A 57,671-nucleotide genomic window follows, 5' to 3' on the forward strand; every position below is an offset into this window, starting at 1 on the left:
CGAGAACGGCCCCTCCCATCACCGGCACCCGGCTTCCTGGCATGGCCGGGCCGAATCATTGAACAGGCGCGGGGGCCGGTCAACCGGCCGCCGCTAGCGGGGAGACTCAACTTCCTTCAGGGGCACGTCCCAATGTGCATCGAGGATCTCGAAGCGCCGCTGCTCTTCCTTCTTGTAGGCCTCCTGGTCGGGAAAGAGCCGGCGGGCCAGGGCCTCCTCTTCGCTGGGGGCGCCTAGGGCCGCCCAGTTGGCGAAGGTGATGACGACCAGGAATGTCCAGTCGCTCCGTCCGTCCCCGTGGAAGGTGGGCCGGTAGAGCTCCACCGCCCGGAGGCGCCCCCCCTCCTTCGTCTGGGCCAGGAGGAGGGGGTAGTGGTTCTTCAGGAAGAGCCGCTCGAACTCGTTTTGGAACCCCCAACGCACCTTGTAGAAGTAAGCCACGCGCGTGGGCTTTTCCTGGGCGAACGTGGGAGAGGACAGGGCCGCGGCCAGAACGGCTAGGACCAGTATTCGCTTCATTTTGGGCACCTCGGAAGGTGCCCATTGTAGACCCCTATTCGTAGCGGAGGGCGTCGATGGGATCGAGGGTGGCTGCCTTACGCGCGGGGTAGTAGCCGAAGAAGATCCCCACCGCGGCCGCGAAGGCGAAAGCGATCACGACGGAGGAGGAGGTGATGAGGGTGGGCCAGCCCAGGACCTGGGTCAGGCCCTGCGAGACGCCCACCCCGAGCACGATGCCCACGATCCCCCCCAGGGCGGAGAGGCTCACCGCCTCGGTCAGGAACTGACGCAGGATGTCCCGGGTGCGGGCTCCGACCGCCATGCGCAAGCCGATCTCCTTTGTCCGCTCCGTCACCGAGACGAGCATGATGTTCATGATCCCGATTCCGCCCACGAGCAGGCTCACGGAGGCCACGCTCATGAGCAGGCCGGTCATGGTCTGGGCCAGCTGCACGCGGGTCTGGGCCATCTCCTCCACCGTGCGCACGGTGAAGTCGTCCTCGTCCGGGTTGCTGATCCGGTGGCGCTGGCGGAGGAGGCGGGTGATCTCCCGGGCCGCCTCCTCCACCGTGTCCGGGCGGGTCGCCGAGACCATGACCTGGTGGATGTAGGTGATGCCGAGGAGCTTCTTCTGGATGGTGGTGTAGGGGGCCACGATGATGTCGTCCTGGTCCTGCCCCCATTGCCCCTGGCCCTTGGGGGTGAGCACGCCCACTACCCGGAAGGGCAGGCTCTTGATGCGGATGATCTGGCCCACCGGATCCTGGCCGAGGAAGAGGTTCTGGGCCACGGTGTCCCCCAGCAAGCAGACCTTCTCCGCAACGAGGACGTCCCGGGGGGTGATGTTGTCCCCGCTGGCAAGGGGCCAGTTCCGGACCGACAGGTAATCCTCGTTGCCGCCCTCGATGGAAGTGGCCCAGTTCTCGTTGGCGGCGATGACCTGGGAGCGGCCCCGCACCACCGGGGTGAGCCGTCCCACCGCCGCGACCTGATCCTTGATGGCCTGGGAATCCTCCAGGGTCAGGGTCTGGACGGAGCCGATACCTCCCCGGACGCTGCCCATGCGGGCAAAGCTCCCCGCCGAGACGTAGACCACGTTGGTACCCGTGCTCTGGATCTGGGCGTCGATGGCGGCCCGGGCCCCCGAGCTGAGCGCGATCATGGCGATGACGGAGGCCACCCCGATGATCACCCCCAGGGCGGTGAGGGCGGAGCGGATCTTGTTCCGGCGCAGAGCCTTGAAGGCGATGCGGGCGATGTTGAGGATCTCCATCGGTCAGACCTCGACTTCCGCCGCGGGCATCACGGCCAGCTCCGCCCCCGCGTCCCGGGGGCGGGCCACTGTCTCGTCCTTCACCACCCGGCCGTCGCGGAAACCGACCACCCGGCCCGCGTACTCCGCGATGTCGGGCTCGTGCGTGATGAGGACCACGGTGATCCCCTTGGTGCGATTGAGGCGCTGCAGGATCTCCATGATCTCCACGCTCGTCCGGCTGTCCAGGTTGCCGGTGGGCTCGTCGGCCAGGATCATCTCCGGCTCGTTCACGAGCGCGCGGGCGATGGCCACCCGCTGCTGCTGGCCGCCGGAGAGCTGGCTGGGCGTGTGGTGGGCGCGGTCGGCGAGGCTCACCGCCTCCAGGAGGCTCTTGGCCTGCCGGTGGCGCTCCGTGGCGCCCCCCGCGCGGCCGTTGTAAAGCAGGGGCAGCTCGACGTTCTCCAGAGCGGAGGTGCGCGGGAGCAGGTTGAAGCTCTGGAAGACGAAACCGATCGTCCGGTTGCGAAGCACGGCCCTGCGGTCGCGGTCGAAGCCGGAGACGTCCTCCCCCGCCAGCCAGTAGTGGCCGGTGGTGGGCTGGTCGAGGAGGCCGAGGATGTTCATGAACGTCGACTTCCCGCTCCCGGAGGCGCCGATCACGGCCAGGAAGCACCCTCGCTCCACGGCCAGATCCACCCCCCGGAGGGCGTGGACGGTCACGTCACCGATCAGGTAGGACTTGTGGAGGTCCTGGACCTTTATGACCGGAGTCCCGTCCGGGCTCATCGCGTGCGCGGCTGGGGCCGACCGGGAGCAAACGGGTTGTTGGCGGGAGAAGCGCTGGGCCGCGGTGCCGGCCGGCCGCCGGTCTCATCGAGGCCCGTGATGACGCGCGCCCCTTCGTCAAGCCCCGACACCACCTCTACGAACCGGCCGTCCGAGATACCGAGGCGGACGGGCACGGGCTTGGGGCGGCCGTCATCCCCCAACGTGAAGACCAGGCCGGGCCGGCCATCGCTCCCCGGGGGCGGGGCGTCGGTGCGCGCGGGAGAAGGACGCCCGTTCCGGGCGGGAGCGGCCGGGCTCGCCGCGGTCCCGGAGGACGCCTTCCGGGCCCCCTTGTCCTCCGCGAACCCGTCCGGCCGGAAGCGCAGGGCGGGGGAGGGAAAGCGCAGGGCGCTCTCGCGGTCCTGGATGATCACGGAGACGGTAGCGGTCATGCCGGGCATGAGCCGCAGGTCCTTGTTGTCCACGGTGATCATGGTGTTGTAGGTCACGACGTTCTGGTTCGTGATCGGCTGCAGGCGGACCTGGTCCACCTTGCCCGCGAAAGCCTGGTCAGGGTAGGCGTCGACGTGGAAGGAAACCGCCTCTCCCGCGCGGACGCGCCCGATGTCCGCCTCGTCGACGGAAGCGTTCACCTGCATCTGGGTCAGGTCGTTGGCGATCACGAAGAGCACGGGGGCCTGGAAGGAGGCGGCCACCGTCTGGCCTACATCCACGTTGCGGGCCAGGACCACCCCCGCGATGGGGGCCTGGATCACGGAGTGGGCGAGGTCCAGATCGGCCTGGTTCAGGGACGCCTGGGCCTGGGTCACCGCGGCCTCGCTCTCCCCGACCGAGGCCACCGCCCCGTCGTAAGCGGCCTTGGCGCTTTCCAGGTCGCTCTCGGGTATCAAGTTCGTCGCCGCCAGCTGGCGGGAGCGCTCGTACTTCTGCTTGTTGTCGGCCACGGTGGCACGGTTGCGCTCGACGGTGGCCCGGGCAGACACGAGGTTGGCCTTCATCTGCTCGACCCGAGCCTGGAAGAGGGCAGGATCCAGGCGGGCGATCACCTGATCCTTCTTCACCACCGAGTTGAAATCCGCGCCCAGGCTCGAGATGGTGCCGGATACCTGGGAGCCCACCTGAACCGTGATCACCGCCTGCAGGAGCCCGGTGGCGCCGACCACGTCGGAGATGTCGCCGCGGTCCACCACCGCCGTCGCGTAGCGCGGCCCGCTGCCTCGGCTCCGGAAGCCGAGCAGGACCAGGCCGAGGACAACGATGCCGGCCCCCCCCACGAGAAGGATGCGCGCGCGTTTTCCCATACTCATCAGGATAGACCGGATCGGGCGAGGAGTGTTAAAGCGGGGACGGCGTCAAAGAATGCAAACCACCGCCCCCCTTGGGCAAAACGCCCGGGCTGCCTTCCGTTCAGGGCCCGGTACTCGCGGTTGTGGTCGTGCCGGTCGTGGAGGTGGGGGTGGTGGTCCTGCTGGTGGAGGTGGTTCCGGTGGAACTCGTCGTCACCGCTTGCGGCGCCAAGGGATTGCCCGTGCCGGTGCTGACGGTGGCCACGCCCCCGCTCCCGCTCACGCCCGCTTCCTGGACGCGCTGGAGCTCGACAACGCTCTTGCTGTAGTCCGCGATGGCCTGGATCTCCGCCACCCGGGCGTCCGCTAGGTCGCGCTGGGCCTGGGTTACGAGGAAGTTTGTGGACATGCCGGCCGCGAATTTCTTCTCCTCCGCGTCCAGACGCTGCTCTTGGAGAACGCGGGCGGCCCGGGTTGTCGCGATCCGCTTGGAGTTCGTCTCCACCGCGCGCGCGGCGACGCGCACCTGCTGGGCGACTTGCAGTTCCAGAAGCTGGAAGCTGATCAGGGCCTGGTCTTTGAAAAGGCGGGCCTGGGCGGATTGGGCCGCGGCCGCCCGATTCATGAGCGGATAGGTCAGGTTGAGGCGGACCGTCCAGGTGGGGTTCGCGATCCCCAAGGCGTCGCCGGCGGCGTCCCCGTACCCGCCCGGAACGGTGCTGACGATGGGGCCCCCCAGGCTCTGACGCTTCAGGCCTGTCCCTCCCACCCCCGTCGAGCCGTAGCTCGCGACGAGGTCCACCTGGGGCAGCACCTGGCTTCGCGCAAAGTCCACCGAGATGTCTGCCTTTTCAAGGTTTTTCCGGGCCACCACCACGTCCGTCCGCTTTTCCAGGGCGTTCTGGATGGCCGTCCCCACGTCCACCCGCACGGGCTCGGCGTTGGGCCTGTCCTTGGGGACGATCCTAAGGTCCCAGGTGGCGGGATCGTTCTTGGGGAAGATCAAGCGCTTCAAGGCGTCCTCGGTGTCGAGGATTGCGGCTTCGGCCCGGATCACGCCCTCCTCGCGGCTGGCCACTTCCGCCTGTGCCGACACCACGTCCAGGGGGGCCAGGGTCCCCACCCGCACCTTGATCTCGTTCTCGTTCAGCAGCTTCTTGGCCAGGTCGAGGCTCTTCTGCTGGGCGTCCAAGTTGTCGATGGCGGCGATGAGGTCGTAATAGCCTTGCTTCGTGCTGGCCACGGTGTTGATCACGGTCTGGCGGAACTGGACGTCAGAGATCTCGCGGCTCTTCTTGGCCACCCGGATGCCCTCCCGCGCGGAGTCGAGCTTGAAGTTGCGGAGCAGTGGCTGGGTGAGGTTCAGGCTGAAGAAAGAAGTAAAGGTAGGGTTGAAAGTCGTGAAGACGCTGTTGGTGTCGCTCTTGTTGCTGTTGAAGGTGAGGTTGAAGGTGCCTCCGGTGGGGAGGTACTGGTTGACCCCGAAGTTCCATATCTGGGTGTCGGTGCTGACCTTAGTCCCGCCCGAGAACGCGCTGGTGGCGGGCGACTCCTGCGACCCCGTGCTCAGGGTTGCGGAGAGGAAAGGATCGTAGGCGCCCAAGGCCTGCCGGACCCCCTCCGCGCCGACGGTTGGGTTGAAGCGATCGACTGCGATGTCCAAGTTGTTGTCGAGAGCGCGTTTGACCGCGTCGTCCAAGCTCAACTCCAGGACCGGACGCTCCTCGGCTAGGCCGGGACGGGGGAGGATGAGGGCCACGGCTACCGCCACCAAAACGCGAGTTCGTCGTCTCATTTGTGCTGTGACCTCCATTGACTGCCGGAACCCGAGGCGGTGCCGGAGACGCGATTATACCCGCGGGTGCGCGCAAGGGTCTCCCCTGCGTTCCCGCGACCGACACCACCAGTGTGAGACGCTTGGCGGACGGGAAAAGATCCCCTCTTTTCGCCCGCGGGGTCCCTGGGCCCCGGGGTTTACCCGTGGTCCGAGAACCGGAGACGGGGGAGCGGCGAGCACCCGCGGGCTGGCCGTAACGGAGAGCTCGTACCGATCTAGGAGAAAGACCCGCCGGAACCCCAGAGGCCTGCGAAGGCCTCCGGGGCTCCCTCGGGTTGAGCCGGAGCGTTGGTTAGAAGCTGTACTTAAGGCTGAACTGGATCTGGTAGACGTCCGTCAGGAACGCGGTCGTCTGGAAAGTCTGGTTCATGAGCGCGCCGTTGATGACCCTCATCCTGTAGGTGGCCCTGCCCTGGGCGTCGACGCCCGGGTTGGTGAGGGGCTGCGAGTTCACCAGGCGCTGACCCACTCCCCAGCTGTGGTTCAGCAGGTTCGAGAAGTTGAGGAAGTCCGCCCGGAACTGCAGGCCGTGGCGCTTCCCTCCGAGGTCCTTGAAGATGTCCTGAGCCACGCTGAAGTCGAGGTGGAACACCATGGGCAGGCGCACCCCGTTGCGCTCCGCGTACTGGCCCCGGTGCTTGCTCAAGTAGGGGTCCTGCGCGATGTAGGCGTTCCAGGCCTGGGACTGCTCGGCCGCGGTGTAGAGGTGGCCCCCGGAGGTGAACGGCTGGAAGTTCATCTCGGAGGTGTCCCGCGGGATGTAGATCAAGTCGTTTCCAAAGGCTCCGTCGCCGTTCAGGTCATTGGCGTAGGTGTAGCTGGCCACGCCGTTGGTGACCCCCTGCCAGAAGAAGGAGAAGGTCGTCGCCCCGAACTTGAGGTATTCGAGCCGGTAGCTGCCCGCCAGGAAAACGCGGTTGCCGGGGTAATACTCTGTGTCGGCGACGGGGGGGTTGTTGGGATCGCGGGCGATCGGGTTGCCGGTCCAGGAGCCAAACGCGATAGACCCGGGATCGACCTGGTTTCTGGAAACCCCATAGGCGTAAGCAGCCTTCAGGAAGCCCTGGTGGAACGTCTTCTGGAGGGCAGCCGAAGCGTTCCAGGAGTAGCCCGCGTTTTCGTTTCCGAGCACGGTGGCGTCCGCGACTTGCGGGTAGATCCGGTTGCTCGTCCAGCGGGGGCGCGTGTCGGCGCCCACGAAGTTCGTCTGGGGCGCGGGCAGGTTGGCGTTGATGTAGGAGATCCCGTTCACGTCCTTGCTGTAGATGAACTCGCCGGTGCCCACGATGCCCCACCCGAGCCGGCGGTCCACCGCGATGTTGTTTCGCCAGACCTGCGGGAACTTGAAGTTCGGGTCGGTCAAGGCGAGCTCGTAGCTCGAGGCGGGGGCCCCGGTGACGGTGGTGGGCTTGTAGGCGTCCGGGCTCGGGTTCCACGGCCGGGCCGTCGTATTGTTAAGCTGCTGGAAGCCGGTGAGCACGCCCGTATTGCCGATCTGGTTCGAGATCCACACGTAGAGGGGAGGGCCCGCGAAGAGGCCCGTGCCCCCGCGCACCTGCGTCGTGCGATTGCCGCTCACGTCCCAGTTGAAGCCCAGGCGCGGCGACCAGAGGAGCTTGGAGTCGGGCAGCTTCCCCGAATTGTACTGGACCGGGTTCCCGCTCGCATCGCGGAACGTGAGCGCGTCGGCGAGCGGGTTGTCGAAGCCGTTGTTGCCAAAGGACGAGACCTCGACCCGCAGGCCATAGGTCAGCTTGACGTTACGGCTCGCTTGCCACTCGTCCTGGGCGTAGGCGCCCCCGTAAGTGACGTCGAGGGGCTGGAGGGGCTGCGTCTGGCCCGGGATGTTGTTCCAGCGCACCTGGAATTGCGCGAGGGTCACCGGCGACGTGGTCCGGTTCGGGTTGGCCAAGTAGCCGTTGGCGTCGGTGTAGAAATCCTGAAGCGAGTTGTAGACGTAGACGCTCTGGGAGCCGGGGAAGAACACGTTGTCGGAGTGGTACCTCTCCCCCGTCGCTCCGAACGTGAACGTGTGGCTGCCGCGGTTCCACGTGAAGTTGTCCTGGGCCTGGAAGGTGTGGTACCGGAGCTGGTTGGCGGGGGTGAAGGGCTCGGTGCCGAACGACGTGTACACCGTGCTGGCCTGGAGGATGTCGACGAACGGGAACAAGGAGCCACTCTGCGGTCGGCTCTCGTCGTTGGTGGTGTAGCCCGCGATGAACTGATTTGCCATTCGGCTGCTGATGATCGAGTTCCACTCGCCGACTCCCGACTTGATGTTCTCGAGGATCGCGTAGTTGGAGTTGGCGAAGTTCAATCCGGTGGTGCTGCTGCGGCGGCCGCCGAAGCCGAGGGAGCCCGAGTTCGAGAGGAGGACCGGGGTCTGCGAATCCAGCTGCAGGTAGCGGAGGCTCACCTTGTTCTTGTCGTTGAGGTTGTAGTCCAACTTCCCGAGGTATCTCTTGGCGGGGGTCTCGAAGCTGTAGCCCTGATAGCCGCCGGTGTCATAGCTGAAGTTCGTCTTGAGGTAGGTGCCCAGGGCGTTCAGGTCGGAGCCGAGGACGCGCGTGATGTTGCCGCCCACGGGCTGCCCTCCGGAGTTGGCGACGAACGTCGTTCCCGGCTGGGTGAATTTGTCGTTCTCGTAGCTGGCGAAGAAGAAGAGCTTGTCGCTGATGATGGGCCCCGACAACAAGCCCCCGTAGCGCTTGTAGTCGAACGTGCCGGGGACGAAGGTGTTGCCCGCGGCGTTGGTGCCCACCAGGCCGTCGTTGCGGAACCAGTAGTAACCCGAGCCGTGGAAGGCGTTGTTGCCGCTGCGGGTGACCATGTTGACGCCGGCGCCCACGAAATGGCCCTGGCGGACGTCGTAGGGGGCCGCGTTGACCTCGATCTCCTCGACGGCGGCCGTCGAGATGGGGGTGACTTGGGTCCGGTCTCCGGGCTGGCCGCCGAGGCCGAACGAATTGTTGAAGTACGACCCGTCGACGGTGATGTTGTTGAGGCGGTTGTCCTGCCCCATGAAGCTGCCGCCGAAGGGCCCGCCCGAGTACTGGGGGCTCAGACGGGCGTAGTCGTTGATGCGGTCGGTGATGGTGGGGATGGTCGCCAGGACCTCCCGATCCACGGAGGTTGCCGCGCCGGTGCGGGCGGAGCTGAAGATGGCGTCGGCCGCGGCCGTCACCGTGACCTCCTCGGTGACGGTGATGTTGCTCAAGGTCAGCTCTAGGTCGGTCGCGCCTCCGAGGAAGACGTAGACGTCCTTGGTGACCTTGGGCTGGAATCCGGAAAGGGAAGCGGTGACGGTGTAAGGACCGCCGACCCTCATGCCGGGGATGGAGAACCTCCCATCCGCACGCGTCCCGCCTTCATACTTGGTTCCGGATGCATCGTGGACGGCGACCACGGTCGCGCCGGGGACAGCTTGCTTCTGGGGATCGGTCACGATGCCGGCGATGGAGCCCGTCGTGACCCCCTGCGCGTGGGCCTGGCTCATCGGCCAGAAGAGAGAGCAAGATACGAGAAGGGCGAATGTTCTGCAAACGGTGGTCTTCATGGGATTTCTCCTGGCCTAAGCCTCGGCCCGACGACGGACGACAAGGGTTTCAACCGGCCCGCTCCGCGCGGCAAATAGCCCCCAATGTGCACGCTAGAGACCCGAGCGATTGGCCCGAACTGGGTCGATAAGGTTGGCGGCCCGAACGCACGCAACCGCGCTATCTCCTCACCTCCGGGTAGGGGACCTGCTGAGCTTGATCAGGCGGATCCTAGCCGCGTTTCGCTTTCTCTGTCAATGACCGCGCGACGGGATCCTTGGCGGGGACCGCCGGGGCACCCTATAATCGACGCTCCCGGAAGGAGATCCCGTGATGAAGCTGTTGCTTTCGCATGACGCTATCCAGGCCCGGATCTTGGAGATGGGCCGGCAGATCGCGTCGGATTATGCCGGACGGGAGCCCCACCTGGTGGGCGTGCTCAAGGGCGCCTGCACCTTCATGACCGACCTGGCCCGGGCCATGGAGGACCTCCCCCTCACCCTCGACTACATCGCGGTCTCCTCCTATGGCTTGGCCACCAAGACCTCGGGCGAGGTCCGTTTGGTCAAGGACTTAGATCAGGGTCTCGACGGGCGCGACCTCCTGGTGGTGGAGGACATCGTCGACACCGGCCTCACCCTCAACTACCTCTTGAACGTCCTCCGCGCCCGCGGGCCCCGGACGGTCAAGGTCGCGGCTCTGCTCTCCAAGCCTTCGCGCCGTCTGGTGCAGACCCAGTTGGACTACGTGGGCTTCACCATCGAAGACCATTTCGTCGTCGGCTACGGCCTCGATTACAACGAGAAGTACCGCAACCTCAAAGATATCGTGGTCTACGGGTCCTGATCCGGCCGGGGCCGGGCGAGGGCCTGCCGCAGATGGCCCCCCGCGGCGCGGAGCCGGGCCCGCGCCTCTTTCGCGGTGCCGCCGAGCGCGCTCATGAGGATCGCGGTCTTGGCCTCGCCCCCCGCAGCCGCGAGCAAGCGCTCCGCCCGCTGCTTCGACCCTCCGGCCGCCAACTGGACGATGCGTCGAGACCGGTCCTTGAGCTTGGCGGAGGTGGGCCGCAAGTCGACCATCAAGTTCCCGTAGACCTTGCCCAGCCGCACCATGGCCGCGGTGGTGATGGCGTTCAGGACGGCCTTGGTGGCGGACCCGGCCTTGAGCCGCGTGGAGCCGGTCAGGACCTCGGGGCCGGTCCGGAGCGCGATCACGATCTCGGCCAGGCCGCGCGGGGCCTTCCCGGGCGCGCAGGTCAGAAGGACGGTGCGCGCTCCTCCCGCCCGCGCCCCCCGCAGGGCCCCGCGAGCGAAGGGCGTCACCGAACTGGCGGAGATGGCGACGAGGAGGTCCCGCGGCCGCAGCCGCTTGCCCTCGCGCCGGCCCTCGCTTGCGCGGTCCTCGGCTCCTTCCACCGCCCGGAAGACGGCCCTGCGTCCGCCCGCCATCACCGCGCGGATGCTAGCGGGTGGAGTGCCGAACGTGGGTGGGCACTCCGCGGCCTCCAGCACGCCCAGCCGCCCGCTCGTCCCCGCGCCCAAGAAGAGGAGCCGCCCGCCGGCGGCCAGGGACCGGGCCGCCGCCACCGCCGCGCGGGCGATGGCGGCCCGCTCCCGGGCCGCGGCCCGGAGGGCCCGGCGGTCCTCGTCGAGGATCAAGCCCACGATTCTCGTCGTCGACAGCGCGTCGAGGCGCCTGCTCCGGGGATTCCTAGCCTCCGTGGGGAGGCGCGACCAGGTCGCGGGCCTCACAGGTGCCGGGAGTCGAAGGGAAACGGCAGCAGCTCGGAGAGGCGCAGGGTCCGCGTGTGGCCCTTGAGGTCGCTCAGGTTCACCCACACGTCTCCGCAGAACTCCCATAGGATCTGCCGACAGGCGCCGCAGGGCGGGGTCAGGCGGGGAGATGCGGTCACTACCGCCACCGCATCGAAGGCGCGGATCCCCTCCGAGACCGCCTTGAAGACCGCCACGCGCTCCGCGCAGAGGGTGAGGCCGTAGGAGGCGTTCTCCACATTGCAGCCGGTCACGATCTCACCGCTCCGCGCGCGCAGAGCCGCACCGACCTTGAAGTGTGAGAAGGGGGCGTGGGCCCGGCGGCGGGCCCCGCGGGCGAGGCGGGCCAGGTCCCGGAGGTCGGGGGGGGCCAGGGGGCGGACCCTCCCTTCCCGGACGCGCGTCATGCCTGCTTTGCCGCCTCCTGGATGATCCGGTTCAGCGCGTCGAGGAGGCCCATTTTCACCTTCTCCCCCACGGCCAGGACCTCCCGGTGGTCCAGCTTCTTCTTGAGCACCCCGGAGGCCATGTTGGTGAGGCAGGAGAGGCCGAGCACCCGCAGGCCCATGTGGCGGGCGGCGATCACCTCGGGCACGGTGGACATGCCCACCGCGTCCGCCCCCATGGCGCGGGCCATCTTGATCTCGGCGGGCGTCTCGTAGGAGGGCCCGGTGAAGCCGATGTAGACCCCCTTGCGCACGGGCACCCCCGCTTTCCAGCAAGCAGCCTCCGCGATCTCGCGCAGCCGGGCGTCATAGGGCTCGGTCATGTCGAAGAAGCGGGGGCCGAGCTCGTCCTCGTTGGGCCCCAGAAGGGGGTTGGTGCCCATGTAGTTGATGTGGTCCTCGATGACCATCAGCTCTCCGGGCTTGTAGTTGACGTTGATGCTGCCCCCGGCGTTGGTCAGGATCAGAATCTTGACCCCCAGCCTGGCCAGCACCCGCACCGGAAAGACGACCTGGTCCATCCGGTAGCCCTCGTAGTAGTGGACCCGGCCCGACATGACCGCCACCGGCACGCCCCCCGCGTGGCCCACCACGAGCTCCCCGCCGTGGCCGGGGGCGGTGGCGGTGGGGAAGTGGGGGATCTGGCTATAGGGGACGCTGGTCGCCTTGTCCAGGGTCCGGGCGAAAGCGCCCAGGCCGGACCCCAGGACGAGGCCGATCGAGGGGCGAAGGGGCGTCCGCCCGGCGATGAACTTTGCCGCTTCCTCCGCCTGTTTGAGGACGCTCACAGCAGCATCCCCGCGATGGAGGCGCTCACGAAGTTGGCTAGGGTTCCCGCGAGCAGGGCGCGCAGCCCGAGGCGGGCGAGGTCGTTGCGCCGCTCCGGGATCAAGGCTCCGATGCCCCCGATCTGGATGCCCACGGAGCCGAAGTTGGCGAAGCCGCAGAGGGCGTAGGTGGCGATGGTGAAGCTGCGGGGGTCGAGCGTCGCCTGCATTGGCCCGAGCCGCGTGTAGGCGATCAGCTCGTTCAGCACCATCCGCGTACCCAGGAGGTCTCCGATTGCGAAGGCGTCTTTCCCGGGCACGCCCATGGCCAGGGCCAGGGGGGCGAAGACCACGCCCAGGATTCTCTCCAGGCTCAGCTCTACATGAAACCAGTTGCCGATGTGGCCCAGAACCAGATTGACGAGGGCCACTAGGGCCAAGAAGGAAATGAGCATGGCGGCCACGTTCAGGGCCAGGTAGAGCCCTTCGCTCGTCCCCCGGGCGGCGGCCCCGATGACGTTGACGTCGGAACGGGGCATGTCCACCTTTACCGTTCCCATCGTCTGGGGAGACCCCGTCTCGGGGATGAGGATCTTGGCCAGGAGGATCGTCCCCGGTGCGGTCATGAGCACGGCCGCCAGCAGGTGGCGGGCCTCGGCCCCGAGAAAAACATAGGCCCCCATGATCCCCGCGCTGACGTGGGCCATGCCCGATGTCATGACGCAGAGGAGCTCCGACTGGGTCATTCCCCCCAGGAAAGGCCGGACGGTCAAGGGGGCTTCGGTTTGGCCCATGAAGATGGAGGCGGCCACGTTCACGCTCTCCGCTCCGCTCGCCCCCATGAGGCGGGTCATGACCATCGCGAAGGCCTTGACCACGACCTGCATGACGCCCAGGTGGTAAAGCACGGCGAAGGTCGCGGCCGCGAAGACGATGGTGGGCAGGACCTGAAACGCGAAGACGAAGCCAATCGGCCCTTCCCCCCCGCTCTTCGCCCCCAGTTTGCCAAAGACGAACTCCGAGCCCACGAACGACAGGCCGAGCAGGCGCGTGACGAGGGCGCCGATCCACGTGAAGAGGTCCTGGCCCCACTGGGTCCGGAGCACGAAGAGGGCAAGCACGAACTGCAGGCCCAGGCCCCAGATCACGGTGCGGGGCTTGATGGCCTTCCGATCGCTCGAGCACGCGTAGGCGATTCCCAGAAACAGGACGAGGCCGACGAGCGAATACAGGCGTTCCATGGGCCGGGACCTCCGCCGAGGTGGCTAGAGTCTGGGGCGGAGGGAGGTCTCAGTCAAGGACGGCGTGGATGAGGGGAGCGCGCGGGGGGGCCTCGGGAGCAACGCGGATGGCCTCCCGCAGCCGATGCTGGGCCTCGTCCAGGCGCCCGCGGTCGTTGACGTGCAGGGTCAGGAGCGGCTCGTCCTTGATCACGAGGTCGCCCACCTTCTTGTGCAGCACGAGGCCTACCGCGGGGTCGATGGCGCTGTCCACGGTTTCCCGGCCCGCGCCCAGGAGCATGGCCGCGTGGCCCACGGCCCGGCAGCCGATGCGGACCACTCGCCCGTCCGCCTCGGCCTTGAGGTCCACCTGTTCCCGCGCCCGAGGCAGCCGGGAGCCGTCGTCGCAGACCCGGGGGTCCCCCCCCTGGAGCTCCACGATCTCCTGAAACTTCCGGAGCCCGGCGCCAGAGCCCAAGGCGTCCCGCACCCGGGCCCGGGCCGCTTCCATGGTTGGGACCAGGCCCCCGAGGGTCAGCATCCAGCCCGCAAGCTCCAGGGAAAGGGACTCCAAGTCCTTGGGGCCCCGGCCCTTCAAGGTCTCGACGCACTCCGCAACCTCGAGCGCGTTACCCACCGCGTGGCCCAGGGGCTGCTCCATGTCCGTGATGAGGGCGGCCACCTTCTTGCCCAGGCCCCGGCCGATCGCCACCATCGTCTCGGCCAGGCCCTTCGACTCCGGCAAGGTCTTCATGAACGCGCCATCCCCCGTCTTCACGTCCAGGATCAGAGCGTCGATCCCCTCCGCCATCTTCTTGCTCATGATCGAGGCCGCGATCAGGGGCAGGCTCTCCACGGTGGCGGTGACGTCGCGCAGGGCGTAGAGCTTTCGGTCCGCGGGGGCGATCTCAGGGGTCTGGCCGATCAGGCCCAGCCTTGCCTTACGGAGCACGGCCCGGAACTCGGTGAGCGATAGGTTGACCCGGAAGCCCGGGATCGATTCGAGCTTGTCCAGGGTGCCCCCGGTGTGTCCGAGGCCGCGGCCGGAGATCATGGGCACGTACACTCCGCAGGCCGCGGCGAGGGGGGCCAAGATCAGGCTAGTCTTGTCGCCCACCCCCCCCGTGGAGTGCTTGTCGGCCTTCGGCCCCGGGAGGTCGGAGAGATCCAGCACCTCGCCCGTGCCCATCATGGCCTCGGCCAGGCCCACCGTCTCCCCCGCGGTCATGCCCTTGAAGAAGATGGCCATGGCCAGGGCGGAGGCCTGATAGTCGGGGATCCGACCACGGGTATAGCCTTCGACGAAGAACGAGATCTCCTCTCGGGACAGTTCGAGACCGTCCCGCTTGCGCTGGATGACGTCGACCGCCCGCATGGTCCTGCCTATCGCTTCTTGAGGCGCTCCACCTCCGCCCAGAGGTCCCGCTTCTTGCGCGCGGGCGCCACGGGGGCGGGGGGAGGCTCGGGGGGGGGTGGCATGCCGGCCAAAACCTGATCCATCAGGCTCTTCTTCTCGTCCTTCTTGCTCTTCCGCTTGGCCGGCACCTCGGCCTTCCGGTAGTCGTGCGTGTTGTGGCAGGTCCGGCACGTGACCTTGGCCACGGCGCCCTCGAACAGGCTGGCGATGTCGTGGTTCATCAGCAACCGGCAGCGCGGGCAGTAGTCGTCAATCACGTCGCCGAGCCGGGGCGGACGATCCATGGGCCCTCCGGGCATGGTCGGAGTCGGCGTCCTGAATGTGCCATTCACGCTTCCCGCGGCGTCCGCCAAACGTCGGCGGGGCTCTCGACGCTCCACGTGCCTTACTTCCGGCCCTCCTGGCCGTAGCGCCCGTCATGTGGGCGAGTCAGGGCGCCACGGTACCACGAACCCAGCCGAGGCAGGTCCGATAGCCTTGGGCAACCTCTGCTGGTCGCAACCGGCTGCCGGGGGTCGCGTTCGGTCAAGCGCTCCGATGAGGGGAGTATAGCGCACCCCCAAGCACGGGTAGGCTAGAATCACCCCCCGGAGCGCTCGCGGGTAGAACCTCGCCGCGGCCCGCGGAACCCGCGGCGGCGAGGACCAAAACCGCGGGCGTACTCGGTCGAGGAGGTGGAATCTTCGGCGGCCGCGGGCCGTCGCCCAGGATTTGATCATGCGCAACGCGGAGGTCATCCGCCAGTGGAAGATCCTCAAGACCATCGAGGCCGGGCGCTTCACCACTGCCCCCGAGATGGCGCGGGAGCATGGGGTCACGGAGCGCACGATACGCCGCGACATCGAGGCCCTGCAGGAAGCGGGCTTCCCGCTCTACGACGATCGCTCCGAGGGGCGCAAAGTCTGGCGGCTGGTCGAAGGCTATAAGCAGCGCCTGACCCAGAGCTTCACCCTGGCCGAGCTGGCCGCCCTCTACTTTGGCAAGAACCTCCTCACCTTCCTGGGGGGGGCCCCCTTTTCCCAGGACTTGGAATCGGCCTTCGCCAAGATCCGCGAGGCCCTGCCCGCCCGGAGCCTGCCGTACCTGGCCCGGATCCAAGAGCTTTTTTCCGCCCGTCCCGATCCCTGGAAGGACTATTCGAAGAAGGCGGACATCATCGCAGGGCTCATTGACGCCACCCTCCACCAGCGCCAGCTCGCGATCGCCTACTTCTCCTTCAACTCCAAGCGCACAAAGACCTACACCCTGGACCCCTACCGGCTCGTCTACTATCACGGAGGGCTCTATCTCTACGCGCGCGCCCACGAGTATGGCGAAGTACGGACCTTCGCGGTAGAACGCATTCAGAGCATCGAGGTCCTCGACCACACGTTCGAGGTTCCGCCCGATTTCAGCGTCTCCGAGTACGCCCGCGGGGCCTTCGGGATCGCGGGGGGGAAGGCAGAGACGGTGGAGCTTCTCTTCGGCCCCGAGATGGCGGGCTACATCCGCGAGCGGGTGTGGCACGAGAGCCAGGTCTTGGGCGACCGGCCCGACGGCTCTGTGACCCTGCGCCTCCAGGTGGCCCCGGGCTGGGAGCTGAAGTCCTGGATAAAGGGCTTCCTGCCCCATGTCCGGGTTCTGCAACCCCCATCCCTGCGTGAGGAGATCGGGAAAGACCTGGAGAAGGCGGCCCCGAGCTTCAAGGGCTCCCGGAAGGCTTCGCGTTAGTATGCACCCTGTGGCCGGCCTCGAGACCTTCCCCAATCGCCACCCCGGCCGCGACTACACCATCGAGCACACCTGCCCCGAGTTCACGGCCCTTTGCCCCAAGACCGGCCAGCCCGACTTCGCCACCATACGCCTGAGCTACGTGCCCGATCGGGAGTGCGTGGAGCTGAAGAGCCTCAAGCTTTACCTGCAGGCCTTCCGAAACCGCGGGATCTTCTATGAGCACGTGACCAACGTGATCCTGGACGACCTGGTCGCGGCGGTGAAGCCGCGGAGCATGACCGTGGAGGGGCACTTCCACGTTCGGGGGGGCATCTCGACCGTGGTGCGTGCGAGCTACGAGGCCCCCCGCCGGGCCCGCCGGCGGGGCCGATGAGAGCGCTCACCTTCCTGGCCCGGCGCTTCGTGGCGGGAGAGACGGCGGAGGACGCGGTGGCAGTGGGCGGGCGTCTGCGCGAGCGGGGCATCAATGCCACCTTTGACAAGCTGGGCGAGGATGTCCATGACCGCGACGCGGCCCGCCGCGCCGCCGAGGCGGCCAAGGAGGTCCTCCGTCTGATCACCCCTCCGGTGGACCGAAACATCTCGATCAAGCTCTCCTCCATGGGCCAGGAGATCTCGCGCGACTTCTGCCTGGAGATGGCGGCCGGGATCCTGGACGTGGCCCGCCAAGTGGGGGGCTTCGTTCGCCTGGACATGGAGGGCTCGAAGCTCACCCAGGACACGATTGAGATCTTCCACACCTTGCGCAAGACCCACCAGAACGTGGGGATCGTCTTGCAGGCCTATCTCCGCCGCACCGAAGAGGACGTGAAGGAGGCGATCTCCCGCGGGGACCGCATTCGCCTTTGCAAGGGCGCATACAAGGAGCCCGAACGCATCGCCTGGACGGACATGGCAGACATCCGCCGGAACTTCCAGAAGTGCGCTCGCTTACTCCTGAGCGGAGGCACCTACCCTGCCATTGCGACCCACGACGAGTCCTTGGTGCAGGGGACCCTCGACTACACGCGCGAGGAGAAGATCCCGGCCGCGCGCTTCGAGTTCCAGATGCTGTACGGCCTCAGGCCAAGACGCTGGGACGAGCTCGTTGCCGCGGGTCACAATGTGCGGATCTACATTCCCTACGGCACGCACTGGCTGCCTTACTTCTACCGCCGGCTTCGAGAGCGGAAGGAGAACGTCCTGTTTGTCCTGCGGAGCCTCGTCGGTGGTTGAAGGGGGGGCGGGCGCCCTGGACCCAGACACTGGCGCTCCCCTAGCCAGAAGTCGGTAATACTTGCCGAATTCCCCATGAAGGCTGCGGTTTACAGGGGTGCCAACGACCTCCGCATCGAGGACATCCCGGTTCCCGACGTGGAACGGGGAGAGATGCTGGTCCGAGTGGACTCCTGCGGCATCTGCGGCACCGACATTAAGAAGATCAAGAAAGGCCTCCTGGCCGGCCCCCGAGTGTTCGGCCACGAGATCGCGGGAACGGTCGTCAGGCCTGGTCCCGGTGTCTCCCGATTCCGGGAAGGCCAGCGGGTCGTCCTCCACCATCACATTCCGTGCGGGTCGTGCTTTTACTGCGGGCACGCGGCCTACGCCCAGTGCGAGGGCTACAAGCGGAATGGGACGACCGCGGGGTTCGAGCCGGCCGGAGGCGGCTTCGCGGAGTACGTCAAGGCCATGGACTGGATCGTGGAGCGGGGGGCCATACCCGTCCCCGACGGGGTATGGCCGGAGGAAGCGATCTTTGTCGAGCCCGTCAACACCTGCCTCAAGGCCGTCAAGAAGGCCGAAGTGCAGGGGGGGGAGACCGTCCTCGTGGTGGGGCAGGGGCCGATCGGTCTGCTGCTCCTACAGCTCGCCCGCTGGGCCGGGGCCGGCACCATCGTTTCCGACATCATGCCCGACCGCCTCGAGATGAGCCGCCGTCTGGGGGCAGAGGTCGCTCTGGATGCGACCGTCGATGTGAGCCGTGAGGTGAGGGCCCTGACCGGAGGCCGGGGTGCCGACTGCGCCTTTGTGGCCGCGGTCGGTAGCCTCCCCTTCGCCCAGGCGGTTAGCGCCACCCGCCCCGGCGGCCGTATCATGGTGTTTGCTGCAACTTCCGCTGGAGAGACGGCCGAGATGGACCTAGGCGCCCTGTGCGCCGCCGAGAAGGAGATCCGCACGTCCTATAGCGCGTCGGTCGACGTTCAGGACTTGGCGGCCCGCCTTGTGTTCGGTCGGGAGATCCGGGTCCGGGAGCTCGTGACCCATCGCCTCCCCCTCCCGGAGGCCACGGCTGCGGTCGAACTTGCGTCGAGGCCTGCCCCCGGTGTCTTGAAGGTCGTCCTGCAGGCCCAAACCACTGTGAGGTAAGAGTTTGCCCCTGCGCATGAAGGCCGCCATCCTCTACGGGAGAGAGGACGTACGCGTCGAGGATGTCGAGGTCCCCGCCCTTGACCCGGGCGATGTTCTCCTGCGCACGAAGGTGGCCTTGACTTGTGGCACCGACGTAAAGGTCTTCCGCCGCGGCTACCATGCCCGCATGATCGTGCCCCCCGCAGTCTTCGGGCACGAGGTGGCGGGGGTGGTGGAGAAGGTCGGGGCGGGCCTCGAGGGTGTGGAGCCGGGCACGCCGGTGGTTGTCGCGAATTCGGCCCCCTGTGGAGAGTGCCACTATTGCCGGCACGACATGCCTAGCCTCTGCGATGACCTCCTTTTCTGGAACGGGGCCTACGCGGAGTTCGCCCGGATCCCGGCCCGGGTCGTGAAGCACAATCTCATCCCGCTCACCGAGGGCCTCGCCTTCCGGGAGGCGGCCATGGTCGAGCCCCTGGCCTGCGTGGTGCGGGGCGTGGAGGAGAGCTGGATCGGCCGCGGGCAGTCGGTGGCCGTGATCGGCGTCGGCCCCATCGGCCTTATGTTCGTGGCGCTGGCCCATATGCGCGGAGCCCACGTGGTGGCAGCTGGCCGGAACCGCGCCCGGCTCGAGAAGGCCCTGGAGATGGGGGCGGAGACGACCGTCTCCGTGCTCGAGGGCCCGGACCTAGCCGAGCAACTCCGTGAGTGCAGTCCAGGCCGCCGCGGCCCCGACGTCGTGATCGAAGCGGTGGGCCTGCCGGAGACGTGCGAAGCCGCCGTGCGAGCCGTCCGCAAGGGAGGGGTCGTCAACCTCTTCGGTGGCTGCCCGGCCGACAGCCGTATCGGGATTGACTCCCAGCGCCTCCACTATCAGGAGCTGACGATCAAATCCACGTTCCACCATACGCCGGAGAGCGTCCGGAAGGCGTTCCGGCTGATCGCGGATGGGCACATCGACCCGAACGCCTTCATCACATCCGATGCCCCTCTGGACGAGCTGCCCCAAGTCCTAGGACGGCTGGCCCGTGGCGGCGATGGCCTGAAGACCGCGATCCTGCCTTGGGGACCGGAGTAGGACGTTGAAAAGAAAGAGGGGGCGCACAGGCGCCCCCTATCTATCAGCAGATCTGAGACTTAGCGTCTCTTCCTAGACTTCGACTTCTTACCGGCCTTCTTGCTGTGGCGCTTCTTGGCGTGCGCCTTCTTGGCGTGGGCCTTCTTGGCGTGGCCCTTCTTGGCTCTCTTCGCCTTTTTGGCCTTCTTGCCGGCCTTCTTGTGTGCCTTCGCCTTGGCCTTCTTCTTCCCCTTGGCTGCCTTGCGCGCCTTGGCCTTGTGCTTCTTGGGGGCGGCGGGCGCGGACGCTGGCGCGGGGCTGAATGCAGGCGGTGGCGGGGCGGGTTCCGGGGGAGCCATCGGCCCCGGCGAACCCATATGCGTGTCGTCCTCCATGTTTTCTACCTCCAGGAGTAGGTGGGTTCCGGCTCGCCGGCGAGCCGTGCCCAGAGCGAAAGTCGATGGCAGAGTGTGCTCCCGCTGGCCCCCCGCCGTCAAGCTTGAAGGCGGAAGATCCGTGAGCGGGATCACGGGCAGCGCGCCGCTGCCAGCCGCGCCCTTTAGTTCAGCGTGAAGTCGCGGGGGAGGTCCGCCAACACGCCGCAGTCGTCGCAGAGGGTGTACCCCCCACCCCCGCCGTGTCGGCCCAAGGCGATGGGATGGAGGTCCGCGGCCAGAACACGACCCGACCGGCTGATCGAGAGGACCAACGTCCCACAGAGTGGGCATCGCGCGTCAACCGCCCCTACAGCGAAGCTGGCCACGCCCCCCTCCCTTCCCGGCGGCCATCACCCCGAAGGGGATCTCGGTCGCCTCAACTCAATGGACGTGGACCGCAAGCAAAAGGTTCAGGGGGGCGTGCGCTTGCTCACTTGGTTTGACCCTGACACATACTCTTTGACGGCGAAGCGCCAGCCGTACAGTTCGGATCAGGCGGGTGAAGACCGCTTTCCAGCTTGGGACAGCGTAGCGCTCACGGCGATGGTTCTTCCAAACGACGCCAAGTGACGCTAAGTGATCTTGACACGCCGCCTGGAGCCCTGTTAATCTCACGTAGTCATCTGACGCGGGGTAGAGCAGCCAGGTAGCTCGTTGGGCTCATAACCCAAAGGTCGCAGGTTCAAATCCTGCCCCCGCTACCAACTCAATCATAAGAACTTAGGGCCCTCGAAAGACTTCATCTTTCGAGGGCCTCATTGCTTTGGGGCGTTGTTGGGGCGTTCGCACGCGGTCGCGCTTCCACTGCCGCGCCAAGGTGCACGCACGCGGGCCCCCTCGCCTTCGCGATCCGATTTCCACCTGCGTGCCAGACTCGATTCTGGCGAGGCAAAGCCCAGGAGTGCGGCTACGAGGTCAGCGGGGCGGCCCCGCCCGTGACCGCCTGAGCCTCCGCGATAGGTACGAGCGTTGTGGGCGCATCGCTCGCCTCCCCGCCGCGGCGACGCGCCCCACCCTCCTTTGACTTCCCGCTTTGCGGGATGCTAGTTTAGGTTCTCATCCTCAGCCTAGGTGCGCCGGGGCATGCGGTCCCACTTCGCGTACTGCGATCAGCGCCTCCCATATGCCCCGGGGTCGAGCCCGTTCAACATCAAGGGCGAGTACTACCGCCAGACCGCCGATGTGGTGGCCTACCACGAGAAGAAGAGCCAGGGCGCGCTCATGCCCATCCTCGAGCGCGAGGGCCTGCGCGAGTTCGTGGGCCAGACCTTCCTCTCCTCGGCGTTCTACGACGTGATGCCGCTGCCGCGCATCGTGATGGCGGTGGCGGAGGCGCGGGGCCGCGACGTCCACGAGTTCACGTCCCGGATGGGACAGGCGGCGGTGGAGGCCCAGATGAAGGGCGTGTATGCGCGCTTGCTCAACCAGCTCACGCCGAAGAACTTTGTCCAGCGCTTCGACCGGGTGATCAACCTCTTCTACGACTTCGCGCCCGTGATCGTCACGGCAAGCGATGCCGGCGCCCGCGTCGTGCGCAGGGGCATGCCCCTCGGCATCAGCGAGTGGTGGGCCGTGGTGACCGTCCCCTTCGTGGTTGTCCCCTTGAGCGCGGGGGGCGCTCGGGACGTGACCGTCGAGTGGCGCCTCGAGCCCTCCGGCGTGCAGGAGGGCGTACCCGTGGGCGCGGCCATCCTCGAAGTGGGGTGGGCGGCGGACTGAGGGCGAGGCGAGATCGCCGGGCTCAGAGTTGGAGCGACTTGACCTCCAGGAACGCCTCGAGCCCGTATCGGCCTAGCTCCCTTCCGTGGCCCGATTGCTTGTATCCGCCGAAGGGGGCCATGGGGTTGAAGCGCCCCCCGTTGATGTCCACCTGTCCGGCCCGCAGCCGGCGCGCGATCGCCTCGGCGCGCCGCCCGTCCGCCGACCAGACCGCTCCGGCCAAGCCGTACCGCGTACCGTTTGCGATCCGGACCGCTTCGTCTTCGTCCTGGTAGGCCAGCACCGACAAAACCGGGCCGAAGATCTCCTCGCGCGCGATGGTCATGTCCGGCTGGACACCGGCGAAGACCGTGGGCCGCACGTAGTAGCCCCTGGCCAGTCCGGGAGGCGCCTCAGGACCGCCGACCATCAGCTCCGCGCCTTCCCGCAGGCCCTTGCGGATGTATTCTCGGACTCGATCGCGCTGAGCGCAGGAGACGAGTGGACCCAGCTTGGCCTCTCCGCCGAACGGATCGCCGACGGTGAATCCTCCGGCGATGTCGGCCGCGAGCTTCACTGCTTCGGCTTGGCGCGACCTCGGTACCAGCAGGCGGGTGAGCGCGCTGCACGTCTGGCCCGAGTTGAGGAGGCACGAGCTCACGGTAGACCGGACCGCCTTCGCCATATCGCCGTCCTCGAGGAGGATCGAAGCCGACTTCCCGCCCAGCTCCAGCGCCACGCGCTTGACGGTCTGGCTGGCGATCTCCGAGACACGCCGGCCCGCGCGCGTCGATCCCGTGAACGAGATCATGTCCACGTCAGGATGGGCGGCCAGCACCTCGCCGACGACGGGTCCGGTGCCGCAGACCAGATTGAAGACACCGGGAGGCAAGCCCGCGGCCTCCACGACCTCCGCCAGCAGGAAGGCGCTGAGAGGCGCCACCTCGCTGGGTTTCAGGACCACGGTGCACCCGGCAGCGAGGGCGGGCGCCACCTTGGCCACGATCTGGTGCAGGGGGTAGTTCCAGGGACTGATGGCTCCTACCACCCCCACCGGCTCCCGCACGACCAGCGAGTTGCCAATGCGCTCCTCGAAGCAGAAGCTTCCGAGCATCTCCGCGTAGCTCGCCATCACCCTGATCGGCACGCCGGCCTGGATGGCTCGCGACAGGCGGAGAGGCATCCCCACCTCGCCCGTGATCGTGTGCGCGATCTCCTCCTCGCGTGCGGCGAGACCCTCCGATAGGCCGCGCAGATACTGGGCACGCTCGGCCACGGAGGTGATCGCCCACCCCTCGAAAGCCCGCCGCGCCGCCCCCACGGCGCGCTCCACGTCTTCGGAGCTGCCCGCCGGGACCCGGGCCATGACCTCTTCCGTGGAGGCGTTGATGACCTCGAGAACCCCGCTGGCCCCGGACGAAACCCACTCACCGTTGATGTAGAGTCTGTCTTGGATCGGCATGCCTTCTCTTGTTTACCGCGCGGTCGGTGCATTATGTCCCAGATCCGGGGGCGCACGTCTCCGGAAGAGGTAGATCGTGAAAGCTGCCGTCTGTCGCACCCGAGGCCAGCCGGTGCAGGTCGAGGATGTCGAGCTCGGCCGTCCGCAGCAGGACGAAGTCCTCGTCCGGCTCGCGGCCAGCGGGGTCTGCCATTCCGACTATTCGGTCGTGAACGGCGTGATGCCCATGAAGCTTCCCTGCGTGCTTGGGCACGAGGGGGCGGGAGTGGTAGAGGAGGTCGGGGCGGGGGTCAGCCACGTCCGGCCCGGCGACCGCGTGGTGCTCTCGTGGGTCACGCCGTGCGGAAGCTGCTTCTATTGCCGCGAGGGCCAGCCCAACCTGTGCGACCTCGGTACGAAGATCAACTCCCATCACCGGATGCCCGATGGCACCAGCCGCCATCACAAGGACGGTGAGGACCTCCAGTCGTTCTCGGCCATTGGCGCCATGGCCGAGCTAGCGGTGGTGCCTGCGGGGGCCGCGGTCAAGCTGCCGCCCGACGCCCCCCTGGAGAAGGCCGCCCTGATCGGCTGCTCGGTGATGACCGGAGTGGGTGCCGTCTGGCACACCGCCGACGTGAAACCGGGCAGCCGCGTGGCCGTCTTCGGCGCGGGTGGCGTGGGGTTGAACGCCATCCAGGGCGCCGCCCTCGTCGGGGCCGAGCGCATCATTGCCGTCGATGTCCACGCGCGCAAGCTCGAGCTGGCCCGCGTCTTCGGAGCCACGCACGTCGTGGACGGCTCTCGAGAAGACGCGGGGGCGGCGATCAGGGAGCTGACGGACGGGCGCGGAGCGGACTACGCGTTCGAGGCCATCGGAAGCAAGAAGACGATCGAGCAGGCCTACGCTGCCGTGCGCAGGGGTGGTACGTGCGTGGTGATCGGGATCGGGCCACGGACGGAATCCGTGGAGCTGAACGTCTTCATGCTTCCCGTCCTGGAGAAGCGCCTCGTCGGCTGCTGGTACGGCGGAGCCCGCGTCCATCGCGACCTGCCGCGGCTGCTCGCGATGTACCGCGCCGGCAAGCTCAAGCTCGACGAGCTGGTGACCCGCACCTACCGTCTGGAAGAAGTCAATCAGGCCTTCGCGGACATGGAGCGTGGGGAAAATGCCCGGGGCGTGATCACCTTCCCAGGGGTGTGAGAGGCGCCTGGCCCGGGCCCGCCCCCCGCATCCACGACTGCAGCTTCAGGACGTCCTTCTTCACGCAGCGCGAAGCGGCGAATAGGACGGCGGAGAGGATCGCCGCGAGCAGGGGAACGAGGTAGAGGGCGTTGTGCAGGCCCTCCGCTCGGAACGGGTTCAGGGCGGCGGGCGAGGTGGCCCTGGCGCCGCCCACCATCGTCAGCAAGACGTCGAAGAGCACCGCGCCGACCGACCGCTCGCCGACCACGCCAGCGGCGGCGCCCGCCCTCATCGTGAAGTAATCGCTGGCGACACCTGTACCGAGCGGACCGAGGGATGCCCCAAGGAGGTACATCGCACAGAAGTAGAGGGCCATCGCCGTTCCCCGCAGCGACGGCGCTACGATGTCCTGAACGGTCGAATAGACAGTCGCGTAGTACGCGTACATGACACCGATGCCGAAACCCATGAGCAACGAAAACGTAAGCACGTCCCCGCGAGGCCGCAGCAGCGCCAGGAACATGGCCGGCGTCGAGACCACGAGCGCCCCGGTAGCGACGAGCAGCCGGCCGTCCACCCGCCGCCGGTACAGCGCGTCGGCCGCGATGCCCCCGCCGAACAGGCCGACGATCCCCGAAAGGCCGTACACGACCATCGAGATCCTCCCCGCCTCGGCCACGCCTACGCCGTGAAAGCGAATGAGGAAAGGGACCAGGAACGCCCCGAGGGCGTACATGTTGAAGTTGTGCAGCACGCCGGAGGCGATCACCCACCACAGCGTGGGGATGGACATCACGAGGGCATAGGGCGAGCCCCGAGGCCGACGCTCGCCCACGGCGTGCTCCTCGGCCATCCCGCGCGCGGGCTCCCGGATCCAAAGCGCTGCCACCGCGCATAAAAGCCCCGGCACCGCCGCCACGTAGAACGTCGCCCGCCATCCCCAATTGTGCGCGATCCACCCGCCTAGGCCGTTGGCCAGGCCGAGCCCGACCGGGAGTCCGAGCATCCAGATCGCCACCGCGCGGGCGCGCCGTGTCCCCGGGAACAGGTCGCCGATGAGTGATGTGGACGCCGGCGAGCACGTCGCCTCGCCGACGCCCACGCCGAGACGCGCCACGACCATCTGCGCGAAGCTGCGTGCGCAGCCGGAGACGGCGGTCAACGCGCTCCAGACAAAGACGCCGGCGCTCAGGATGCGCCTGCGTTCCCTTCGGTCCGCGAGCCGGCCGAGGGGCACGCCCACGACGGCGTACAGCAGCGTGAACACCGTCCCGAGTAGACCGAGCGCGGTGTCGCTGAGGGCCCATTCCCTGCGCACCTCCTCCCCCACGGCGCCCAGGATCTGGCGGTCGAAGAAGTTCATCAGGTTGATCGCGAATAGCACCGCGAGCGCATACGTGGCGCCGCTGTGCGCGCCCGTGACTCGTGCGGCGGGTGTTGCAGGCGCCGGCTTGTCCAAGGAGAACCGGCCGATAGTAACACGGCCGCCCGAGCTTTCCCGAGCAGTAAAGCATTGACACCGAGCCCGGACCGCCGTATAAGCGCTCACTGATGCCCGCGATCAAAGAGCTCTTCGACCTGTCCGGCCGCACGGCCATCGTCACCGGAGGCTCGCGGGGCTTGGGCCGAGAGATGGCCGAAGGCTTGGCCGAAGCCGGTGCCGCGCTGATGCTGTGCGCCCGGCGAGAGGAGTGGCTCACGCCGACCGTACAGGACATGCGGGCGCACGGCTTCCGCGTCGAGGGGCTGGTCGCGGACGTTTCCAGGCCCTCCGACGTACAAGGGGTCGTCGACGGCGCCGTCGCCGCTTTCGGAAAGATCGACATCCTGATCAACAACGCCGGCGTGACCTGGGGTGAAGAGCCGGAAGCCATGCCCCTCGAGAAATGGCAGAGGGTCATCGACGTGAACCTGACCGGCGCCTTCCTGTTCTCGCAGTCGGCCGGGCGCGAGATGTTGAAGCGGCGGTACGGCCGTATCGTCAACGTCGCGTCGCTCGCGGGGCTGCGCTCGTCGGTCCACGGTCCGCACTACGCGGCCTACGCGGCGAGCAAGGCCGGGCTCATGGGGTTGACGCGCGAGCTGGCGGCTTCCTGGGGCAGGCAGGGCATCCGCGTCAACGCGATCGCGCCCGGCTTCTTCCACTCCCGGATGGCGGATCCGGCGATCCCCATGGCGGAGCCCGACATCAAGGCGAACAGCCCGATCCCGCGGGTGGGAGATGCGGGAGAGCTGAAAGGCGTCACGGTCTTTCTCGCCGCGGATGCCTCGAACTACGTCACCGGCCAGGTCATCGCTGTCGATGGCGGCCGCTCGATCGTCTGAAGACAGTCCAAGAAGACCATGGTCTGGAAGAGCCCCTACGCCGACGCCAACATCCCCGAAGCTCCGCTCACGAGCGTGGTGCTGGAGCGCGCGACTGCGTTGGGCGACAAACCTGCGCTGGTGTGTGGGGTAACCGGCCGCCGCATCACCTACGCCGAGCTCATCGAAGGAGTGCGGCGCGTTGCGCGGGGCCTAGCCGATCGTGGCTTCGGGCCCGGCGACGTTCTCGGCCTCTACAGCCCCAACCTGCCCGAGTATGCCTTGGCCGTCTTCGGCGTGGCAAGACTGGGCGGCATCGTTACCACCGTGAACCCGCTCTACACCGTGGACGAATTGGTCCACCAGCTCGAGGACGCCCGCGCCCGAGTCCTCGTCACCGCCCCCCCGTTCCTGGAGAAGGCGCGCGCGGCCGCTTCCCGCACCGGCGTCAAGGAGGTCTTCGTCTTCGGCGAGGCCGACGGCGCGCTCCCCTTCGCCTCACTGTTTCGAAGCGTCGGTGAGCCGCCCGCGGTCGAGATCGCCCCTCGCGAGGACGTCGCCGTCCTCCCGTACTCGAGCGGCACGACCGGCCGGTCCAAGGGCGTGATGCTGACGCACCACAACCTGGTCTCCAACATCTTCCAGTGCGTCGGCATGGACGACATCCGCGAGGACGACGTCGTGATCGCTGTGCTGCCGTTCTTCCACATCTACGGTCTCTCCGTCCTGTTGAACATGACGCTCCATCACGGCTGCACCCTGGTGACGCTACCCCGTTTCGAGCTGGAGCCGTTCGTCAAGGCGCTGGAGGACCACAAAGTCACGCGCGCCTACGTCGTGCCACCGATCATCCTGGGCCTGGCCAAGCACCCGGTGGTGGACACGTTCGACCTGCGCAGCCTGCGCTGCATCAACTCTGGCGCCGCGCCGCTCGGAGCGGAGGTCCAGGGCGCGCTGGCCAGGCGCCTCCGCTGCATCGTCAAGCAGGGCTACGGGCTCACGGAGACGAGCCCGGTCACGCACACGAACCCCGATGACGGCGTGCGGTTGGGAGCGTCGGGTCTGCTCATCCGGAACACCGAGTGCCGGATCGTGGATCCGGGCTCCGGCGCGGACCTGGGGACGGGCGAGCACGGCGAGCTTTGGGTGCGGGGACCGCAGGTGATGAAGGGCTACCTGAACGACCCGAGTGCCACGCGCGCATCGATCACGCCCGAAGGGTGGCTCCGGACGGGCGACATCGGCTATGTCGACGCCGACGGATTCCTGTTCGTGGTGGACCGGCTCAAGGAGCTGATCAAGTACAAGGGGATGCAGGTGCCGCCGGCAGAGTTAGAGGCGCTACTCCTGACGCACCCCGCGGTGGCGGATGCGGCCGTGATCGGCAGCCCAGACTCGGAAGCGGGCGAGGTGCCGAAGGCCTTCGTGGTCCTGAAGGGCGAGGCCACGCCGGATGAGCTGATGGCGTTCGTCGCGGAACGCGTCGCTCCCCACAAGAAGATCCGCCTGCTCGAGATCGCGGAGCAGATCCCCAAGTCGCCGGCGGGCAAGATCCTGCGGCGGCTGCTCGTGGAACGGGAGCGCTTGCTGAATTCGCCCCCGGACGCCTCGCGGCCCTAGCCCGGGTCTCGGTCCCGGCGCAGCTCCAGCTTGGCGATCGCCTCCCGGTGCACCTCGTCGGGCCCATCCGCGAGACGAACCGTCCGCGCGTGCGCCCAGGCCGACGCGAGGCCGAAATCGTCGCTGACGCCCGCGCCCCCGTGGGCCTGGATGGCGCGGTCGATCACGCGAAGTGCGGCGCGCGGCACCACGACCTTGATCATCGCGATCTCGCCGCGAGCGGCCTTGTTGCCCGCGCTGTCCATCAGGTAGGCCGCCTTGAGCGTCAGGAGGCGCGCCTGCTCGATGTCCATTCGCGACTCCGCGATGTCGGCCCGGATCGTCCCCTGCTCGGCCAGGGACTTGCCGAAGGCGTGACGGGAGGCGACCCGCCGGCACATGGCGGCCAGCGCGCGCTCCGCCATGCCGATCAGGCGCATGCAGTGGTGGACGCGGCCCGGCCCCAGGCGTCCCTGCGCGATCTCGAAGCCGCGGCCCTCGCCGAGCAGCAGGTTCGACGCCGGGACGCGCACGTTCTCGAATGTCATCTCCGCGTGCCCGTGCGGCGCGTCGTCGTACCCAAAGACGGGCAGCATGCGATTGACGGTGACGCCGGGGGCGTCCATGGGGACGAGGATCATCGACTGCTGCTGATGGCGCGGAGCATCCTCGTCCGTCTTGCCCATGAAGATCGCCACCTTGCAGCGCGGATCGCCCGCGCCGGAGATCCACCACTTGCGGCCATTGATCCGGTAGCCACCGCCGTCCTTGACGATGCGGGACCGGATGTTCGTCGCGTCAGAAGAGGCGACGTCCGGCTCCGTCATGGCGAAGCACGACCGGATCTCGCCCGCGAGCAGCGGCTCCAGCCAACGCTTCCGTTGCTCCGCCGTCCCGTAGCGGACCAGCACCTCCATGTTGCCGGTGTCGGGGGCCGAGCAGTTGAACACCTCGGGCGCAAGGGGAAGGGCCCGGCCCATAATCTCGCACAGCGGCGCGTACTCGGCGTTCGTGAGCCCGGCCCCGTACTCGCTCTCGGCTAGGAACAGGTTCCACAAGCCGGCCCCGCGTGCCCTGGCCTTCAGCTCCTCGACGATGGGGGCCGGCTGCCAGCGGTCGCCCTCGGCCACCTGTCGGGCAAAGGTGGCTTCGTTCGGATGAACGTGCTCGTCCATGAACCGGACCAGCCGCACCTCGAGGTCCTGCACCTTTGTCGAACGCGCGAAAGGACTTTGCTCTGCGGTCAAGTTGCTGGCATGATAACGCGAGTTGCCTCGATTGTCTCAGGTGAGAGCCCATGTCTAACCTCGTGCGCTACGAGCCAACGCAGAGGGTCGCCGTCCTCACCGTCGACAACCCCCCCGTGAACGCGCTCGGACCCGGAGTGCTGGCCGCCATCGAGGAGGCCGTCGCCCGCGGCCTCTGCGACCCCCTGGTCGACGCCCTGGTCCTGATCGGGGCCGGCCAGACCTTCGTGGCCGGCGCCGACATCAACATGTTCAAGACGATCAAGAGCCGCGAGGAGTCGATCGAGAGGTCGCAGCAGACCCACGCACGACTGTTGCGCCTCGAGGACGCCAGGAAGCCGGTGGTGGCTGCCATCCACGGCAGTGCGCTCGGCGGCGGGCTGGAGCTGGCCATGGCCTGCCACTACCGGGTCGCGACGGCGGACGCGAAGCTCGGACAGCCTGAGGTGACCCTCGGCATCATCCCCGGTGCGGGCGGCACGCAACGCCTCCCCCGGCTCGCCGGCGCCGCCATGGCGCTGGAGATGTGCACGGAGGGCAAGCCGGTTCCCGCGGCGCGGGCGCAGACGAGCGGGATCGTCGACCGCGTCGTGAGCGGAGATCTCCGGGAAGCGGCCATTGCTTTCGCCGGCGAGCGCGCGGGCGAAGTTCGACCAACGCGCGAGCGGACCGCGAAGATCGCGGACCGCGCCGCGGGGCTCGCCGCCTGCCTGGCCGTCCGGACGGCGCTGGGCAAGACCCCGCGCGGCGCGCGGGCGCCGCTCGTGGCCGTCGACGCGATCGAGGCTGCCTTGACCCTGGACTTCGACGCTGGCTGCGCCCGCGAGCGGGAGCTCTTCGCGGACTGCGTCCTGTCCACCCAGTCGCGCGCGCTCGTGCATCTCTTCTTCGCCGAGCGAGAAGGCGGCAAGGTTCCCGATGTACCGAGAGAGACGAAGGCTCGCGAGATCCAGCGGGCGGGCGTGGTCGGCGCGGGCACCATGGGGGGCGGGATCGCGATGTCCTACGCGAACGCGGGGATTCCCGTGCTGCTCAAGGAGGTCGACGAGACCGCGCTGCAGCGCGGCCTCGCCACCATCCGCAGGAACTACGAGGCGTCGGTCGCCAAGGGAAGAATGAGCGCCGAACAGCTCGAGCGAACGCTCAACCTCATTAGCCCGACGACGACCTACGCCGGCTTCGACGGCGCCGACGTCGTGGTGGAGGCGGTCTTCGAGAACATGGACTTGAAGAAGGGGACGCTGACCGAGCTCGGGCGGGTGACGCGGCCCGATTGCGTGCTGGCATCCAACACCTCGACCCTCGACATCGACGAGCTGGCGCGCGCGAGCGGCCGGCCGGCACAGGTGATTGGCCATCACTTCTTCAGCCCCGCCAACGTGATGAAGCTGCTCGAGATCGTGCGGGGCCGCGAAACGAGCCGCGAGGTGATCGCCACCTCCCTGAAGCTGGCCAAGCGCCTCGGCAAGGTCGGCGTGGTGGTCGGCAACTGTTTCGGATTCGTCGCCAACCGGATGCTCGCCTACTACCTGCGCGAGGCGAACCTGCTGCTAGAGGAAGGGGCGAGCGTGCCCCAGATCGATGGCGCCCTCACCGATTTCGGGATGCCGGTCGGCCCCTTTGGCATGCAGGACATCGCGGGCATCGACGTGGGGGCGCGGATCCGCCAGCACTTGAAGTCCATGGGCATGACAAGGGCAGAGGGCCCGCAGTCGGAGGTGCCGGACCGGCTGTACGAGATGGGCCGTTACGGACAGAAGACGGGGGCTGGCTGGTACCGCTACGAGCCGGGCAAGCGTACCCCGATCCCGGACCCGCTCGTCGATCAGCTGGCCGGAGAGGCCGCGCGGAAGCGGGGGATCACGCGCCGCCGCATCTCGGACGAGGAGATCGTCGCGCGTATCATGACCGCGCTCGCGAACGAGGGCGCGCGAGCTCTCGAGGACGGGTACGCGACACGCGCCGGCGACATCGACGTCATCTACTGCTACGGCTTCGGCTTCCCGCGCTACCGTGGGGGGCCGATGTTCTACGCCGACACCGTCGGCCTGCCCGCCGTGCTGGGCAGGGTCAAAGAGTACCGCGACCGCCTCGGCGACCACTGGGCGCCCGCGCCGCTTCTCGAGCGGCTGGCCGCGGCCGGTCGCGGCTTCTACACCGAGGCCTCCTGATCGAGATCGAAAGCGTCGTCTCCCTGCGCGAGCGCCTCGGCCAGGAGGTGGCGGTCAGCGACTGGGTCGACGTGACACAGGAGCGGATCGACCAGTTCGCGGCCGCCACCGAGGATCGCCAGTGGATCCACGTCGACCGGGCGCGGGCCGCACGCGAGCTGCCGTCGAAGACGACCATCGCCCACGGCTTCTTGACCTTGTCGCTCCTGAGCGCGCTGGCGAGGCGCGCGATGGGGTTCCCCGGCCTGATCATGGCCGTCAACTATGGAGTGAACCGCGTGCGCTTCGTGTCTCCCGTCCCCGCGGGGTCGCGCGTCCGGGCCCGTTTCTCACCCATGACCGTACTCGACGTGGCGGGCGGCGGCGTGCAGGTCGCCTGGAAGGTCGTGGTCGAGAGCGAGGGAGGCGACAAGCCTTGCGCAGTGGCCGAGTGGCTGGTCCGCTACCATGAACGGCCTGCCGCTTCCTGACACGAGCCCCGTGCGGGGCGGCGAGGGGCTGGACTGGGCGCGCCTCCGGGCCTACCTGCGTGAGCACCTCGACCCGCGCGAGATCGCCGGGCTCGATCTCTCTTGCGAGATGGAGGTCGCCCAGTTCCCCGGGGGCCACTCCAACCTCACGTATGTTCTCCGCTTCGGCGCCACGGAGCTGGTCTTTCGCCGGCCGCCCCTCGGGCCCGTGGCGCCGACGGCGCACGACATGATGCGCGAGCACCGCTGGCTTGTCGCGCTCCGTCCGGTGTTTCCGCTGGCCCCGCGGCCGTACCTCATCTGCGAGGACGCCGGTATCGTTGGGTCCGTCTTCTACGTGATGGAGCGGCGGCACGGGCTGGTGGTGCGTCATGAAGACGCCGCGAGCTGGGCCGATCGCGGAGACGACTGTCGGCTGGTCAGTCAGGCGCTGGTTGACACCCTGGCCGAGCTTCACGAGATCGACGTCTCGGCGCGCGGCCTCTCCGGCCTCGGCAAGCCTGCCGGTTTCGTGCTGCGGCAGGTCCGCGGCTGGACCGAACGCTGGCAGCGCGCGAAGACGGATGCCGTTCCGGAGATGGACGCCCTCGCGCAGTGGCTGTCGGATGACGTGCCGCCCGAATCCGAGAGGCCCACGATCGTCCACGGCGACTTCAAGCTCGACAACGTGATGCTCGACGAGGCTCAGGTGGGCCGCCTGACGGCGGTGCTGGACTGGGAGATGTGCGCGCTCGGGGACCCGCTCGTGGACCTCGGCATCCTGCTCGCCTACTGGCCGCCCTCGGCACCCGGGGCCCGCCCGCCGCGGACGGACCCCTCCGGGTGGCTCAACCGCGACGAGATCGTGGCGCGCTACGCGGCACAAAGCGGGCGTGACGTCTCGAGGGTCCGCTACTACGAGACGTTCGCGCTCTTCAAGGTCGCCGTGGTGCTCCAGCAGATCTTCTACCGCTACGCGCGCGGCCAGACCAACGATGCCCGATTCGCGAGCTTCGGGGAGCACGTCGCGGCTCTGGCGCGCGAGGCGAGCTTGCGGGCTCGGGAGCAGGCGTGAAAGCCCTCGTGTGCCGCCAGTACGGCCCGCCGGAATCCCTGACCATCGAGGCGCTGCCCTCACCCGAGCCCGGACCCGGGGAGGTCGTGGTCAGGGTGAAGGCGGCGAGCCTGAACTTCCCGGACGTGCTGATCATCCAGGACAAGTACCAGTTGAAGCCGCCGCTGCCTTTCTCGCCGGGCAGCGAGCTGGCGGGCGTAGTGGAGAGGGTGGGGGCTGGAGTGGAGGGCGTGAAGCGCGGCGACCCGGTGCTCGCCGTCATCGGTTACGGCGCCTTCGCGGAGGAGGTCAGGGTCGAGGTCGGACGCCTTGTGCCGATCCCCCAGGGCATGGATTTCGTGACCGCGGCCGCGTTCCTGCTGACCTACGGCACCTGCGATCACGCCCTGCGCGACCGGGGGCGTCTGGCCGCCGGCGAGACGTTGCTCGTGCTCGGCGCCGCGGGCGGAGTCGGCATCGCCGCGATCGAGATCGGCAAGGCCCTCGGCGCCCGCGTCATTGCCGGTGCCTCCAGCGACGAGAAGCTCGCGGCCTGCCGTGAGCACGGCGCCGACGCCACGATCGACTACGCGAGGGGGGAGGTGCGGGAACGGATCAAGGAGCTCACGGGAGGCAAGGGCGTGGACGTGGTGCTCGACCCCGTCGGCGGGTCGCTGACCGAGTCGGCTCTGCGCTCCACGGCCTGGCGCGGACGCCTGTTGGTGGTCGGCTTCGCCGGGGGCGAGATCCCGAAGATCCCGCTGAACCTGCCCCTGCTCAAGGGATGCTCCGTCGTCGGCGTCTTCTGGGGGGACTTCGCGCGCCGGGAGCGCGCGGCCTTCGCGGAGAGCGTGGCCCAACTCGGCCGCTGGTACGGCGAGGGAAGGCTCAGGCCCCACGTCTCCGCGACATTCCCGCTCGAGCGCGCGGTCGACGCGCTCAACCTGCTGGCGGCGCGCAAGGTCACCGGCAAGCTGGTGCTCACCGTGGCCAACTAGGCCACCTCAGCGACAGGCCTCGAAGAGGGCCGCCGCGCCCTGGCCGCCACCCACGCACATCGTCACCACGCCGTAGCGTGCCTGGCGGCGCCGCATCTCGTTCGCGATCGTCCCTACCAGGCGCGAGCCCGTCATGCCGAACGGATGGCCGATCGCGATCGAGCCGCCGTTGACGTTGAGCCGGTCCATGTCGAGGCCGAGCCGGTCACGGCAATACACCACCTGCGACGCGAAGGCCTCGTTGAGCTCCCACAGGTCGATGTCCTGCACGCGCAGGCCGTGCTTCTTGAGGAGCTTCGGCACCGCGAACACCGGACCGATGCCCATCTCGTCGGGCTCGCACGCGGCCACCGCGTAGCCGCGGAATACCAACTGGGGCCGGATGCCGAGCGCCTGCGCGCGGTTTATTGACATGACCACGGTCGCGGATGCACCGTCCGAGAGCTGCGAGGAATTGCCCGCCGTGACGCTGCCCTCCCCGCTCGTCGTGTCGAACGCCGGCGGCAGCCTCGACAGGCCTTCGAGCGTGGTGTCCGGCCGGTTGCACTCGTCGCGCTCCACTATGTGGTCCTCCTCGCCGATCGCTTCCCTGGACTTGTTGTCGAGCACCGCGCGGCGGACCTGGATCGGCGCCAGCTCGTCGCTCCAGAGGCCGTGCTGCTGGGCGCGGGCCGTGCGCTGCTGGCTGGCGAGAGCCAGCTCGTCTTGCGCCCGGCGGCTGATCTTGTAGCGCTTGGCCACCACTTCGGCGGTCTCGCCCATCGCGATGTAGAGGCCGGGATGGCGCTCCTCGACCCACGGGTTGGGCGAGGCGTCCCGCTCCATCATCGTGATCGACTCGACGCCGCCCCCGATCGCGGCCTCGACTCCTTCCTGAAGCACCATGTGCGCGGCCTGGACGATGGCCTGGAGGCCGGAGTTGCAGAAGCGGTTCACGGTAACGCCGGGCGTCGTCACGGGTAGGCCGGCGCGCAGGGCGGCGACGCGCGCTATGTTGTGCCCGGCCGGCCCGTGAGGCTGACCGCAGCCGAGGATGACCTCCTCGATCTCTTCCTTGCCGAGCTGCGGGACCTTGGCAAGGGCGTGGCGGATGCAGTGCGCGGCCAGATCGTCCGGCCGCGTCATGTTGAAGGACCCGCGATGCGACTTCGCCATCGGCGTCCGGCTGCTTGCGACGATCACCGCCTCTCTCATGGCCTCACATCCTCGCGGGTCCAGGCCCCCTTAGGGTGCGCGCCCTCCGTGCCACACGCGCATCGGCCTAGAAGCTCAGCTTCGCCGCGAGCTGGACCTGCCGCGGGGGCAGGGTCAAGGTGTAGTGGCCGTACGCAGGGGCCGGGTTCGACGGGAAGGCCCCCGAGCCAAAGATCACAAAGGACGACTGGTTGGTGTCCTCGATGAAGTTGGCGCGGTCGAAGACGTTGAACACATCCACAATCGCCTCGATCGCTCCGCTCTTTCCGAACTTGAATTTCTTGCTGAGGCGCACGTCCAAGTTGATTTGCTTCTCCGTGGTCCCGCTGTTCCTACCCACGGCCGTGGACGCGTCCAGCGGGTTCGTGCGAGCTCGGTCGGGCGGGAAGGCCCCGCCGTCTCCGTCCCGGTCGAGGTCGGTGCCGGCCAGAGGCGTGAAGGGGCGTCCAGACGCGGCGGTGAAGATGGTGGAGAACTGGATGTCCCACGGGAACTGGTAGACCCCCGAGAGGACGAAGCGGTGGCGCTGATCGTGGGTCGCGGGCCCACGCTCTAGGTTCGGGTTGAAGTTCAGGGGCAAGCCGAACTTGTCGTTGGGATTCCGGCCCTCACCGTTGTTCTGGGGGAGGAACTGGCTCTGGAAGTCGGTGGAGTTGTCCTCGGCCTTGCCCAGTGTGTAAGAAGCCAGGAACTGGTAGTTGTGGCTGAAGCGCTTGGAGAGCGACACCGTCACGCCCTTGTACCAGGTCTGGCCGAAGGCGGTGTACTGGAGCACGGACGCCGAGGTCCCTGCGATGCCTCCGTTCACGCACGGCCGTGACGGGATCGCAGCGCACGGAAGGTCGTTGGGACGCCGACCGGCGCCCAGCTTGGCAGGCAGGACGGGGTTGTAGTCGAGGGTCCCCACCTGATTGAAACCGCGGACATAGACGCCATTGACCGCGAGCGCGAAGTCCGCCCCCAGTGCCCGGTCGAAGCCCACGGCCACCTGGTTCGCGTAGGGGGTCTTGAGACTCGGGTCGAGACCGAACACGGTCGAGAAGTAGGTGCCGCCAAGCAAGGCCTTGGCTTGACTCTCGGAGAGCACGTGACCCGGGGCGTTCCATGCGTTTTGAGCCAGGGCAAACGGCAGGACCAGTATCCGGACGCCGCTGGCGCCGTTGAGGAGAGTCGTCACGGCGGGAATGGCCTGGATGATGTTGTCGTAGAACTTCCCGTACGACGCGTGGAGCGATGTCTTCCCGTCCCCCGCGAGGTCGTAGGCCAGGCCCAGGCGCGGGGCGACGTTGTCGCCGTCGCTCGGAGTGTCATAGGTGAACCTGGTACCCCCGACATCGGGGAGGTTGTAGGTGTAGGCGGGCAGGACCTGGCGCTGGTAGCGCACGCCCGGCTTTAGGGTCAGACGCCCGAGCCTCCACTCATCCTGCGCGAAGAGAGAGACGTCCTGGTAGGTCGCGTCAGCATAGTTCGATGTCCCGTAACCCTGGATGTAGGCGGCGGGGCGCCCGGCTTGCAGAGCAGCGACGGCGGTGGGGAACAGGCCGGGTATCGCGGCAAAGATGTACCGCCCCCCGAAGTAGAGGGGGAGCGTATTTCCAGAGCTCGGATTGGTGACACGGTTGTACTCGGCGCCGACCTTGAAGTGGTGGCGGCCGCCGACGAAGCTCAGCGTGTCCAGGAGCTGCGTCCGGTTGTTCAGGCGGAGAGCGGGCGAGAAACGCTGGCGCCCCACGGTGGCGAAACCGGTGATGTCCAGGGTGGGTCCTCCCTGGTTCTCCGCTGTGCAGCCTCCCCCGCAGCGAGGGTCGAGGGAGTCGATGTCCTGGCTCTCGTGGGCGTACTGCGCGCGGACCTCGTTGATCCAGCGGTTGGAGAGGATGTCGGTCTCGGAACCGGACAAGGACCAGTCGGTGCGGCGTTGCACCGTAGCCGCGCTCTTGGCTACGCTGCCGCCGAAGTCGTCGATGCCGTCCCTGGTGACGTCCGCGAAGTTCCCCCGCAGGGTCAAGAAGTGGTCCGGGGTCCAGTGATGGTCGACCTTCGCGAAGACCTCGGTGTTCTTGAAGCTCAGCGGGTTGTTGCCCAATTCAACCGGGAAGCCCAGGCCGTTCAGGACCGCGGCCGCCCGCGGGTCGATGACCACCAGCCTGGCGTCCTTGATGTCGGTCCGCTCGAAGGACAGGAAGAAGAACGTCTTGTCCTTCTTGAGGGGTCCGCCCAGCGTGGCCCCTTCTTGCTTCTGATTGTAAGGGGCCTTCTCGGAGTTGATGGGGTTTCCGAAGATGTCGAACTTGTCGAAGTAATTCTTGGAGTTCAACGCCGTGTCGCGGAAGTAGAAGAAGGCGTTGCCGTGGAACTCGTTGGTCCCACTCTTGGTCACGATGTTGACGACGCCTCCCGAGGCCTTCCCGAACTCCGCCGAAAAGGAATCGGTGAGGACCTGGAATTCGCGGATGGCTTCCTGGCTGAAGACGGCCCGGACCGCCCCTACGGTCGGGTCATTGTTGTCGAGGCCATCCACCATGATGTTGTTGGATCGGGCGCGCTGTCCGGTGAAAGACAACCCCGATGTGGCCGAGGCCCCCTGTTGGGGCGTTCGGTCGGGGGCGACGCCCGGAGTGATCACGGAGAAGCCGATGAAGTTCCGCCCGTTGATCGGCAGGTTGTCTATCTGCTGCTGCCCCACGACGGACTGGACCGCCGTCTGGCTCGGGTCCACGACGGGCGCCTCGGCGGTGACCGTGACCTCCTCCTTGCCTCCGGCGAGCTTCAGCGTGAAGTCCATATCCACGGCCTGGCCGAGGAGCAGCGTGAGGCCCTCCCTGGTCTGGGTGGCGAAGCCGGTGGGGCTGACCGTGATTCTATAGGTCCCGGGCGGAAGGGCGCCGATGAAGTAGTGCCCCTTGCCGTCGGTGAGGACGACGCGGGCGACGTTGGTCGCCAGGTTCGTGGCCGTAACCGTGGCACCGGGAACGCCCGCTCCCGATTCGTCCTTGATCGTTCCTTGCAGGTCGGCGCCCGTGAGGCGGGCCTGGGCGAGGGCCCCGGGGGGAAGGACGAAGGGGATGAGCAGGAGGAGCAGCGCGGCGATTCGAGACCTCATGGAGCCTCCAGACAGGGCGCCCCGGCGGACGACCATCCCCGGGGAGCACCGTGAGACGCGAGAGCGTTGAAGCATGCCTGACGCCATGGCCATGCAGATCGCGGCCGGCATTGTCCCGGAGGCTAAGCGTGCTTTACCGAGAAGTCAAGTGCTCGTTATGCTCGTTTATGATCGCTACATCGCCTGCTCACCGCCATTGGCGGCCAGCGGACCTCGAGCGGGGCGCCTCGCCCATGGTAGAGTCTGTGCGTGAAGCGGCTGCGCAAGTCGTCGTTCGCCAGGCTTCGGCGTCGCTCGAACGCGCGGCGACCAAGCCGCTCTCCCGGCGCGCAAAGACACGGATCGGGTGTACCGAAGGAAAGTGCGCGGCGCAAGGACATCATCGACCGCGCCGCGCCGATCCTTACGAGCGAAGGCTACAACGGGATCTCGATGAACGAGCTGGCCCGCCGGCTCCACCTCACGAAGCCTGGCCTCTACTACCACTTCAAGGACAAGCAAGAGCTGCTTTACGCCAGCATGAATCACAGCATGGACTTCATCGAGAAGATGTCGCTGCAGGTGACGATGGGCGCCCGCGACAACGAGGAACGACTGCGCGAGATCATCTACCAGCACGCGCTGCGGGTGGCCGTCAGCGAGCGAAAAGGCGCGCTGACGACGCTGATCGTCGATGACGTGAGCTTCCTAAGGTCCGAGGACCGGCGCGTCATCACCCAGCGCAAGCGGGCCTACTTCGAGCTGGTCCGGGCGACGGTTACCCAGCTGAAGGAGGAGGGCCGCCTGCGCAAAGGCCTCGACGCCGCGGTGGCGACCTTCTCGATCCTCGGCATGGTCATGTGGCTCACGAAGTGGTACGAGCCATCCGGGCGACTGAGCGCCGAGGAAGTAGCGGGGCAGATCGCGGACATGGCCTTGGCCGCGGTCGTCACGGACGGTGCCTGACCGCCCGGTCAACCGCCAGGGGCCGGTGGTCGCCGTAATGGCTTGCCGATCGCGCCGGGTTCTCCTGCCGAGCGGCCTCGCCTCTCACGTCCTTGAATGGGGCTTTGAGGAGTCCTCTCTCGACCACACCGTCCTCCTCCTCCACGGATGGCTCGAGAACGCCTGGGCATGGGAGGCGACGGCGGAGGCGGGCCTAGCCGGCCGCTTCCACCTGGTCTCGCTCGACCTGCGCGGCCACGGAGACAGCGATCGCGTCGGCACCGGAGGTGGGTATCACCTCGCCGACTATCTTGCCGACCTGCACGACCTGATTCCGTTGGTGGCACGAGGGCGACTGTCGCTCGTTGGCCACTCGCTGGGCGGTGCAATCGCCGGGCTGTACGCCGGCACTTGTCCGCAGAGGATCTCCCGGCTCGCGCTGTTGGAGGGGACTGGCCCGCCGCGCCCGGGTGGCGGGCCGGGACGAGTGGCCCGATGGCTTCGCGAGCGCGAGCGTGTGCGCGAGAGACCGCAGCGAAGCTACGCGAGCGTAGAGGAGGCAGCGGCGAGGCTGCGAGAGACTGATCCATCCCTGCGGCCGGCAATGGCGCTACGCTTGGCCGAGAAGGGCACCGCGCCAGGTTCCGATGGCCGTCTGCGCTTCAAGCACGACCCAAGGCTCACGGCCGGTCATCCCTGCGGCTTCGATGTGGAGCACGCGCGACGCTTTTGGGCCAACGTTGCCTGTCCCGTCCTGATCCTCGAGGGCGCGCAGTCGGGGATCCGGCTGTCCGAGGAGGAAGGGCGTCGGCGGTGGTCCGGCTTCCGCAACTGGCGGCACACCGTCTTACCCGACGCCGGCCACATGATGCAGCGTCATCAGCCCGAAGCCCTGGCCGTCGTGCTGCGCGAGTTCCTGGGCGAGGGTGCCCCGGCTCCGCCCAGGTAGGGGTGCACCTCTACTTCAGCTCCTTGCTGCTGTAGCCGAGGATGCGACGGGCGATGATGAGGCGGTTGATCTGGCCCGTGCCCTCGAACAGGTCGTTGATCTTGGCGTCGCGCATCCACTTCTCGAAGAGCAGGCGGCGCGAATAGCCCAGCGGCCCCATGAGCTCCACGCCCTTCTGGGTGGTTCGCGTGACCACGTCGCCCGCCTTGACTTTACACATCGAGGCTTCGACGGTGTTCGGTTGACGCTGGTCCATCAGCCAGGCCGCCTTCACCGTCAGCAGCCAGCCTGCCCGGAGCTGGGCCTCCATGTCCACGATATCGCGCTCGAGGGCGGTGAGGAGGTGGCGCGGCGTGCCGTAACGAACCCTGACGCCTCGCTCGGCCAGCTTCTCCTTGAGGAGCTCCAGCGTGGCGCGGGCGATCCCGAGGGCGCTGGCGGCCACGTTCGGCCGGGTGGCGTCGAAGGTGGCCATGGCGCCCTTGAAGCCCTTGGTGGGGTCCACCACTTCGGGGCTCCCCAGCAGGTTGCCGAAAGGGATGCGGCAGTTGTCGAGGACCGCGGCGGCGGTATCGCTGGCCCGGATTCCGAGCTTGTGCTCGAGCTTGCTGATCGTGAGCCCGGGCGTCCCCGCCTCCACGATGAAGGGCTTGATCCCGGCGCGGCCGGCGGAGCGATCCACCGTGGCCCAGACCACCATGAAGCCGTCGGAATCGACCACTGACTTGTGTCCGCTGGTCACGAAGATCTTCTCGCCGTTCAGGACCCAGCAGTCGCCGTCGCGCACGGCGGTGGTGCGGATGGCCGCGGTGTCCGACCCGCAGTGGGGCTCGGTCATGGCCATGCTGGCCCATTTCGGTTTGCCTTCCCGATAACGAGCTAGGAAGCGCGCCTTCTGCTCGGGAGTGCCCGTCGCCTCGACCGCCGCTCCCCCCAGGCCGGCCCCGGGGCCGCACAGGTAGATCCCGGCGTCGCCCCAGGATTGCATCTCGATGACGTGGGCGAGCGTCTGGGCGACCACGCTGGCCCGGTCGCTCGGCACGGGCGCGCCCGCGCGGAAGCTCTCGCCCGTCTTGAGCTGCCTCTCCCACATGAGGTTCACGAACTCCCAGGGGATCTCGTGCTCGTGCTCGTCGTAGTAGCGGGCCTTGTCTCGCATCAGGCCGCTGGCCACCTGACGCACGAATTCCAGACGCTCGTCCATCTCGCGCGGCCGCTCGAACGAGATCATGGCGATGACTCCGGGTTCATATGATGGCCAGCCCTTCAAGGACCGCGAACGCGCGCGCGTCGCGCAGCCACAGCTCGACCGGGTAGTCGCGGATGTAGCCGTGGCCGCCGAGGATCTGGACCGCGCGGTCCGCGACCATCAGGGCCATGTCGTCGGCCAGGTTGCGAGCCAGGTAGGCCTCGCGCCTGGCCTCCCTCCCCTGGTCCAGCAGCCACGCCGCTTCCCAGACCAGAAGTCGTGCGGCTTCGATCTCGGTGGCCATCTCCGCCAGCATGAAGGCGATGGCCTGGCGCTGGCCGATGGCCTCGCCGAAGGCCTTGCGGTTCTTGGCGTAGTCGAGGGCATAGTCGTAGGCGGCTCGTCCCACGCCGACGGCCAGCGCGGCCCAGGCCAGGCGCGAGGCGTCGATCAGCGCGGAGACGTCGGCGCCGTCTTCACCCCCCAGCCTTTGACTCGCCGGCACGACGCAGTCTCGCAGCTCGACCGCGTAGAGCGGGAGTGCCTTCACGCCCATGTTCCTCTCACGCTCGCCGATCACTAGGCCCGGTGCGCCCGGCTTGACCAGGAAGGCCTGCGTCTTCCCGTCGAGAGCGGCATAGACGACCAGCCAGCTCGACTCCGCAGCGTAGGGGACGTTGCACTTGGAGCCGGTGAGGACGTAGTTTCCATCCCGACGCACGGCGCGCGTCTCGAGCGCACCGGCATCGAAGTCGTAACGCGGCTCCATCAGCGCGGCCGAGCCGGGTTGGTAGACATCCGCCGCAAAGCTGGGCAGCAGCTCCTGCTTCTGCTGCACGCTTCCCTGGAGTAGGATCGGCAGGGCCACGAGGTTCGGTGCCATAAGGGCCAGAGCTCCCGCCAAGCCACCCCAGCCCAGCTCCTCCGCGACGAGCGCGCCCGTCACCACTGAGCGCTCCCCGAAGCCGCCGAATTCCTCGGGCAGGCTGGCTGGGAGCAACCCGAGCTCCCACCCGGAACGCGTGGTCGATTCCGGCAGCGCGCCGGCTTCGTCCGCCACCCGCAGATGAGGCCGCAGCTCCCTGACGGCGAAGCGGTGTACGGCGTCGATCAGCGTCCTTTGGTCGTCGCTAGGCTGGAATCCGTACATCGGAGACTCCTCGGGCTCGCCGTCCGACGGCTCGCCCAGGCACGCCGACACGCGCTGGATAGTTTAACCGTGCGGTCAAGTCCGAGAGACGGCAAGCGGGGCGCGGTACCCCTGTGCTTCGCCAAAACCCACGCCGGCGACTTCGGCGTGGGTGAAGACGTGCAAATCCCGCGGTGTCGCAGACGAGGCTGAGCAACGTGAGGTCGTCCGCACGCACCTCTCGCTCGCCAAGGACGCGCCGGACCCACGACCGGTCCAGCCGCCCCAGCGCAGGCGAGATCGTGCCGTTCCCTGAGGTAGGCGGTCTGCATCACCGCTACGAACGGAGCGCCGCCCGAACATATTCATCCTCGGAGATATGAACGGAAGCCGTGACCCGGCCTCTTGGGAGCTCGGGGCCATCTTGGCGGGGACTCGGCACAGGGCCAGTTAGTGGCGAGGCGCTGTGCGGGTTCTGTGCGGGAAACCAAGCCAAAGCGACCCGAGCGTGTCGGACGCTACGCTCCCAATCTGTTGATGTCTCTTGGATGGCCTTGGGTAAGGCGGATGGGTTGAGGACCATGATCGCCCTCATAACCCAAAGGTCGCAGGTTCAAATCCTGCCCCCCTACCACTTACTAAAGTTAAGGAATGTAATCGGGGGCTCGAAAGGGCCCCCTAAACGTGTCGGTGTAAGCACGGGTAAGGCTCGGACTGGCAAGCCCAGTCTGGGCTGTTGGTCAATGGACAGGACATGACTAGTGTTACAAACGTAAGATCTAGACGCGAGGTCGCTGGCGGCGCTCATTGGGTAGACTCGGAGCCGCTCCCGCGTGTCCGACATCCTTCACCTCCCGGATGTCAGACGGGACCGGTGCGAACCCTCGCTCAAGACGACTTCGCAGAGCGCTTGCACTCAACCTGATCCGCCCTCGCCGCCCCTAATAGCGAGCGAGCTGGGTGAGCTGAATGAGGTTGCCGCAGGTGTCGTTCACCATCGCAATGGTCGAGGCAGTCACGTCGGTGGGCGGCATGGTGAACGCGGCGCCACGGGCCTTGATCCGCTCATAGTCGCCTTTGACGTCGTCGGTGTAAAACATCGCCGCGGGCTGGCTCTGTTGGAACATCGCCTGCTGATACGCTTTGGCTGTGGGGTTGTTATTCAGCGCCAACTGCAACTGAGTGCCGTCCGGTTCCTCGGGTGAAGCCACGGTCAGCCAGCGATACAGGCCCTGACTGAAGTCGGCCTTCTTGGCAAAGCCCAGTACCTCCGTATAGAAGCGCAGAGCCTTGTCCTGGTCGTCCACGTATATGCTGGTCAGTTTGATTTTCATCTCACTGCTCCTTGTGTTCCGGACCTGTCACATCAGGCACGTCTCGTCCGTCAGTATAATGACGGACCGCGACGGAGGAATGTGACCGATGCCCACACCTGAGCGGCTCGCCGAGCAATTCGAAGAGCACCGACCGCACGTGCGGGCGGTCGCGTATCGCATGCTGGGATCGGTCAGCGAGGCGGAGGACGCCGCCCAGGAAGCCTGGATCCGATTGAGCCGCACGGATGTCAGCGGTGTCGACAACCTGCGGGCTTGGCTAACGACAGTCGTCGCGCGTGTGTGCCTGGACATGTTGCGGACGCGAACATCGCGCCGGGAGGATCCCTTGGACACGCACGTACCCGATCCGGTGATCACTCGCGCCGACAAGGATCCGGAGTCCGACGCAGTGCTTGCCGACTCTGTTGGTCTCGCGCTGCTCGTGGTCCTCGAGAAGCTGGAGCCGGCAGAACGACTGGCGTTCGTGCTCCACGATGTGTTTGGGATGACCTTCGACGAGATCGCGCCCATCGTGGACCGCTCGGTCGTCGCAACGCGCCAGCTCGCGAGCCGCGCGCGCCGACGGGTCAAGAGCCAGACGCCGACGTCAGACACGGATCTGCGGAAGCAGCGCCGCGTCGTCGAGGCGTTTCTCGCCGCCGCCCAAAACGGCGACTTCGAAGCGCTGGTCGCCGTGCTGGATCCGGCGATCGTGCTGCGGGCTGATGGTGGAGCGATCAAGGGCATGTCGCGCTTCGTGCGCGGGGCTCAGGCGGTCGCCGCACAGGCCGTGACGTTCTCGAAACTCGGGTTGTCCAACCTGGTGGTTCTGGTGAATGGCAACATTGGCGTCGTGTCGCGACTCCCGGACGGGCGCCTGCTTTCCGTGATCGGCTTCACGACTGCTGACGGCAAGGTCGTTGAGATGGACATCGTGGCGGATCCAGACCGGCTCAGTCGGCTCGATCTGTCGGCCATCGAGGCCTGAACCGTTGTCGGTCGTCACATTTCTTCTGGTCGTTCCGTCATCTCTGCGACGCGAACAAGCCGGTTCGATCAAGACGGGTTCGCGGCGCCCATAAGGAGGCGCGTCATGAACAAGCCAGCCACCGGGCAGACGCTCGCCGCACCGGGACCGGCCCTCTCGCCCGCGGACCCGAGCATCCGCTCCAAAGGAATAGTCGTCGGCTACTGGATCCTCACCGCGCTCTTCTGCCTGCAGATGGGCTTCACCGCCTACGCGCAACTGCGTCTGCCGCAGGTGGCGCAGATGTTCACCCACCTCGGCTTCCCCGACTACTTCCGGGTGGAGCTCTCGTGGGCCAAGCTCCTCGGCGTCGCGCTGCTGCTGGCGCCGGTGCCGGCGCGGCTCAAGGAGTGGGCCTACGCCGGCTTCGCCATCAATCTAGCCTCGGCGCTGGTCGCCCACTTGTCGGTGGGCGATGGCCCGGAGGCCTGGAGTTGGGCGGCGGCCACCGGCGTGCTCTGGGGCCTCTCGTACGTCTTCTGGCGCCGCCTGCAGGCCACGCCGGTGCCGTTACGCTAAGCGCGGCAAATCCTGCCCCCGCTACCACTTACTAGTCAATGACTTAATGGGGTCCCAGGAGGGAGCGCTTCTTGGGGCTTGCTGTTTTGCGACGCTCTCATGGCCTTCGCTCGAGGCCGCGGTGTGACTGCCACGCCAGGGTGCACGAGACGGACTCCTAGCCTTCACGCGCTCACGCAGCCAAGGAAGGGGACTACTCCGGCGTAGTTAATTTCAACGCCGTCGTCGGGAAGCGTCTTGACTATCGCCGTTCTTATGCTTTGACCGCGAACGCGACGCAGGCCGCAACTGCAAGCTCTAGTCTGTCTCCGGCTGGCTCGTTGAAGTTGGCTCCTGCTACTCCGTTAGTGCGGATCACCGGCATCGTCACCCGAAGGTCCATAGATGCTCGGGACTCTGCCGCCCATCGGGCGAATGTAGGTGCTCAATTGGCCGCGATGGTGAACCGTATCAAACAGCGCAATCCACAACAGCCCTCCGACGGTGTCCTTCAAGAGGATCTCTTCCGTACCCTGAAGCAGCAGCGCCTGATGGTTCCAACCGCTGTCGTCCAGCGTGTGCAATTGGTTTGCGAGACTGTCATGATCACCCTCGTAGAGTGCGATCATATCGTCGCGACTCCCGAAACTGCCGGGTTGCTGCCAGCTCAATCCGCTGTACATGCTTTTTCGGTTCTTGCAGAGTGCAATGCAGCTTTGTTGGGCCGACACTAGCAGGGCCACCAATTCCCTCGCTGAACGGGACCGTGGGTGGGGCCGGTAGTCGAGTGCGCCCGCCGGCAGCGCTTTGAACACCCTCACGAAGGCAGGGTATTCCTGCTCCCACCTCTGAATGAAGAACTCTCGGTTGGTGAGCTCTCTCCCAAGCGATCGTGTTGCCATCGAAGGCTCCCTCTGGTGTCTGAGATTCTGATGTCGTAACGGGGAATAGTCCTCAGAGCACGTTTCTATCAGAAAGCGTGGCAACCCGCATATATCAGGTCTCCGGAGGGCTGGCCGTAAGGTCCCGTGCTCGCCCCCAAGCCGATTCGCCTGGCGATAGGGCCGGCGGCTGCGATCGCTGAACGCCTGCACGCCACACGTTTTGTAGCATCAAGTGTCAGATCGCCGGTCTTGCGAGAGATCCCGACCTCAGGGCCCCGGGGCCGTCATGTTCTCGCCCTCGAGCACGCGGGCGACGAACCGGATGACGGACCCGCTCGGATCAGGACCCATTAAACTGCTTGCGGTGACGAGACGAGGTCAGCAGATGTGAAGCCCGCTTGGAACAGTTAGACGATCAAATGGACAAGACCAGGTAGCACCATCGTCATGCGACACGTAAAGGCATCCCGATCGATCGATCACCGCAGCCATTGAATCTCGGGTCGCGATGCAGTTGGTATCGGCGATGCCGTCGATCCACTTCGGCATGCCTCCGCCCAAAGGCTGTAGCGGACCGTTGCTGTCGATCGGGCGTCGATAAAGTGCGCCTTGGGTCGCAAAATGGTCGGTGGATGCTGCAACGAAAATGTCGTTTCTCCCAAAAGCAACGGCAGAGCAATAATGTGCGTGAAGTCCTTGCTGCTCGATGGTCCATGTCGCTCCAGCATCGCGACTAATGCAAAGACCCGCCGCCGCCGCCGCTATCACGATGTCGGGTCGGGTTGGATGTGCACATACCTGATGAACATCACTATCGATATCGATAGTGGGCCGCCAAGTTAAGCCGGCGTCGGTTGATCGCGGAACTCCGCCAACGTGGACGTTAGCCAGTAGCACTGCACCATCGCATGTCGCCGCGATTGACCGAATTCCAAGCGGCGGCCCCATCAGCTTGCCGTCGATGATCGCCGCTCCTGCATACCACCTGTCGCGGCCCGCTACGGCGTCAAAACCCGTCAAGCACTGCTGCGCGCCGTCAGGATCAACGCGCAGGATATGTGCGTCGTTGGTTCCAACAAAGACAACGTTTCCAATTGGTACGCAGCATGAAAGCTCGAATGGGCTTGTTCCTATCGCAGTCCATTCGCCATCAGGGGATCGTCGACAGAGCGAATGCCCGCCAACAATTGCGAGCACTCTTCCACGTCCATCGGCCACCAGACTGCGAACCGATTGATTGGCGAGTTCTTGATGGACCATTTCCCCAGTGACGCTGAATAGCCCGTTGTCCCACGTTGCTACCAGAATAGAGGGGGTTGGCATCAAAGCAGATCCTATTGGCGTAACGCCATGTGAACAGTTCGAAGCAATTGTGCAACGATCGATCCGCTGATTCAATGGAACCGCGAGGAGGTGCGTCAGGAGTGACTAGATTGCGCTGTCAGCGATGCAGATGCGCCGGATCGAACCCATCGATCTGCCCGAGGACTACGAGCGTATCCGCGCACAGCTAGTACGGCTGGACTAGGCGGCTCCAGCTCCTTTAGGGCCCGGGTTCGATGGCACTTTCTGATGTCGGTGGCCGCCCGGATCGTGACCAACTGGGAGGGAAAGATGGCTCATTAGGGTCGGTTTGAGCTCTGGGCCGTGCCATTCTCTCCGCCCTCTACATAGAGGATGACGGATTCACGGGTCGCTCTGCAGAGCGCTCTCGACGTGGGCGACGGCTGCGGCAACCCCGACTCCGGTCCGGCAGCCAACTCAGTTGTCCCAAGCGGCGGAACGGGCGATGCTATGGATGCCTGCTGGTGCTACACCCTCGGGGGAAAGTCTTGCAGCCCGGAGAATATGACGGGTAAGGGCAGGGCGCTCCTCGTAAGGAGCTTCGAATAGCCCGCTGGGTGGATGCGCTGGTGAACAACCGCGCTGAACAGTCGTGAAACGGAGGCCTATGGATCTCGACGGAGCCTGCGTCCACATCCGAGGGCTCGCGACCGAAACGCACGCGAAGCGGCGCGAATGCGAGGATTACGTACAGAACGCGGCGGAGTGGGTGCATCTGCGCACTAGTCAGACCTGCGGGGGCACTCGCTGCGGCGACGCGTCTCTGAACCGGCACGCGAGCCGGCATATGAGGAGCTCAGAACACGCCGCAATCTGCTCCGCGGAGCCCGGCGAGCAGTGGCTCTCCTGCCATCCCTACGACAACGCGGTCGAGTATTGAGGGACTCAGTGCGAGACAGCGGATCGGAGGCAAACCCTGACCACATCTTCCCGAAGCTCAGGCCCGACCAGATCGCCCGCATCGCCGAGTCCGCTCCTGAACGGAGCCTAGCGGATGGCGAGTATCTCTGGCGACAGGGCGACCGGAACAATCCGCTTTTCGTTGTCGTCGAGGGCGCGGTCGAGATCCTGTCGGGCACGGACCAAATCATTACGGTGCATCTACCCGGCGCGTTCACCGGCGATGTCGACCTCTTGTCAGGCCGTCCTGTCGTCGTGACCGGGCGGGCACGGGGAACGACCCGCGTCCTTCAGCTGCCTTCCGAACGGCTGCGTGCGCTCGTCCAGACGGACTCGGACCTGATGGAGATCTTCCTGCGTGCGTTCATCCTTCGCCGGCTCGCGCTGATATCGCGGGGGGAGGGGAACGTCGTCCTAATCGGCTCGCGCCATTCGGCGGGCACACTGGCGCTGCAGGAATTCCTCACGCGCAACAACCAACCGTACGCCTATCTCGACGTGGATCAGGACTCCGGTGTTCAAAAGACGCTTGACAGTTTCGGAGTGGGCGTGGGCGACATCCCCGTCTTCATCTGTCGTGGCGAACGCGTCCTGAAGAAGCCGACGATCGAAGAGGCCGGGGAGTGCCTGGGCCTGAACCGGGTCAGCGAGGAAGTGGTGCGCGACCTGGTGGTGATCGGCGCCGGCCCGGCTGGACTCGCGGCCGCAGTCTATGCGGCCTCCGAGGGACTCGACGTTCTTGTGCTGGAGGCGAACGCCCCCGGCGGGCAGGCCGGATCGAGCTCTCGGATCGAGAACTATCTGGGCTTTCCCACCGGAATCTCGGGTCAGCATCTGGCCGGGCGCGCCCTCGTGCAGGCGGAGAAGTTCGGTGCGGAGATCGTGGTGGCCCGCACGGCGGTCCGACTGGGATGCGAGCGCCGCCCGTACCGCATCGACGCCGGGGCCGGCGTCAGCGTGCACGCGCGCACCGTCATCATCGCCACCGGCGTCCAGTACCGGAAGCCGGACCTTCCGAACCTCAGGCGCTTCGAGGGACTCGGCGTCTACTACAGCGCGACTGCGATCGAGGCGAGTTATTGCCGCGGGGAGGACTTGATTGTCGTGGGCGGCGGAAACTCCGCCGGCCAGGCCGCCGTGTTCCTGTCGGGTCACGGACGGCGAGTGCACATGCTCGTGAGAGGTCCCCGGCTCGCGGAGAGCATGTCGCGCTACCTCATCCGACGGATCGAGGAGACGTCGCGGATCGCGCTCCGAACGCGCACTCAGATCGAAGCCCTCGACGGCGAGTCTAGCCTCGAGCGCGTCACCTGGCGCGAGGGAGACGGGGCGCGCACGACGGTCGATGTAGGCCACCTCTTCTTCATGACCGGAGCGGACCCGAATTCTGAATGGCTCCGCCACTGCGTGGTCCTCGACGAGAAAGGCTTCGTGAAGGCGGGTCCAGATCTCCTTCCCTCTGAGCTCCGCGCCGCCGGTTGGGCCTTGGCCCGCCCTCCGCTGCTCTTCGAGACGAGCATCCCGGGCGTCTTCGTCGTCGGAGACGTGCGGGCGAACAGCGTCAAGCGCGTGGCGGCAGCGGTGGGCGAGGGCTCGGTCTGCGTTCAGCTCGTTCACAAGGTGCTGGCCGAATAGGGACAGTGTGGCGTAAATGGGAGCCCACGCCGAGGTGTGCGCGTGTTCTACTGGGGGTCCGCGCGCACCAGCAACCGTGCCTCGAGCTCGGGCTGTTCTCGAGAGATGACCGCCCTGAGCCCGGCCACTCACCCGGCCCCTTCGGTGCCTTTAGCGCTGGGTTGAGCAGGATCCAGGCTGCCCCCAAGCAACCGGCTTGGATGTAGGGCCTCGTCGAGGTAAAGAAAAGCGGCTCCGCCACACTACCCAGCGAGCCGCTTGAAAACCCCCGCATAGCGGGCGTTGATTGCGTCGAGACATCACCTCCGGGGAGTCCAGAGAAAACTCCTGACGCCGTGGCAACCGGGGCCGAGGCCGCGGCTCCCCGCGATGCTCAGTCCGACCGGCGGAACGACTCGAGTGCCGCGCGGAGGCGCACGACGCCCCGCCGCAGCTCGGGTTCCCTCATTCCGCTGAAACCCAGGAGGATGCCGGGGCGGAGGCGGCGCTTCAGCGCGAAGCTCGACAGGGGCGTGACGTCGATTCCCTCCCCCGCAAGGGCACGGGCAACGGACAGGTCGTCCATGTCTCCGGGCAGCCACGCGATGAGGTTCATGCCGGCATCGGGCGCCTCGACCTCGAGGAGTCCCTGAAGATCGCGGCGGAGGAGGTGGACGAGCAGCGTGCGGCGCGATTCGTAGATCGCCCGCATCCTCCGTATGTGCCGCTCGAAATGCCCCTCGTTCATGAAGTCCGCCATGGTCCCCTGGGTCAGGTGGGGCGGGCAGAAGTCGAGGAGGCGGCGCGCGGCCGAGAAGGCGTCGACAAGGTGGGGCGGCACCACGAGGTAGCCGATCCGCATCGCCGGGAACATGACCTTGCTGAAGGTGCCGGTCAAGATGACGCTCCCTTGGGGATCGAGACCCTGGAGGCAGGAGAGGGGCCGCGTCGTGTACCTGAACTCGCTGTCGTAGTCGTCCTCCAGGATCCAGGCGCGGTTGGCCGCGGCCCACCGCAGGAGCTCGAGGCGCCGCCGAGCACTCATGGTCATGCCGAGGGGCAGCTGCCGGGCGGGGGTCACGAAGGCGAGCCGCGCCCGCGGCTCTAGGCGGATCCCCGCTGCGACGTCGAGGCCCTCCCCATCCACTCCCACGGAAACAATCCGGGCACCCGAGGCGACGAGGGCGCCCGTTGCCCCGAGGTAGCCTGGGTCCTCCATCCACACGGGATCTCCCGGGTCCAGAAGGACACGGCTCACGAGGTCGATCGCCTGCTGGGACCCCGCCGTCACCAGGACCTCGTCAGGGGTGCAGCGGGCTCCCCGGGCGGCCGTCAAGTAGGCGGCGATGGCGGCCCGGAGGGCGGGGAGGCCGCGGGGATCGGCGTAGCCCAGGGAGCTGGTGGAGGAGCGCCGGAGCCGGCGCGCAGTCAGGCGCTCCCAGATGTGGACCGGAAAGACGTCGAGGGCAGGCACTCCGGTTCGGAAGGGTCCAGGGCGGTCGGGGACCGCGGGGAAACGCCGGGACAGCTCCGCGATCGCGGCAGCCCGCGCGGAGGGGCCACCGGCGGGAGGGGAGGGGGAAGTCCTCTCGGGAGCCTCGGCCCGAGTCAGGGGGTCGGGGAGCAGGGAGCTCACCCGGGTCGCGCCCCGCCCAACGCTCTCGACGTAGCCTTCGGCCTGGAGTTGCTCGTAGGCGAGCACAACCGTCGCCCGGGAGACGCGCTGGTCCCGGGCGAGGCTCCGGGTGGACGGCAGGCGGCACCCCCTCGGGAGCCTCCCGCCGAGAATGGCCCGCCGCAGCTCGAGATAGATCTGTCGGTAAAGCGGGGTTCCGAGGCCCGCCTGCAGCGTGACGAGCACGAAGGCGCCCGCCCCGGCCAGGTCCCGGCCTCTCGCGACGGCCATGGCAAGGGATCTTGCCCTGGTCTGGTCCCCTTGCCAAATCTGGCACTGGACCCGGGCCAGAGCCCGCCGGTAGCATCCCAGGACTCAAAGGGGGAGCGTCCAGGATCTTGGAGCACTCTTCGCCATGAAGGGCCGGCTGTTGCCGCTCGCGATCCCTGCCTTTCTCGCTTTCGCCCCGGTAAGCGCCGTGCAGAGGGCGCCCTATGACGTGGGCCCCGTTCTAGAGCCCCGCCTCTTCGCCGAAGGCATCGTCTCGACGGAGGATGACGAAGTCGGGGGTACCTTCAGCCCCGACGGAACCGAGTTCTACTTCAGCAAAGTCATCCAGTCGACCACGTTCCCTCGGCTCGGCCTGCTGTGCGTCTCACGCTTCCGAGGGAGGCGCTGGACAGAGCCCGAAGTCCTCCCCTTTTCGGGACGCTACCTCGATCTCCTCCCCCAGCTCGCGCCCGACGGTAAGACCCTCTACTTCTCCTCGTCCCGTCCGGTACCGGGGAGCGGAAGCCGCGCGCTGCGCATCTTCCGGGTCTCGAGGATGGGCGATCGCTGGGCTGAGCCCGAGCCGCTCCCACGACCTGTGAACGCCGAGGGAAGCTGGAACTGGGGGTCGTCCGTGACGGGGAACGGGACCCTGTACTTCGCCTCGACCCGGGAGGGGGGGCAGTCGCACCTCTTCCGTTCCCGCTTTGCCGCCGGGGCGTTCGGGGAGGCCGAGAAACTCGGCCCCGAGGTCAACTCGGAGTTCAACGAGCGCGATCCCTACGTCTCCCCCGACGAAACCATCCTGATCTTCGCCTCCTCGGGGAAGAACCTCGGTGATGAGGACCGAAGGGAGACCCTCAAGGGTGGTGGCGTTCTCTACGCTCGGGCCGACCTCTACCTGAGCACGGGGGAGGGGGGCATCTGGTCGAAGGCCCGTCACCTGGAGCACGGCATCAACTCGATAGCCGACGAGGGCGCCCCGTGCCTCACCCCCGACGGGAAGTACCTCTTCTTCACGAGCGAGAGGAGCCCGTTCACCGTCCCCGAGCCCCACCCCCTTGAGGCCGGGGAGATCCACAGGATGCTCCACTCAACGCTGAACGGACACGGCAACATCTTCTTCGTCTCGAGGGCCGCCCTCGACCTGCCGGAGGGGGAGGGGAGGTGAGGAGGTTTCTGGCCGGGCCGCTCCTGCTAGCCCTCCTCTCCGCGAGTCCCCTCGCTCCTTCCGACCCTTCCCCGGGCCAGGGCGGGGGGCCCGAACTCATCGGGGAGGGCGTCATCTCCACGCCCGACGACGAGCTGGGCGGTAACCTCACGGCGGATGGGAAGACCCTCTACTTCGAGAGGTCGGCTCCGCCGCACTACCTGTACGTCCTCTACGAGTCGAGGCTCCAGGGGGGGAAGTGGACTCCCCCCGTCGTCCTCCCCTTCTCCGGCGTCTACAAAGACACCGACCCCGTGCTCGCGCCCGACGGCGAGACTCTCTTCTTCGCGTCGGACCGCCCGGTCCTTGGCGTGGACCGCCACCACTTCTACATCTGGGCGGCCAAGCGACGGACGGGCGGATGGACGGAGCCCGTTCTCCTGGACGGCCCCGTGAATGAGGGGTTCAATCAGGTCTTCTGCTCGATCGCGAGGAACGGCAACCTGTACTTTTGCTCGAGCCGGAAGACCCGCCACTACGACATCTTCCGATCCCGTCTCGAGGGGGGGCGCTACCAGCCCGCGGAGGACATGGGCCCGGACTTCAACGGACCCCAGATCGACAGCTTCGAGGCCCTCGTCTCCTCCGACGAGACCTTCCTCCTCATCGGGAGCTTCGGCCGGGAAGAGAGCTTCGGCAGCTCGGACCTCTACATCAGCTACCACCTAGGGGACCGCTGGACCCCGCCCAGGAACCTGGGCCCCCTCGTCAACACCCCGGCCCGGGACTATAGTCCCCGCATCTCGGGGGACGGCCGGTGGCTCCTCTACACGAGCGAGAGAATCGATCCCCCCCTCGTGCTGCCCATGACCTACCGGAGCTTCGTTTCCATGTCCCGCGGCCTCTTCAACGGCCTCGGCAACCTCTATAGGATCCCCCTCGAGACCGTCCTCCGGTCGACACGCCCCAGGCCGGAGGAGGGCTCGTAGGGGGCCCCCCGTCAGGAGGACGAGAATGCGCCTGCCGACGATGCTCGCCGTGGCCCTCGGGGCGTCCGCCGGGGCCTTCGCCCAGCAGGCGACCCCCGCGCGGGGGGGGCCGCCCCCGGAGCTCCCCCCCCTCTCGCGCTTCAGCCCGGACATCGCCGACCCCTCGGCGGATCCCTGCAACGACTTCTACGCCTACTCGTGCGGCCGTTGGCACGAGGCTCACCCGATACCCGCGGACCAGCCCGTCTGGGGGACTACCTCCGTACTCGACACGTGGAACCAGACACTTCTCGGCCAAGACCTCGCCCGCCTCGCGAGGGGCGAGGGGATCCGAAGCGCCGATGAGAGGAAGCTCGGGGACTTCTACGAGGCCTGCATGGACGAACCCGGGATCGAGGCGCGGGGGCTGGAGCCGCTTCAGCCCGAGTTCCACCGCGTCGCCGCGATTCGGACCCTCGCGGACCTCGCCGCGGCCCTCGCACACGTGCACCAGGTGATGCCGGGAGCCTGGACCCCCGCGGACAACCAGACGAACAGCCCCCTCCTGGGCTTCTCGGGACAGCCCGACCTCGACGACGCCTCCTCCAACATCGCCCAGTTCGACCAGGGCGGGATGTCCCTCCCGGGCCGCAGCTACTATCTCGACCAGGACGAGAAGTCAGCGACGATCCGGCAGAAGTTCTTGAACCACGTGGCGAAGATGCTGGTCCTCTCGGGAGAGCAGCCCAAGGCGGCCGACAAGGACGCGGCGACGGTCCTCGCCCTGGAGACCGAGCTTGCAAGGGCCGCCACCGACCCTGTGACCCGCCGTGATCCCCGGACCCAGAACAACAAGCTCTCCCACGCCCAACTCCTCTCCCTCGCCCCCTCCTTCGATTTCGACGCCTATTTGAAGGCCGTGGGGGCGCCTCCCGCGGCCGTTTACAACGTGACGGCCCCCGGTTTCTTCAAGGGCATCGAGACGACGCTCCGGACCCACCCCCTGGCCCACTGGCAGGCGTACCTGCGCTGGCAGCTCCTCGCGGGAACCGCCTCCGCCCTTCCGAGGGCCTTCGTGGAAGAGCGCTTCGACTTCTTCGGACGAACCCTCGCCGGTACCCGGGAGATGCAGCCCCGGTGGAAGCGCTGCGTAACTAGCGTGGACGCCAACCTCGGGGAGGCCCTGGGCCGGGCGTACGTGACCCGGGCCTTCCCCAAGGAGAGCAAGGAGCGCGTGCTCGCCCTCGTCCACGACCTGGACGCGGCCCTCTCCGAGGACATCGACTCCCTCTCCTGGATGTCCCCGGAGACGAGAAAGCAGGCCCACTCCAAGCTCTCGGCGACCCTCGAGAAGATCGGGTATCCCGACCGCGACCGGGACATCGCGACTCTCGTGGTCGGACGGGAGAGCCACTTCGGGAACCGGGCCCGGGCGACCGCTTTCGAGTTCGCGCGCTGGGTCGGGAAAATTGGCACGAAGGTTGACCGGAGCGAGTGGGGCATGACCGCCTCCACGGTGAACGCCTACGAGGACTCCCCGACCAACACCATCAACTTTCCCGCCGGAATCCTCCAGCCTCCCCTCTTCGACGCGGCACAGGACGACTCGGTCAACTACGGCGCGATCGGCGCCGTGATCGGCCACGAGATCATCCACGGGTTTGACGATCAGGGGAGGAAGTTCGACGCACAGGGCAACCTCCGGGACTGGTGGACCGCTGGGGATGCGAAGGAGTACGAGAGCCGGAACAGTTGCATCTCCGAGCAGTATAGCCAGATGGTCCCCGAGGCCGGGGTGAAACAGGACGGCCGAATGACCCTGGGCGAGGACACGGCGGACAACGGCGGTCTGAGGATCGCCTACATGGCCCTCGAGGCCTCCCTGGCTCGCAAGGGGCGCCCCCTCAAGGCGAAGGAGTCGGACGGCCTCACGCCCCAGCAGCGCTTCTTCATGTCCTACGCCTTCGGCTGGTGCTCGGTCTACCGGCCCGAGCTCGTGAGGCTCCTCGTCCTCACGGACCCCCATTCCTATCCGAAACTCCGGGTGAACAACTCGGTCGCGAACATGCCCGAGTTCGCCGAGGCGTTTGCGTGCCACAAGGGCCAGGCCGAGGTCCGCGCGAACGCGTGCCGGGTCTGGTAGGGGGACCGCCCCCGCCCCGGGGGGAGCCCGAGCCGTCCAGGACCGCAGCATCAACCACTCAAGGCGCTACTTTAGCGTTGTTACGCCCGACCCTGTCAGCGCCCGTTTACCTCAGTATGTAGTGAACTCCGATACTGAAGGCATGCGATAGGACATACGCACTCGCGACGACTGCCACTTTGAAGAGGCCACGCCACCGCTCGTAGCGCCAAAGATAATATGGCAGGAGCAGAAACCAGAGTGCGGAAGCGAAAAGCGCGATGTCGAGTGGAAAGGAGGCGCCGTAGGGACGGCACTGCTGCGTGAGCCAGTACCAGGTGAAGGTGAGCAGACCCAAGGCGCAAAGAACTTCGAATCTCTCGGAGGGCTTGAGTCCGTGGGATGAGTAGACTCCTCGCGCAGCATTGGACACGAAGAGAAACCCTACTAGGAAGAGCCAGGAGAGGCTCTTGGACACACGGGCTAGCTCCTGGGCGTCAAGAAGATCAGCGTCGCGACTCTCGATCACCGCCCGGACTCCATCTTCGCCCGACTGTGGTAATTCTAGTCTTCTAGGATGTCCAGCAGATGATCTCGGGTCTCTCCATCGGCGCACGAGCTTCCGCTTTACGGCCAGCCCAAATCTGGTAAGCCGAGCCTGGCCCACGACGTGGACATCACGACCTCGAGAGTGTGCTGCGGCTCAACCAGCACATCAAGCCAGACTAGGCCATCGACTGACTGCCGACTTGCTGTCTTCGGGCCCTTCGTGAGCGCTCAAACCGAACCACGGGTCTTCGGGGTCTACAACGGCGGCCCCCATCCAGCGGGTTCGACGCTCCTGGGTGGGCATCGGTTTCAGTGGAGTCAGTAGGGGCGAGAGAAGGCCCGGCGTCGTCCTCCAGGACTTCGCCTGGAGGCTCTGGAGCGATGCCCGGCCTCAGTTGGGCAGGCCCACCCGGCGGAT

General features: G+C 67.1%; 49 protein-coding genes and 1 tRNA gene (2 of these 50 cut by a window edge). 23 read left to right on the top strand and 27 right to left on the bottom strand.

Annotated features, from left to right (window positions below):
• The 7 genes from VN461_15495 to VN461_15525 all read right to left on the bottom strand — a co-directional run.
• On the bottom strand, positions 1-43 hold the beginning of the coding sequence (locus VN461_15495; protein ID HXB56183.1) for a C40 family peptidase. Its footprint begins 851 nt before the window's first position; only the first 43 of its 894 coding nucleotides appear in the window; its start codon is at positions 41-43; the stop codon falls past the left edge of the window.
• Positions 44-93: 50 nt separating this feature from the next.
• Positions 94-519 carry a hypothetical protein gene (locus tag VN461_15500; protein HXB56184.1) on the bottom strand — a complete coding sequence of 142 codons (426 nt, stop codon included), beginning with the start codon at positions 517-519 and terminating at the stop codon, positions 94-96.
• 34 nt (positions 520-553) lie between these two features.
• Positions 554-1,774 carry an ABC transporter permease gene (locus tag VN461_15505; GenBank protein HXB56185.1) on the bottom strand — a complete coding sequence of 407 codons (1,221 nt, stop codon included), beginning with the start codon at positions 1,772-1,774 and terminating at the stop codon, positions 554-556.
• Positions 1,775-1,777: 3 nt separating this feature from the next.
• On the bottom strand, positions 1,778-2,542 hold the full coding sequence (locus tag VN461_15510) for an ABC transporter ATP-binding protein (GenBank protein HXB56186.1): 765 nt from the start codon (positions 2,540-2,542) through the stop codon (positions 1,778-1,780).
• Positions 2,539-3,846 (bottom strand): efflux RND transporter periplasmic adaptor subunit, encoded by a 1,308-nt coding sequence (locus VN461_15515; protein ID HXB56187.1) that lies wholly within the window; start codon positions 3,844-3,846, stop codon positions 2,539-2,541. Before VN461_15515 ends, VN461_15510 begins: the two co-directional genes overlap by 4 nt.
• 106 nt (positions 3,847-3,952) lie before the next feature.
• Positions 3,953-5,626 (bottom strand): TolC family protein, encoded by a 1,674-nt coding sequence (locus VN461_15520; protein HXB56188.1) that lies wholly within the window; start codon positions 5,624-5,626, stop codon positions 3,953-3,955.
• A gap of 334 nt (positions 5,627-5,960) precedes the next feature.
• Entirely contained in the window at positions 5,961-9,224 is a 3,264-nt protein-coding gene (locus VN461_15525; protein ID HXB56189.1) for a carboxypeptidase regulatory-like domain-containing protein, read from the bottom strand.
• A gap of 313 nt (positions 9,225-9,537) precedes the next feature.
• On the opposite strand from VN461_15525, the gene hpt reads away from it, so the two are divergent.
• On the top strand, positions 9,538-10,050 hold the full coding sequence (gene hpt, locus VN461_15530) for a hypoxanthine phosphoribosyltransferase (protein HXB56190.1): 513 nt from the start codon (positions 9,538-9,540) through the stop codon (positions 10,048-10,050).
• Here hpt and VN461_15535 read toward each other — a convergent pair.
• Genes VN461_15535 through VN461_15560 form a run of 6 tightly spaced genes read right to left on the bottom strand, consistent with a single transcriptional unit; the run spans position 10,038 to position 15,110 of the window.
• Positions 10,038-10,955 (bottom strand): N-acetylmuramic acid 6-phosphate etherase, encoded by a 918-nt coding sequence (locus VN461_15535; protein ID HXB56191.1) that lies wholly within the window; start codon positions 10,953-10,955, stop codon positions 10,038-10,040. The two genes, hpt and VN461_15535, sit on opposite strands and share 13 nt — an antisense overlap.
• Positions 10,952-11,383 carry a cytidine deaminase gene (locus tag VN461_15540; protein ID HXB56192.1) on the bottom strand — a complete coding sequence of 144 codons (432 nt, stop codon included), beginning with the start codon at positions 11,381-11,383 and terminating at the stop codon, positions 10,952-10,954. The genes VN461_15535 and VN461_15540 overlap by 4 nt, the downstream gene beginning before the upstream one ends.
• Positions 11,380-12,210 carry a purine-nucleoside phosphorylase gene (locus VN461_15545; protein ID HXB56193.1) on the bottom strand — a complete coding sequence of 277 codons (831 nt, stop codon included), beginning with the start codon at positions 12,208-12,210 and terminating at the stop codon, positions 11,380-11,382. Before VN461_15545 ends, VN461_15540 begins: the two co-directional genes overlap by 4 nt.
• Positions 12,207-13,430, bottom strand: coding sequence for a nucleoside transporter C-terminal domain-containing protein (locus VN461_15550; protein HXB56194.1), 1,224 nt, complete (start codon positions 13,428-13,430; stop codon positions 12,207-12,209). Before VN461_15550 ends, VN461_15545 begins: the two co-directional genes overlap by 4 nt.
• Before the next feature lie 49 nt (positions 13,431-13,479).
• On the bottom strand, positions 13,480-14,784 hold the full coding sequence (locus VN461_15555) for a thymidine phosphorylase (protein HXB56195.1): 1,305 nt from the start codon (positions 14,782-14,784) through the stop codon (positions 13,480-13,482).
• Positions 14,785-14,792: 8 nt separating this feature from the next.
• Complete coding sequence (locus VN461_15560; protein ID HXB56196.1) at positions 14,793-15,110, bottom strand: hypothetical protein; 318 nt, start codon at positions 15,108-15,110, stop codon at positions 14,793-14,795.
• A gap of 433 nt (positions 15,111-15,543) precedes the next feature.
• On the opposite strand from VN461_15560, the gene VN461_15565 reads away from it, so the two are divergent.
• The 5 genes from VN461_15565 to VN461_15585 all read left to right on the top strand — a co-directional run bounded on the left by VN461_15565 (position 15,544) and on the right by VN461_15585 (position 19,945).
• Positions 15,544-16,536: a WYL domain-containing protein gene (locus VN461_15565; protein ID HXB56197.1), complete on the top strand. Its 993-nt coding sequence runs from the start codon at positions 15,544-15,546 to the stop codon at positions 16,534-16,536.
• Position 16,537: 1 nt separating this feature from the next.
• Positions 16,538-16,912 (top strand): preQ(1) synthase, encoded by a 375-nt coding sequence (gene queF, locus VN461_15570; protein ID HXB56198.1) that lies wholly within the window; start codon positions 16,538-16,540, stop codon positions 16,910-16,912.
• A complete protein-coding gene (locus VN461_15575) occupies positions 16,909-17,754 on the top strand; it encodes a proline dehydrogenase family protein (protein HXB56199.1) in 846 nt (281 codons plus the stop codon). The genes queF and VN461_15575 overlap by 4 nt, the downstream gene beginning before the upstream one ends.
• 75 nt (positions 17,755-17,829) lie before the next feature.
• Entirely contained in the window at positions 17,830-18,885 is a 1,056-nt protein-coding gene (locus VN461_15580; protein ID HXB56200.1) for an alcohol dehydrogenase catalytic domain-containing protein, read from the top strand.
• Positions 18,886-18,889: 4 nt separating this feature from the next.
• Positions 18,890-19,945 (top strand): zinc-binding dehydrogenase, encoded by a 1,056-nt coding sequence (locus VN461_15585; protein ID HXB56201.1) that lies wholly within the window; start codon positions 18,890-18,892, stop codon positions 19,943-19,945.
• A 59-nt stretch (positions 19,946-20,004) separates the two neighbouring features.
• Here the strand turns inward: VN461_15585 and VN461_15590 are convergent, their stop codons facing one another.
• A complete protein-coding gene (locus VN461_15590; protein ID HXB56202.1) occupies positions 20,005-20,319 on the bottom strand; it encodes a hypothetical protein in 315 nt (104 codons plus the stop codon).
• A 164-nt stretch (positions 20,320-20,483) separates the two neighbouring features.
• Entirely contained in the window at positions 20,484-20,687 is a 204-nt protein-coding gene (locus tag VN461_15595) for a hypothetical protein (protein ID HXB56203.1), read from the bottom strand.
• A 301-nt stretch (positions 20,688-20,988) separates the two neighbouring features.
• Here VN461_15595 and VN461_15600 point away from each other — a divergent pair.
• Both VN461_15600 and VN461_15605 read left to right on the top strand, forming a co-directional pair.
• Positions 20,989-21,065: transfer RNA gene (locus VN461_15600), tRNA-Met, on the top strand.
• A gap of 379 nt (positions 21,066-21,444) precedes the next feature.
• The gene (locus VN461_15605; GenBank protein HXB56204.1) at positions 21,445-22,080 is read left to right on the top strand and encodes a hypothetical protein; all 636 of its coding nucleotides are present in this window, start codon (positions 21,445-21,447) and stop codon (positions 22,078-22,080) included.
• Positions 22,081-22,102: 22 nt separating this feature from the next.
• Here VN461_15605 and VN461_15610 read toward each other — a convergent pair whose 3' ends face one another.
• On the bottom strand, positions 22,103-23,521 hold the full coding sequence (locus tag VN461_15610; GenBank protein HXB56205.1) for an aldehyde dehydrogenase family protein: 1,419 nt from the start codon (positions 23,519-23,521) through the stop codon (positions 22,103-22,105).
• A gap of 76 nt (positions 23,522-23,597) precedes the next feature.
• On the opposite strand from VN461_15610, the gene VN461_15615 reads away from it, so the two are divergent.
• Positions 23,598-24,704, top strand: coding sequence for a Zn-dependent alcohol dehydrogenase (locus tag VN461_15615; GenBank protein ID HXB56206.1), 1,107 nt, complete (start codon positions 23,598-23,600; stop codon positions 24,702-24,704).
• Here VN461_15615 and VN461_15620 read toward each other — a convergent pair.
• Positions 24,685-26,070 carry an MFS transporter gene (locus VN461_15620; GenBank protein ID HXB56207.1) on the bottom strand — a complete coding sequence of 462 codons (1,386 nt, stop codon included), beginning with the start codon at positions 26,068-26,070 and terminating at the stop codon, positions 24,685-24,687. The two genes, VN461_15615 and VN461_15620, sit on opposite strands and share 20 nt — an antisense overlap.
• A gap of 167 nt (positions 26,071-26,237) precedes the next feature.
• Between VN461_15620 and VN461_15625 the strand changes: the two genes are divergently transcribed.
• Positions 26,238-27,011, top strand: a complete 774-nt coding sequence (locus VN461_15625; GenBank protein HXB56208.1) for an SDR family oxidoreductase — start codon at positions 26,238-26,240, stop codon at positions 27,009-27,011.
• An 18-nt stretch (positions 27,012-27,029) separates the two neighbouring features.
• The gene (locus VN461_15630; protein ID HXB56209.1) at positions 27,030-28,610 is read left to right on the top strand and encodes a 4-coumarate--CoA ligase family protein; all 1,581 of its coding nucleotides are present in this window, start codon (positions 27,030-27,032) and stop codon (positions 28,608-28,610) included.
• Here the strand turns inward: VN461_15630 and VN461_15635 are convergent.
• The gene (locus VN461_15635; GenBank protein ID HXB56210.1) at positions 28,607-29,764 is read right to left on the bottom strand and encodes an acyl-CoA dehydrogenase family protein; all 1,158 of its coding nucleotides are present in this window, start codon (positions 29,762-29,764) and stop codon (positions 28,607-28,609) included. The two genes, VN461_15630 and VN461_15635, sit on opposite strands and share 4 nt — an antisense overlap.
• 122 nt (positions 29,765-29,886) lie before the next feature.
• On the opposite strand from VN461_15635, the gene VN461_15640 reads away from it, so the two are divergent.
• The 4 genes from VN461_15640 to VN461_15655 are packed head-to-tail and all read left to right on the top strand — an operon-like array spanning position 29,887 to position 34,508.
• On the top strand, positions 29,887-32,007 hold the full coding sequence (locus VN461_15640) for a 3-hydroxyacyl-CoA dehydrogenase NAD-binding domain-containing protein (protein HXB56211.1): 2,121 nt from the start codon (positions 29,887-29,889) through the stop codon (positions 32,005-32,007).
• Complete coding sequence (locus VN461_15645) at positions 32,004-32,477, top strand: MaoC family dehydratase (GenBank protein ID HXB56212.1); 474 nt, start codon at positions 32,004-32,006, stop codon at positions 32,475-32,477. Before VN461_15640 ends, VN461_15645 begins: the two co-directional genes overlap by 4 nt.
• Positions 32,455-33,531 (top strand): phosphotransferase family protein, encoded by a 1,077-nt coding sequence (locus tag VN461_15650; GenBank protein ID HXB56213.1) that lies wholly within the window; start codon positions 32,455-32,457, stop codon positions 33,529-33,531. Before VN461_15645 ends, VN461_15650 begins: the two co-directional genes overlap by 23 nt.
• On the top strand, positions 33,528-34,508 hold the full coding sequence (locus VN461_15655; protein HXB56214.1) for an NADPH:quinone oxidoreductase family protein: 981 nt from the start codon (positions 33,528-33,530) through the stop codon (positions 34,506-34,508). Before VN461_15650 ends, VN461_15655 begins: the two co-directional genes overlap by 4 nt.
• A gap of 6 nt (positions 34,509-34,514) precedes the next feature.
• On the opposite strand, the gene VN461_15660 is transcribed toward VN461_15655, so the two are convergent.
• A complete protein-coding gene (locus VN461_15660; protein HXB56215.1) occupies positions 34,515-35,702 on the bottom strand; it encodes a thiolase family protein in 1,188 nt (395 codons plus the stop codon).
• A gap of 67 nt (positions 35,703-35,769) precedes the next feature.
• A complete protein-coding gene (locus VN461_15665) occupies positions 35,770-38,805 on the bottom strand; it encodes a carboxypeptidase regulatory-like domain-containing protein (GenBank protein HXB56216.1) in 3,036 nt (1,011 codons plus the stop codon).
• Positions 38,806-39,054: 249 nt separating this feature from the next.
• Here VN461_15665 and VN461_15670 point away from each other — a divergent pair, with 249 nt between their 5' ends.
• Both VN461_15670 and VN461_15675 read left to right on the top strand, forming a co-directional pair.
• Positions 39,055-39,750 (top strand): TetR/AcrR family transcriptional regulator, encoded by a 696-nt coding sequence (locus VN461_15670; GenBank protein HXB56217.1) that lies wholly within the window; start codon positions 39,055-39,057, stop codon positions 39,748-39,750.
• A gap of 37 nt (positions 39,751-39,787) precedes the next feature.
• Positions 39,788-40,678, top strand: a complete 891-nt coding sequence (locus VN461_15675; protein ID HXB56218.1) for an alpha/beta hydrolase — start codon at positions 39,788-39,790, stop codon at positions 40,676-40,678.
• A 10-nt stretch (positions 40,679-40,688) separates the two neighbouring features.
• Here the strand turns inward: VN461_15675 and VN461_15680 are convergent, their stop codons facing one another.
• The 3 genes from VN461_15680 to VN461_15690 all read right to left on the bottom strand — a co-directional run bounded on the left by VN461_15680 (position 40,689) and on the right by VN461_15690 (position 44,330).
• Positions 40,689-41,909: an acyl-CoA dehydrogenase family protein gene (locus VN461_15680; protein ID HXB56219.1), complete on the bottom strand. Its 1,221-nt coding sequence runs from the start codon at positions 41,907-41,909 to the stop codon at positions 40,689-40,691.
• A gap of 16 nt (positions 41,910-41,925) precedes the next feature.
• On the bottom strand, positions 41,926-43,017 hold the full coding sequence (locus VN461_15685; GenBank protein HXB56220.1) for an acyl-CoA dehydrogenase family protein: 1,092 nt from the start codon (positions 43,015-43,017) through the stop codon (positions 41,926-41,928).
• 920 nt (positions 43,018-43,937) lie between these two features.
• Positions 43,938-44,330, bottom strand: coding sequence for a VOC family protein (locus VN461_15690; protein HXB56221.1), 393 nt, complete (start codon positions 44,328-44,330; stop codon positions 43,938-43,940).
• 88 nt (positions 44,331-44,418) lie between these two features.
• Between VN461_15690 and sigJ the strand changes: the two genes are divergently transcribed.
• Positions 44,419-45,300 carry an RNA polymerase sigma factor SigJ gene (sigJ, locus tag VN461_15695; GenBank protein ID HXB56222.1) on the top strand — a complete coding sequence of 294 codons (882 nt, stop codon included), beginning with the start codon at positions 44,419-44,421 and terminating at the stop codon, positions 45,298-45,300.
• A gap of 105 nt (positions 45,301-45,405) precedes the next feature.
• The gene (locus tag VN461_15700; protein ID HXB56223.1) at positions 45,406-45,858 is read left to right on the top strand and encodes a DoxX family protein; all 453 of its coding nucleotides are present in this window, start codon (positions 45,406-45,408) and stop codon (positions 45,856-45,858) included.
• 344 nt (positions 45,859-46,202) lie between these two features.
• Here the strand turns inward: VN461_15700 and VN461_15705 are convergent, their stop codons facing one another.
• Complete coding sequence (locus tag VN461_15705; protein HXB56224.1) at positions 46,203-46,739, bottom strand: DinB family protein; 537 nt, start codon at positions 46,737-46,739, stop codon at positions 46,203-46,205.
• 360 nt (positions 46,740-47,099) lie between these two features.
• Positions 47,100-48,044, bottom strand: coding sequence for a hypothetical protein (locus VN461_15710; protein ID HXB56225.1), 945 nt, complete (start codon positions 48,042-48,044; stop codon positions 47,100-47,102).
• 909 nt (positions 48,045-48,953) lie between these two features.
• Between VN461_15710 and VN461_15715 the strand changes: the two genes are divergently transcribed.
• Positions 48,954-50,600 carry an FAD-dependent oxidoreductase gene (locus tag VN461_15715; protein ID HXB56226.1) on the top strand — a complete coding sequence of 549 codons (1,647 nt, stop codon included), beginning with the start codon at positions 48,954-48,956 and terminating at the stop codon, positions 50,598-50,600.
• A 373-nt stretch (positions 50,601-50,973) separates the two neighbouring features.
• Here VN461_15715 and VN461_15720 read toward each other — a convergent pair whose 3' ends face one another.
• Complete coding sequence (locus tag VN461_15720; protein ID HXB56227.1) at positions 50,974-52,485, bottom strand: PLP-dependent aminotransferase family protein; 1,512 nt, start codon at positions 52,483-52,485, stop codon at positions 50,974-50,976.
• Positions 52,486-52,609: 124 nt separating this feature from the next.
• On the opposite strand from VN461_15720, the gene VN461_15725 reads away from it, so the two are divergent.
• The 3 genes from VN461_15725 to VN461_15735 are packed head-to-tail and all read left to right on the top strand — an operon-like array spanning position 52,610 to position 56,725.
• Positions 52,610-53,635 (top strand): hypothetical protein, encoded by a 1,026-nt coding sequence (locus VN461_15725; GenBank protein ID HXB56228.1) that lies wholly within the window; start codon positions 52,610-52,612, stop codon positions 53,633-53,635.
• On the top strand, positions 53,632-54,603 hold the full coding sequence (locus VN461_15730) for a hypothetical protein (protein HXB56229.1): 972 nt from the start codon (positions 53,632-53,634) through the stop codon (positions 54,601-54,603). The genes VN461_15725 and VN461_15730 overlap by 4 nt, the downstream gene beginning before the upstream one ends.
• 25 nt (positions 54,604-54,628) lie before the next feature.
• Entirely contained in the window at positions 54,629-56,725 is a 2,097-nt protein-coding gene (locus VN461_15735; protein ID HXB56230.1) for a M13 family metallopeptidase, read from the top strand.
• 919 nt (positions 56,726-57,644) lie between these two features.
• Here the strand turns inward: VN461_15735 and VN461_15740 are convergent.
• Positions 57,645-57,671, bottom strand: the 3' end of a protein-coding gene (locus VN461_15740) for a winged helix-turn-helix domain-containing protein (GenBank protein HXB56231.1). It continues 1,860 nt past the right edge of the window; 27 of the gene's 1,887 nt are visible here — the last part of the coding sequence; the start codon falls outside the window, past its right edge; its stop codon occupies positions 57,645-57,647.

The sequence above is a fragment of the Vicinamibacteria bacterium genome (assembly GCA_035570235.1).
Lineage (GTDB): Bacteria > Acidobacteriota > Vicinamibacteria > Fen-336 > Fen-336 > DATMML01.

Excerpts from the sequence above, each read along its gene's own strand:
- VN461_15700 (HXB56223.1), top strand. The coding sequence starts at position 45,406 with ATGAACAAGCCAGCCACCGGGCAGACGCTCGCCGCACCGGGACCGGCC.
- VN461_15665 (HXB56216.1), bottom strand. The coding sequence starts at position 38,805 with ATGAGGTCTCGAATCGCCGCGCTGCTCCTCCTGCTCATCCCCTTCGTC.
- VN461_15510 (HXB56186.1), bottom strand. The coding sequence starts at position 2,542 with ATGAGCCCGGACGGGACTCCGGTCATAAAGGTCCAGGACCTCCACAAG.
- VN461_15515 (HXB56187.1), bottom strand. The coding sequence starts at position 3,846 with ATGGGAAAACGCGCGCGCATCCTTCTCGTGGGGGGGGCCGGCATCGTT.
- VN461_15540 (HXB56192.1), bottom strand. The coding sequence starts at position 11,383 with ATGACGCGCGTCCGGGAAGGGAGGGTCCGCCCCCTGGCCCCCCCCGAC.
- VN461_15520 (HXB56188.1), bottom strand. The coding sequence starts at position 5,626 with ATGAGACGACGAACTCGCGTTTTGGTGGCGGTAGCCGTGGCCCTCATC.
- VN461_15640 (HXB56211.1), top strand. The coding sequence starts at position 29,887 with ATGTCTAACCTCGTGCGCTACGAGCCAACGCAGAGGGTCGCCGTCCTC.
- VN461_15725 (HXB56228.1), top strand. The coding sequence starts at position 52,610 with ATGAAGGGCCGGCTGTTGCCGCTCGCGATCCCTGCCTTTCTCGCTTTC.
- VN461_15505 (HXB56185.1), bottom strand. The coding sequence starts at position 1,774 with ATGGAGATCCTCAACATCGCCCGCATCGCCTTCAAGGCTCTGCGCCGG.
- VN461_15690 (HXB56221.1), bottom strand. The coding sequence starts at position 44,330 with ATGAAAATCAAACTGACCAGCATATACGTGGACGACCAGGACAAGGCT.
- VN461_15555 (HXB56195.1), bottom strand. The coding sequence starts at position 14,784 with ATGCGGGCGGTCGACGTCATCCAGCGCAAGCGGGACGGTCTCGAACTG.
- hpt (HXB56190.1), top strand. The coding sequence starts at position 9,538 with ATGAAGCTGTTGCTTTCGCATGACGCTATCCAGGCCCGGATCTTGGAG.
- VN461_15685 (HXB56220.1), bottom strand. The coding sequence starts at position 43,017 with ATGTACGGATTCCAGCCTAGCGACGACCAAAGGACGCTGATCGACGCC.
- VN461_15735 (HXB56230.1), top strand. The coding sequence starts at position 54,629 with ATGCGCCTGCCGACGATGCTCGCCGTGGCCCTCGGGGCGTCCGCCGGG.
- VN461_15675 (HXB56218.1), top strand. The coding sequence starts at position 39,788 with ATGGCTTGCCGATCGCGCCGGGTTCTCCTGCCGAGCGGCCTCGCCTCT.
- VN461_15565 (HXB56197.1), top strand. The coding sequence starts at position 15,544 with ATGCGCAACGCGGAGGTCATCCGCCAGTGGAAGATCCTCAAGACCATC.
- queF (HXB56198.1), top strand. The coding sequence starts at position 16,538 with ATGCACCCTGTGGCCGGCCTCGAGACCTTCCCCAATCGCCACCCCGGC.
- VN461_15710 (HXB56225.1), bottom strand. The coding sequence starts at position 48,044 with ATGCCAACCCCCTCTATTCTGGTAGCAACGTGGGACAACGGGCTATTC.
- VN461_15525 (HXB56189.1), bottom strand. The coding sequence starts at position 9,224 with ATGAAGACCACCGTTTGCAGAACATTCGCCCTTCTCGTATCTTGCTCT.
- VN461_15680 (HXB56219.1), bottom strand. The coding sequence starts at position 41,909 with ATGATCTCGTTCGAGCGGCCGCGCGAGATGGACGAGCGTCTGGAATTC.
- VN461_15575 (HXB56199.1), top strand. The coding sequence starts at position 16,909 with ATGAGAGCGCTCACCTTCCTGGCCCGGCGCTTCGTGGCGGGAGAGACG.
- VN461_15590 (HXB56202.1), bottom strand. The coding sequence starts at position 20,319 with ATGGAGGACGACACGCATATGGGTTCGCCGGGGCCGATGGCTCCCCCG.
- VN461_15720 (HXB56227.1), bottom strand. The coding sequence starts at position 52,485 with ATGGCCGTCGCGAGAGGCCGGGACCTGGCCGGGGCGGGCGCCTTCGTG.
- VN461_15630 (HXB56209.1), top strand. The coding sequence starts at position 27,030 with ATGGTCTGGAAGAGCCCCTACGCCGACGCCAACATCCCCGAAGCTCCG.
- VN461_15660 (HXB56215.1), bottom strand. The coding sequence starts at position 35,702 with ATGAGAGAGGCGGTGATCGTCGCAAGCAGCCGGACGCCGATGGCGAAG.
- VN461_15500 (HXB56184.1), bottom strand. The coding sequence starts at position 519 with ATGAAGCGAATACTGGTCCTAGCCGTTCTGGCCGCGGCCCTGTCCTCT.
- VN461_15605 (HXB56204.1), top strand. The coding sequence starts at position 21,445 with ATGCGGTCCCACTTCGCGTACTGCGATCAGCGCCTCCCATATGCCCCG.
- VN461_15635 (HXB56210.1), bottom strand. The coding sequence starts at position 29,764 with ATGGACGAGCACGTTCATCCGAACGAAGCCACCTTTGCCCGACAGGTG.
- VN461_15550 (HXB56194.1), bottom strand. The coding sequence starts at position 13,430 with ATGGAACGCCTGTATTCGCTCGTCGGCCTCGTCCTGTTTCTGGGAATC.
- VN461_15705 (HXB56224.1), bottom strand. The coding sequence starts at position 46,739 with ATGGCAACACGATCGCTTGGGAGAGAGCTCACCAACCGAGAGTTCTTC.
- sigJ (HXB56222.1), top strand. The coding sequence starts at position 44,419 with ATGCCCACACCTGAGCGGCTCGCCGAGCAATTCGAAGAGCACCGACCG.
- VN461_15560 (HXB56196.1), bottom strand. The coding sequence starts at position 15,110 with ATGGATCGTCCGCCCCGGCTCGGCGACGTGATTGACGACTACTGCCCG.
- VN461_15625 (HXB56208.1), top strand. The coding sequence starts at position 26,238 with ATGCCCGCGATCAAAGAGCTCTTCGACCTGTCCGGCCGCACGGCCATC.
- VN461_15580 (HXB56200.1), top strand. The coding sequence starts at position 17,830 with ATGAAGGCTGCGGTTTACAGGGGTGCCAACGACCTCCGCATCGAGGAC.
- VN461_15610 (HXB56205.1), bottom strand. The coding sequence starts at position 23,521 with ATGCCGATCCAAGACAGACTCTACATCAACGGTGAGTGGGTTTCGTCC.
- VN461_15650 (HXB56213.1), top strand. The coding sequence starts at position 32,455 with ATGAACGGCCTGCCGCTTCCTGACACGAGCCCCGTGCGGGGCGGCGAG.